At 62.7% G+C, this 57,671-nt stretch carries 48 protein-coding genes and 1 tRNA gene (2 of these 49 cut by a window edge); 15 read left to right on the top strand and 34 right to left on the bottom strand.

Going from position 1 to position 57,671, the window contains the following annotated elements; all coding sequences use genetic code 11:
* Positions 1 to 43, top strand: partial view of an autotransporter domain-containing protein gene (locus tag CDV44_RS04750; protein ID WP_087686887.1) — the end only. The gene continues 2,348 nt to the left of window position 1, outside the view; only the last 43 of its 2,391 coding nucleotides appear in the window; the start codon falls outside the window, past its left edge; the stop codon is at positions 41 to 43.
* A 39-nt stretch (positions 44 to 82) separates the two neighbouring features.
* Here the strand turns inward: CDV44_RS04750 and CDV44_RS04745 are convergent, their stop codons facing one another.
* The 5 genes from CDV44_RS04745 to CDV44_RS04725 form a co-directional block, all read right to left on the bottom strand.
* Positions 83 to 958: a prephenate dehydratase domain-containing protein gene (locus CDV44_RS04745; protein WP_087686886.1), complete on the bottom strand. Its 876-nt coding sequence runs from the start codon at positions 956 to 958 to the stop codon at positions 83 to 85.
* Between the two features lie 11 nt (positions 959 to 969).
* A complete protein-coding gene (locus CDV44_RS04740) occupies positions 970 to 2,043 on the bottom strand; it encodes a 4-hydroxyphenylpyruvate dioxygenase family protein (protein ID WP_249277405.1) in 1,074 nt (357 codons plus the stop codon).
* On the bottom strand, positions 2,021 to 2,437 hold the full coding sequence (locus CDV44_RS04735) for a RidA family protein (RefSeq protein ID WP_087686884.1): 417 nt from the start codon (positions 2,435 to 2,437) through the stop codon (positions 2,021 to 2,023). The genes CDV44_RS04740 and CDV44_RS04735 overlap by 23 nt, the downstream gene beginning before the upstream one ends.
* Positions 2,438 to 2,538: 101 nt before the next feature.
* Complete coding sequence (locus tag CDV44_RS04730; protein ID WP_087686883.1) at positions 2,539 to 3,219, bottom strand: Crp/Fnr family transcriptional regulator; 681 nt, start codon at positions 3,217 to 3,219, stop codon at positions 2,539 to 2,541.
* 3 nt (positions 3,220 to 3,222) lie between these two features.
* On the bottom strand, positions 3,223 to 4,623 hold the full coding sequence (locus CDV44_RS04725) for a PLP-dependent aminotransferase family protein (protein ID WP_087686882.1): 1,401 nt from the start codon (positions 4,621 to 4,623) through the stop codon (positions 3,223 to 3,225).
* 109 nt (positions 4,624 to 4,732) lie between these two features.
* Between CDV44_RS04725 and CDV44_RS04720 the strand changes: the two genes are divergently transcribed.
* Entirely contained in the window at positions 4,733 to 5,212 is a 480-nt protein-coding gene (locus CDV44_RS04720) for a cupin domain-containing protein (protein ID WP_087686881.1), read from the top strand.
* Entirely contained in the window at positions 5,205 to 5,660 is a 456-nt protein-coding gene (locus CDV44_RS04715; protein WP_087686880.1) for a carboxymuconolactone decarboxylase family protein, read from the top strand. Before CDV44_RS04720 ends, CDV44_RS04715 begins: the two co-directional genes overlap by 8 nt.
* 92 nt (positions 5,661 to 5,752) lie before the next feature.
* On the opposite strand, the gene CDV44_RS04710 is transcribed toward CDV44_RS04715, so the two are convergent.
* From CDV44_RS04710 to CDV44_RS04685, 5 genes are all read right to left on the bottom strand, one after another.
* Positions 5,753 to 5,828: transfer RNA gene (locus tag CDV44_RS04710), tRNA-Ile, on the bottom strand.
* A 28-nt stretch (positions 5,829 to 5,856) separates the two neighbouring features.
* The gene (rpoD, locus tag CDV44_RS04705; protein WP_369597122.1) at positions 5,857 to 8,490 is read right to left on the bottom strand and encodes an RNA polymerase sigma factor RpoD; all 2,634 of its coding nucleotides are present in this window, start codon (positions 8,488 to 8,490) and stop codon (positions 5,857 to 5,859) included.
* A gap of 72 nt (positions 8,491 to 8,562) precedes the next feature.
* The gene (gene dnaG, locus CDV44_RS04695; RefSeq protein ID WP_087686877.1) at positions 8,563 to 10,446 is read right to left on the bottom strand and encodes a DNA primase; all 1,884 of its coding nucleotides are present in this window, start codon (positions 10,444 to 10,446) and stop codon (positions 8,563 to 8,565) included.
* A 69-nt stretch (positions 10,447 to 10,515) separates the two neighbouring features.
* Positions 10,516 to 10,962, bottom strand: a complete 447-nt coding sequence (locus tag CDV44_RS04690) for a GatB/YqeY domain-containing protein (protein WP_058377972.1) — start codon at positions 10,960 to 10,962, stop codon at positions 10,516 to 10,518.
* Positions 10,963 to 11,258: 296 nt separating this feature from the next.
* Complete coding sequence (locus CDV44_RS04685) at positions 11,259 to 12,518, bottom strand: NAD(P)/FAD-dependent oxidoreductase (RefSeq protein WP_087686876.1); 1,260 nt, start codon at positions 12,516 to 12,518, stop codon at positions 11,259 to 11,261.
* Between the two features lie 81 nt (positions 12,519 to 12,599).
* Here CDV44_RS04685 and tsaD point away from each other — a divergent pair, with 81 nt between their 5' ends.
* Positions 12,600 to 13,631: a tRNA (adenosine(37)-N6)-threonylcarbamoyltransferase complex transferase subunit TsaD gene (tsaD, locus tag CDV44_RS04680; RefSeq protein WP_087686875.1), complete on the top strand. Its 1,032-nt coding sequence runs from the start codon at positions 12,600 to 12,602 to the stop codon at positions 13,629 to 13,631.
* Between the two features lie 89 nt (positions 13,632 to 13,720).
* On the opposite strand, the gene folE2 is transcribed toward tsaD, so the two are convergent.
* From folE2 to CDV44_RS04660, 4 genes are all read right to left on the bottom strand, one after another.
* Positions 13,721 to 14,530, bottom strand: coding sequence for a GTP cyclohydrolase FolE2 (gene folE2 / locus CDV44_RS04675; RefSeq protein WP_087687234.1), 810 nt, complete (start codon positions 14,528 to 14,530; stop codon positions 13,721 to 13,723).
* 202 nt (positions 14,531 to 14,732) lie between these two features.
* Positions 14,733 to 16,667, bottom strand: a complete 1,935-nt coding sequence (gene dxs, locus CDV44_RS04670) for a 1-deoxy-D-xylulose-5-phosphate synthase (RefSeq protein ID WP_087686874.1) — start codon at positions 16,665 to 16,667, stop codon at positions 14,733 to 14,735.
* Between the two features lie 258 nt (positions 16,668 to 16,925).
* Positions 16,926 to 17,831, bottom strand: a complete 906-nt coding sequence (locus CDV44_RS04665; RefSeq protein WP_087686873.1) for a polyprenyl synthetase family protein — start codon at positions 17,829 to 17,831, stop codon at positions 16,926 to 16,928.
* A gap of 73 nt (positions 17,832 to 17,904) precedes the next feature.
* Positions 17,905 to 18,171, bottom strand: a complete 267-nt coding sequence (locus tag CDV44_RS04660) for an exodeoxyribonuclease VII small subunit (protein ID WP_087686872.1) — start codon at positions 18,169 to 18,171, stop codon at positions 17,905 to 17,907.
* A gap of 229 nt (positions 18,172 to 18,400) precedes the next feature.
* On the opposite strand from CDV44_RS04660, the gene CDV44_RS04655 reads away from it, so the two are divergent.
* From CDV44_RS04655 to CDV44_RS04645, 3 genes are all read left to right on the top strand, one after another.
* Positions 18,401 to 19,516, top strand: coding sequence for an aromatic ring-hydroxylating dioxygenase subunit alpha (locus tag CDV44_RS04655; RefSeq protein WP_087686871.1), 1,116 nt, complete (start codon positions 18,401 to 18,403; stop codon positions 19,514 to 19,516).
* 340 nt (positions 19,517 to 19,856) lie between these two features.
* On the top strand, positions 19,857 to 20,711 hold the full coding sequence (locus CDV44_RS04650) for a DMT family transporter (protein WP_087686870.1): 855 nt from the start codon (positions 19,857 to 19,859) through the stop codon (positions 20,709 to 20,711).
* A 52-nt stretch (positions 20,712 to 20,763) separates the two neighbouring features.
* Positions 20,764 to 21,648 (top strand): sulfurtransferase, encoded by an 885-nt coding sequence (locus CDV44_RS04645; RefSeq protein ID WP_087686869.1) that lies wholly within the window; start codon positions 20,764 to 20,766, stop codon positions 21,646 to 21,648.
* A 194-nt stretch (positions 21,649 to 21,842) separates the two neighbouring features.
* On the opposite strand, the gene CDV44_RS04640 is transcribed toward CDV44_RS04645, so the two are convergent.
* The 4 genes from CDV44_RS04640 to polA form a co-directional block, all read right to left on the bottom strand.
* The gene (locus CDV44_RS04640) at positions 21,843 to 22,706 is read right to left on the bottom strand and encodes a ZIP family metal transporter (protein ID WP_087686868.1); all 864 of its coding nucleotides are present in this window, start codon (positions 22,704 to 22,706) and stop codon (positions 21,843 to 21,845) included.
* 177 nt (positions 22,707 to 22,883) lie between these two features.
* A complete protein-coding gene (locus CDV44_RS04635) occupies positions 22,884 to 23,759 on the bottom strand; it encodes a dienelactone hydrolase family protein (protein WP_087686867.1) in 876 nt (291 codons plus the stop codon).
* A gap of 288 nt (positions 23,760 to 24,047) precedes the next feature.
* Complete coding sequence (locus tag CDV44_RS04630) at positions 24,048 to 25,475, bottom strand: NAD(P)/FAD-dependent oxidoreductase (protein ID WP_087687233.1); 1,428 nt, start codon at positions 25,473 to 25,475, stop codon at positions 24,048 to 24,050.
* Positions 25,476 to 25,718: 243 nt separating this feature from the next.
* A complete protein-coding gene (gene polA, locus CDV44_RS04625) occupies positions 25,719 to 28,457 on the bottom strand; it encodes a DNA polymerase I (RefSeq protein WP_087686866.1) in 2,739 nt (912 codons plus the stop codon).
* Between polA and CDV44_RS04620 the strand changes: the two genes are divergently transcribed.
* Entirely contained in the window at positions 28,458 to 29,192 is a 735-nt protein-coding gene (locus CDV44_RS04620; protein WP_058377961.1) for a TIGR00730 family Rossman fold protein, read from the top strand. It abuts the gene before it with no gap.
* Between the two features lie 87 nt (positions 29,193 to 29,279).
* On the opposite strand, the gene CDV44_RS04615 is transcribed toward CDV44_RS04620, so the two are convergent.
* Positions 29,280 to 30,524: a YeeE/YedE family protein gene (locus CDV44_RS04615; protein ID WP_087686865.1), complete on the bottom strand. Its 1,245-nt coding sequence runs from the start codon at positions 30,522 to 30,524 to the stop codon at positions 29,280 to 29,282.
* Between the two features lie 359 nt (positions 30,525 to 30,883).
* On the opposite strand from CDV44_RS04615, the gene CDV44_RS04610 reads away from it, so the two are divergent.
* The 3 genes from CDV44_RS04610 (at position 30,884) to CDV44_RS04600 (ending at position 33,224) form a co-directional block, all read left to right on the top strand.
* Positions 30,884 to 31,252: a hypothetical protein gene (locus CDV44_RS04610; RefSeq protein WP_087686864.1), complete on the top strand. Its 369-nt coding sequence runs from the start codon at positions 30,884 to 30,886 to the stop codon at positions 31,250 to 31,252.
* A gap of 159 nt (positions 31,253 to 31,411) precedes the next feature.
* The gene (locus tag CDV44_RS04605; RefSeq protein WP_087686863.1) at positions 31,412 to 32,383 is read left to right on the top strand and encodes a homoserine kinase; all 972 of its coding nucleotides are present in this window, start codon (positions 31,412 to 31,414) and stop codon (positions 32,381 to 32,383) included.
* A 31-nt stretch (positions 32,384 to 32,414) separates the two neighbouring features.
* Positions 32,415 to 33,224 carry a BPSS1780 family membrane protein gene (locus CDV44_RS04600; RefSeq protein WP_058377958.1) on the top strand — a complete coding sequence of 270 codons (810 nt, stop codon included), beginning with the start codon at positions 32,415 to 32,417 and terminating at the stop codon, positions 33,222 to 33,224.
* A gap of 78 nt (positions 33,225 to 33,302) precedes the next feature.
* Here the strand turns inward: CDV44_RS04600 and CDV44_RS04595 are convergent, their stop codons facing one another.
* A complete protein-coding gene (locus tag CDV44_RS04595) occupies positions 33,303 to 35,624 on the bottom strand; it encodes a UvrD-helicase domain-containing protein (RefSeq protein ID WP_087686862.1) in 2,322 nt (773 codons plus the stop codon).
* A gap of 110 nt (positions 35,625 to 35,734) precedes the next feature.
* Between CDV44_RS04595 and CDV44_RS04590 the strand changes: the two genes are divergently transcribed.
* The gene (locus CDV44_RS04590) at positions 35,735 to 38,596 is read left to right on the top strand and encodes a valine--tRNA ligase (RefSeq protein WP_087686861.1); all 2,862 of its coding nucleotides are present in this window, start codon (positions 35,735 to 35,737) and stop codon (positions 38,594 to 38,596) included.
* Positions 38,597 to 38,625: 29 nt separating this feature from the next.
* Complete coding sequence (gene galU, locus CDV44_RS04585; RefSeq protein ID WP_058377955.1) at positions 38,626 to 39,510, top strand: UTP--glucose-1-phosphate uridylyltransferase GalU; 885 nt, start codon at positions 38,626 to 38,628, stop codon at positions 39,508 to 39,510.
* 143 nt (positions 39,511 to 39,653) lie between these two features.
* Here the strand turns inward: galU and CDV44_RS04580 are convergent, their stop codons facing one another.
* Positions 39,654 to 39,881, bottom strand: coding sequence for a sulfurtransferase TusA family protein (locus CDV44_RS04580; protein ID WP_058380179.1), 228 nt, complete (start codon positions 39,879 to 39,881; stop codon positions 39,654 to 39,656).
* A gap of 102 nt (positions 39,882 to 39,983) precedes the next feature.
* Complete coding sequence (locus tag CDV44_RS04575) at positions 39,984 to 40,514, bottom strand: NUDIX domain-containing protein (RefSeq protein WP_087686860.1); 531 nt, start codon at positions 40,512 to 40,514, stop codon at positions 39,984 to 39,986.
* A 226-nt stretch (positions 40,515 to 40,740) separates the two neighbouring features.
* Between CDV44_RS04575 and CDV44_RS04570 the strand changes: the two genes are divergently transcribed.
* Positions 40,741 to 42,042, top strand: a complete 1,302-nt coding sequence (locus CDV44_RS04570) for a chloride channel protein (protein WP_087686859.1) — start codon at positions 40,741 to 40,743, stop codon at positions 42,040 to 42,042.
* Between the two features lie 30 nt (positions 42,043 to 42,072).
* Here CDV44_RS04570 and CDV44_RS04565 read toward each other — a convergent pair whose 3' ends face one another.
* The 7 genes from CDV44_RS04565 to alaS all read right to left on the bottom strand — a co-directional run bounded on the left by CDV44_RS04565 (position 42,073) and on the right by alaS (position 50,390).
* Positions 42,073 to 43,392, bottom strand: coding sequence for a HipA domain-containing protein (locus tag CDV44_RS04565; RefSeq protein ID WP_087686858.1), 1,320 nt, complete (start codon positions 43,390 to 43,392; stop codon positions 42,073 to 42,075).
* Positions 43,389 to 43,727 carry a helix-turn-helix domain-containing protein gene (locus CDV44_RS04560; protein WP_087686857.1) on the bottom strand — a complete coding sequence of 113 codons (339 nt, stop codon included), beginning with the start codon at positions 43,725 to 43,727 and terminating at the stop codon, positions 43,389 to 43,391. The genes CDV44_RS04565 and CDV44_RS04560 overlap by 4 nt, the downstream gene beginning before the upstream one ends.
* A gap of 172 nt (positions 43,728 to 43,899) precedes the next feature.
* On the bottom strand, positions 43,900 to 45,027 hold the full coding sequence (locus CDV44_RS04555) for a low specificity L-threonine aldolase (protein ID WP_249277401.1): 1,128 nt from the start codon (positions 45,025 to 45,027) through the stop codon (positions 43,900 to 43,902).
* Between the two features lie 63 nt (positions 45,028 to 45,090).
* A complete protein-coding gene (locus CDV44_RS04550) occupies positions 45,091 to 45,285 on the bottom strand; it encodes a 4-oxalocrotonate tautomerase (RefSeq protein ID WP_087686856.1) in 195 nt (64 codons plus the stop codon).
* Positions 45,286 to 45,365: 80 nt separating this feature from the next.
* Positions 45,366 to 46,136: a class II aldolase/adducin family protein gene (locus CDV44_RS04545; protein ID WP_087686855.1), complete on the bottom strand. Its 771-nt coding sequence runs from the start codon at positions 46,134 to 46,136 to the stop codon at positions 45,366 to 45,368.
* A gap of 47 nt (positions 46,137 to 46,183) precedes the next feature.
* Positions 46,184 to 47,422: a YbfB/YjiJ family MFS transporter gene (locus CDV44_RS04540; RefSeq protein WP_087686854.1), complete on the bottom strand. Its 1,239-nt coding sequence runs from the start codon at positions 47,420 to 47,422 to the stop codon at positions 46,184 to 46,186.
* A gap of 343 nt (positions 47,423 to 47,765) precedes the next feature.
* Positions 47,766 to 50,390, bottom strand: coding sequence for an alanine--tRNA ligase (gene alaS, locus CDV44_RS04535; RefSeq protein WP_087686853.1), 2,625 nt, complete (start codon positions 50,388 to 50,390; stop codon positions 47,766 to 47,768).
* Positions 50,391 to 50,634: 244 nt separating this feature from the next.
* Here alaS and CDV44_RS04530 point away from each other — a divergent pair, with 244 nt between their 5' ends.
* Positions 50,635 to 51,858 (top strand): CaiB/BaiF CoA-transferase family protein, encoded by a 1,224-nt coding sequence (locus tag CDV44_RS04530; protein WP_087686852.1) that lies wholly within the window; start codon positions 50,635 to 50,637, stop codon positions 51,856 to 51,858.
* 125 nt (positions 51,859 to 51,983) lie between these two features.
* Here CDV44_RS04530 and CDV44_RS04525 read toward each other — a convergent pair whose 3' ends face one another.
* The 5 genes in view from CDV44_RS04525 to CDV44_RS04505 are tightly spaced (at most 22 nt apart) and all read right to left on the bottom strand, a layout consistent with a single transcriptional unit that may run on beyond the window.
* Positions 51,984 to 52,847 carry an oxaloacetate decarboxylase gene (locus tag CDV44_RS04525; protein ID WP_087686851.1) on the bottom strand — a complete coding sequence of 288 codons (864 nt, stop codon included), beginning with the start codon at positions 52,845 to 52,847 and terminating at the stop codon, positions 51,984 to 51,986.
* The gene (locus CDV44_RS04520; RefSeq protein ID WP_087686850.1) at positions 52,844 to 54,286 is read right to left on the bottom strand and encodes an FAD-dependent oxidoreductase; all 1,443 of its coding nucleotides are present in this window, start codon (positions 54,284 to 54,286) and stop codon (positions 52,844 to 52,846) included. Before CDV44_RS04520 ends, CDV44_RS04525 begins: the two co-directional genes overlap by 4 nt.
* Entirely contained in the window at positions 54,283 to 54,900 is a 618-nt protein-coding gene (locus CDV44_RS04515) for a cysteine hydrolase family protein (RefSeq protein ID WP_087686849.1), read from the bottom strand. Before CDV44_RS04515 ends, CDV44_RS04520 begins: the two co-directional genes overlap by 4 nt.
* A gap of 22 nt (positions 54,901 to 54,922) precedes the next feature.
* On the bottom strand, positions 54,923 to 56,992 hold the full coding sequence (locus CDV44_RS04510; protein ID WP_087686848.1) for a hydantoinase/oxoprolinase family protein: 2,070 nt from the start codon (positions 56,990 to 56,992) through the stop codon (positions 54,923 to 54,925).
* On the bottom strand, positions 56,989 to 57,671 hold the 3' end of the coding sequence (locus CDV44_RS04505) for a hydantoinase B/oxoprolinase family protein (protein ID WP_087686847.1). The gene runs 1,054 nt beyond the window's last position; only the last 683 of its 1,737 coding nucleotides appear in the window; the start codon falls outside the window, past its right edge; it ends in the stop codon at positions 56,989 to 56,991. The genes CDV44_RS04510 and CDV44_RS04505 overlap by 4 nt, the downstream gene beginning before the upstream one ends.

Genomic DNA, 57,671 nt, shown 5'->3' with positions numbered 1-57,671 from the left:
ATCGGTGCAGCAAGGTAGTTTGCGGGCGAACTATCGGTTCTGACCGGCCCCTGGCATCTGGCAACGCCCGCGCAGGTACCGCTTAATACTTTCGCGGGTAGGAGCCGAGCAAACGAATGTTCGAATTCGCCGCCAGGAATGTGGCGAGTGCGCCCACTTTTGCGTGCCCGGCAACTTCGACGACGTACTTATGGGTGTCCAGCGTCTTCTTGCTCGGACGCTCGTAGATATCGAGAATCTTCACGCCGCTCCCATCAATGGCCTTGAGAACCGTTGAGAACTGTGCGTCGGATGTCTCGACAAGCAGCGACGTCTTGTCGTTACCCGTGGGTGCCGGCATGTCCCGGCCGAGGACCCACCATCGCGTGACGTTTTGCGGCCCCTCTTCGATCCCATTCGCCAGCGCCACAAGGCCATAGATTTCCCCGCCGACCTTGGGCCCCATCGAGGCCTGATCATGGCGTCCCCCCTTGGCAACCGTTTGCGCCGCTGCACCGCCGCTTGCCGACGCCACGCGCTGCACGTCGGGCATTTCCTTATCCAGCCAAGGCTTCACCTCTTCGAGTGCCACAGGATGCGCCAGCACCTGTTTGATGTCCTCGCGTTTCGTGCCCGGGTTTGCGAGCAGGCTGTAGCCGAGCATCTTGGGATACTCCGCGACAATCTGCACGTCGGCCAGCGAGAGAACGTCGTCAAGGTACGGTGTGACGCCAACCGCGGACGTGGTCACAGGCACACAGATTCGGCTCACTTGACCCGACTGGTATTGCGCGAACAATTCATCGCGCGCAAGTGGCACCAAGTCGGAAGCGCCGTAAAGATCGAGACACGCCTGATGTGTCCATGAGCCCGCCGGTCCTAAGTAGCCTGTGTGTCCCGCCGCACCGGCATTTGAAATACATGCCGCACTTGCGATGGCGATCACGAATGAGAGCCGGGTCGATTTCCACATCGTCATGTCTCCTCGATTCAAATACGCGTGTTTTCGCTGGCGTTCAAACCACGTTCCTGCTGGTCATTCTCCTGCGATTCGAACAAGGCTTTGAAATTGCCTTCGCCGAACCCGTCCTCGCCCCGTCGCTCGATGATTTCGAAGAAGACAGGGCCGATTTGCCGTTTCGTGAAACGCTGTAGAAGCACGCGCTTGGGCCCCTTTCCGTCGACGAGAATACCCCGGCCGGCAAGGCGTTCAATGTCCAGACCGTGATTGGGCAGGCGAGTCGCAATGCCAGCGTAATACGTCTGCGAAGGCGCGTGCATAAACTCAATTCCCGCCTGACTCAACTTGTCGATCGTGTTTTCAATGTCAGAGGTCAACAGCGCAATGTGCTGGATGCCCTCCCCGCCATAGTCACGAATAAACTCGTCGTTCTGGTTCAGCACCCCGGGCTTGTCATGGGCCGCCGCTGCCACCGGAATCGACACGCGGCCACACGGGCTAACCATGGAGCGCGCGCGCATCCCCGACATGTGTCCCTTGACCTCCAGATATTGCTTCTCCGCAAAGCCAAACGTGTCGCGATAGAAGTTCGCCCAGCGGTCGAGGTTCTCCGGATGCACGATGTTCGACGTGTGGTCCACCGCCACGATGCTGGCACCGCCATCGGCGATATTCCATGCCTCGGCAGAGACGTTGAATACCTGCCGGAAGTCGAAATCCACGAAGTACACCAGGCTGTCCCCGATGCCGAGAATTGCCGGGGCATCGACGACGAAGGCGCCGTCCTTGCTCGCCAGCGCCACCTCAGCCCCGCCTGCGAACGCTTGTGACTGTGCTCGCGCTGCGTCATTGACACGGATGCCGATGGCCCGCACCGACGTGCCATGCGTCTCGCGGAAGCGGTTCGGCATCCCGTTCACGATGAACGCCGCCGCCCCCTGTGTCATCAGATAGATGTCACCCTGTGCCTTGCCGCGAAGGCGAAAACCAAGGTTCTGAAATAGCTCTACGAGCCCTCGGGGATTCTCGGCAACGAATTCGACAAACGCGAAACCGTCCGTCTTGACTGGGTCGCTCATGTCAGGCCTTGCGCGTTGCGGCAACGACCTTGATTTCGACGATCAGCTCGGGGCGAGCCAGCGCGGCGATGCCAAGAATGGTCCATGCCGGGAAATCTGAGCGGATGTATTGCGCCTTCACCGCGCGGAAGTCCGGCAGATGGCTCGTCAGGTCCGTGTGGTATGAGACCAACTCGACCACGTCGGTGAAGTCCAGGCCGAGTTGAGTCAGTACCGCAGCGATCCGCTTGAACGCGGCGTCGATTTGCTCCGTCGGTGACTCGGGAATGGTGCCGTCGGCTCGCAGGCCGATTTGACCCGCGATAAACACGAGTCCGTTGGCGGTGACCGCCGGGGAGTATTGAAACAGATCGAAGATACGATTGCCGCCGAACGTGGCATCGTCTTCAGGCAGGCGCAGGCGCTCGATATGGCTCATGGAGATTCCTTATCGTTAGGGGAATGGGCAATTCGCAAGGGACTGCATGCACATCACTCTATCGAGGCGAAAACGCCAAGTCTGTATATCGCGCTACCAAATCACCCGAGAAGTCGTGAGCGATCGATGACCCAAATGCGGCGTTGTTTTAATTCGATCACGCCAAGGTCGGTCAGGCGCTTTAACGCGCGCGTCACGGTGACACGCGTGGCGCCGGTCATCGCGGCGATCTGCTCGTGGGTCAGAGCAATCGAAATCAGCGTGCGGCCGTCGTGCACTTCGCCATAAAGGTCGGCAAGGCGGGCGAGGAGTTCGCCGATACGCATTTCCGGTTTGGGCAGCGCCAGATATTGAATGCGCGATGCGAGCACGCGTTGCTTGAGCGCAATGATGCGCATCAGTGATACGGCCAGTTCGGGACGCGTTGGAATCGCGTCAAAGATCGCGCGAATGTCGAATTCGATGAGATCGGCATCTTCGACCGTGATCGCGGTGGCAATGCGGCTATCGCCCTCCACCGCAGGGCTTTCACCGAACATCGACCCCGGCCCCATGACTTCAAGAATGAACTCGGCACCATCGTGCTGAAAAATGGAGACCTGCACGCGCCCGGCGAGCAGGAAGTAGAAGGTGAAGCCCTGCTCTCCCTGCCGGTAGATGACGGTGCCTTTGACGTATTTCTTTCTGTGTCCGAGATGGGCCGCTTGTGTCCAGATATCGGCCGTCGCGTCGTCGAGATGCCAAGTTTGCGTCGTGGGAAGCGCGAGTTTTTTCGTGGGCATGAGTCATCTCAGGCGGCGTATGACATCGGCGAGGCGCGCCGAGGACCTTGCCAAGTTGGTCTCAGGTGCGGTGGCCACGCCCAGCAATAGCCCAGACCGGGCAGTCTCGGGCGTCACGTACCAAGGCGACAGGGCCGCCGGCCCCAGCCCGTAGGTCAGCAGCGCTCTCGCCACGTCGACATCCGACACGCCATCGGGCAAGCGAACCAATACGGCAAGGCCGGCGGATACGGTTTCCAGTTCGTGTGTTTCGAGGCTCTGGAGTAGCGCCGCGCGTTGCGCGAAGTATAGACGCTTCAACCGCCGTAGATGCCGCAGATAGTGGCCCTCCGCCATGAACTTGGCGGCAGCGAGCTGCACCGACGGCCAAGGCGCAGGCGCCAGACATGCGGTGACTTCGGCAAACTTCGAGGCGAGCGGCGGCGGAACGACGACGAACCCCAACCGCAGCGCTGGGCTGATGGTCTTGCTGAACGAGCCAATATGAATCACCCGTTGGCCTCGGTCCAGCGACGCCAGTGCGGGTGCCGCACGGGCGCTCAACTGCAACTCGCTGAGATAGTCGTCTTCGATGATCCACGCGTCGTTTTTCGTCGCCCAGTCCAACAGTTGAAGACGTCGCGCCAACGATAGCGTCGGGCCTAACGGTGCCTGTTGGCCGGGCGTCACCAGCACCAGCGACGCCTCGGGTGCGTTGGCGATGCCGTAGGCCACGTCGATTCCCTCGTTGTCGACCGGTACGGGACAGAGTTTGAGATGGGCCAACGTCAGGCCGTGTCTGGCGAACGGGAAGCCCGGATTCTCAACCCATGCCTGTTTCCCCTCCAGCCCCAGCACTCGCAGTGCGAGACCCAGCCCGCCGCTGAATCCGCTCGTGACGATGACCTGATCGGGCGAGCATGCGATGCCGCGTGCAAGACTGACGTACGCCGCGATTTCCCGACGCAGGTTCGGTTCACCGCGTGGGTCCGGATAAACGACGGAGGGGCTGGACTCGGCGCGAAGGGCAAAGGCACGAACGTGGGTGAAGAGCTTCGCCGGCAGCGTCTGCTGGGCCGAGACACCCATCTGGAAGATGGCCGGCCCGGCAGTGAGCCCTTCGTAGGTCCGCATGAACGGGCTCGGATCGTAGGCGGTGTCGGGCGTCTTGCCACGGGGCGGCCGCTCCGCCACCCGTGTGCCTGCGGCGCGCGACGCCGTGATGAGTTGCGCGTCCGACAGCCGGTCATAGGCGAGCCTGACCGTACCTCGTGCCACGCCGAGCTGTGCGGCAAGGTCGAGCCACGACGGCAAACGCGCCCCCGGCGCCAGCGTGCCGCGCTCGATGGCAGCGCTGATCGCCAAACGGATCTGCTCGGACAGTGGCGTTGCTGCTGAGCGGTCGAGTTGAATCTGAAGCGTCATTGGCCTCTCCCGGCAGAGCTGGTGGTACAGCAAGAATGTTGGTTCTTGGTACTTTCTGTTGGCCTAACCTGGCACGAGAATAGCAGAACGCAAACAGGAGAACGTGCTCATGAAACATCGCCTCATCGTCTCGCTCGCGGTCGCTTTAGCAGCGGTCGCGGCCAACCTTTCGCTGGTGGCCCCGGCGAGTGCTCATAGCGCATCGAACGCCCACAGTAGCGGTGAGACCGTTACGCCTAACTTCGCGCATGCGCTGCCGAACGTCCCCGGTAAATCGCTTGAGGCCGTGGTCGTCGACTACGCGCCCGGGGGCGCTTCACTGCCGCATGCGCATGCGAAGTCTGCGTTTATCTATGCTTATGTCGTTTCGGGCGAGATCGAGTCTCAGGTCGATGACGGTCCCAAGCGTGTGTATCGTGCTGGCGAAACCTTCTTTGAGACCCCGGGCGCGATTCACCGGATCAGCCGCAACGCCAGCAAGACGAAACCCGCCAAGCTGCTCGCCGTGTTTGTCGTCGATACGCAAGACAAAGACTTGACCACCCCGCTGCCTGCCGCAGGCGCTACGAAGGAGGGCTCACATGAGTAAGCGGCTCGATTACAACCAAGTGGCCCCCGGGGGTGCGAAAGCGCTCGGCGGTGTCTATGGCTACGTCACGCAATCCAGCTTGCCACCGGAACTCGTCGAGCTTGTGTACTTGCGTGTTTCGCAGATCAACAACTGCGCGTTCTGCCTCGACATGCACACGCGAGACCTGCTGAAGAAAGGGGTGAAAGTGGAAAAGCTCGCGCTGGTGCAGGCATGGCGGGAAGCGGGCAATCTGTTCGACGCTCACGAGCGTGCGGCACTGTCGTGGGCCGAATCGGTCACGCTCGTCGCACAAACGGGTGTGCCGGATGCTCAGTATGCCGAAGCACGTGAGGTGTTCAATGAGCGTGAGCTGGTCGACCTGACGCTCGCCATCAGCCTGATGAATGCGTACAACCGCATGGCCATCAGCTTTCGCAATACGCCTCAGGCGGCCGTGGATCGCTGAGGCATGTTGAGTCCCTCCGGGCGATAGGTAGGACGGACTTGAAAAGCAAAAAGCCCTTGACGTCACCGTCAAGGGCTTTTCTTTTACTTCTTTGGTAGGCCGTGCTGGGTTCGAACCAGCGACCAAGGGATTATGAGTCCCCTGCTCTAACCGCTGAGCTAACGGCCCTTAACTACCGGCGCTCGCTCAGCAGCAATCAATTGCCTTCGAGGAACGACTTGAGCTTGTCGGAGCGGCTCGGGTGACGCAGCTTGCGCAGCGCCTTGGCTTCAATCTGACGAATACGCTCACGCGTCACGTCGAACTGCTTACCCACTTCCTCGAGCGTGTGATCCGTGCTCATCTCGATACCGAAACGCATGCGCAGCACCTTGGCCTCGCGCGGCGTCAACGAATCAAGCACGTCCTTCACGACGTCGCGCATACTACCATGCAATGCCGCATCCGCAGGCGCCACCGTGCCGGTATCTTCGATGAAATCGCCCAAGTGCGAATCGTCGTCGTCACCGATCGGCGTCTCCATGGAGATCGGCTCTTTCGCGATCTTCATGATCTTGCGGATCTTGTCTTCCGGCATTTCCATCTTCTCGGCCAGCGTTGCCGGATCCGGCTCAACACCGGTTTCCTGCAAGATCTGACGCGAAATCCGGTTCATCTTGTTGATCGTTTCGATCATGTGCACCGGAATACGGATGGTACGGGCCTGGTCAGCAATCGAACGCGTAATGGCCTGACGAATCCACCACGTGGCATACGTCGAGAACTTGTAACCGCGACGGTATTCGAACTTGTCCACCGCCTTCATCAGGCCAATGTTGCCTTCCTGAATCAGATCCAGGAATTGCAGACCACGGTTCGTGTACTTCTTCGCGATCGAAATCACCAGACGCAAGTTTGCCTCGGTCATTTCACGCTTGGCCTTGCGCGCACGACGCTCGCCTTCCGACATCTTGCGGTTGACGTCCTTCAACTCCGCCAACGGCAACACCACACGCGCCTGAAGGTCGATCAGCTTCTGCTGAAGTTCCTGCACGGCCGGCACGTTACGCTCGACCACAGTGCTGTACGCCTTGTTGTCGGCCACGACCGTGTAAATCCAGTCGAGATTCGTTTCGTTGCCCGGGAAGCGAGCCACGAAATCGGCGCGCGGCATGCCGCACTTGTCGACCACGATGTACAGAATCGCGCGCTCGACGTTGCGCACTTCGTCCACTTGCGAACGCAGCGTGTCGCACAGACGCTCGACCGTACGCGCCGTGAAGCGAATCGTCATCAGTTCGGCCTGGATGGCTTCGCCAGCCTTCACGTACGGCTTCGACTGATAACCTTCCTTCTCGAACGCACGGCGCATCTTGCCGAACCAATCGGCAATCGCGGCGAACTTGGCCAGCGAGTCACGCTTGAGCTGCTCAACCTGCGCTGCCGAAGCACCGCCGCCGCTGCTGCTGTCGTCTTCCTCGTCGGCCTCTTCTTCGGCTTCCTCTTCTTCTTCCGCGTCAGCGTCGAAGTCTTCGTCGTCAGAAGCCGCAGCCGCCGCCGCAACGGCGTCTGCATTCGGATCGATCAGGCCATCGACCACTTCGTCAATGCGCATTTCTTCACGCTCGACTTTTTCCGCCATCGCCAGAATTTCGGCAATCGTCGTCGGGCACGCAGAAATGGCCTGCACCATGTGCTTCAGGCCTTCTTCAATACGCTTGGCGATCTCGATTTCGCCCTCGCGCGTCAGCAGCTCGACCGTGCCCATTTCGCGCATGTACATGCGAACCGGGTCCGTCGTGCGGCCAAACTCGGAGTCAACGGTCGACAGGGCTGCCTCAGCCTCTTCCTCGACTTCGTCGTCCGAAGCAGCGTTCGGTGCATTGTCGTTGAGCAACAGCGTTTCGGCATCAGGCGCTTGCTCATACACAGCAATGCCCATGTCGTTGAACGTGCCGATCACGCCCTCAAGCGCCTCGCTCTCAACCAGCTCGTCCGGCAAGTGGTCGTTGATTTCGGCGAAGGTCAGGAAGCCACGCTCCTTACCCAGCTTGATCAGCGCCTTCAGTTTGCCGCGACGTTCCTCAAGTTCCTCCGCCGTACCGGGCTGGTGCGAGGAAAATGCGTCCTTGAGCAGTGCTTTCTCTTTTGCCCGGCGATCTCGCGCCTTCTGCTTTTCCACTTTGGTCTGATCTTCGTTCACGGGTTGATCGTTAGTATTCGCTGCGACGTTCTGCTCATCCGGAGCGGGAGTCTTCGCGGCTTTGCCACGCGTCTTGGGGACGCGCAGCGCAACTTCTGCCGTCGTGACTTCCACAACTTCGGGTTTGCGGGAGGCACCGGTCTTGCTGGGTGCCTGCGTCGCAGGTGTACTGCGGCCCGCCGAGGTCGCTGCCTTGGCGGTGATTGCGCTCTTCGCGCTTTTTTCAGCGGGTTGTCGGGCCTGCGGTTTCTCGCCGGCCGTCGCCTTCGGGTTCGTCGCCGCCTTCGTCGCCTTGACGGGCGGCGCTGACTTCACCGTGGGCCTGGCTGCTGGCTTAGCCAATTTCGCAGCCCCCACCCCTGCGGCGGTCGCACTCTTTCGCGTGGTGACATCGGTCACCTTCGCAGCCGTCTTGCCGGTCGTCTTTGGTTTTGCGCCGGCGGCTGCCTTATCTTGCGTAGTACGTTTCGCCGAACTTGCCTGGCTGGCTGTCTTCTTCGTGGCTTGCGATACCTTTGTGGCCTTTACTGCAACGCCAGCCTCCGCAGAGCGAGACGCCCCCTTCCCACCAGATGCCGCCGCCGCGCTTGTCGCGCGCTTTGCCTTCGGTGCAGGGATAACCGTCTTTTTTCCGCTGGTCGTTGTCATCTTTGCCATAGCGATCTCGCTTGCCAGAAAACAGCCCACTGAAAACCTTCTATTGTAGCACGCTGACTTACCTCAACTTCGCGCGCCCCCTGTGCCGACCGGAGCCAGCAGCCGCTTCAGTTCGTCGCGTTGCCGCGACACCGCCTGAGCGTGGCGGATTTCATCGGGCGTCAGTGACGTCCGCTTGAAAATCGTTTCGAGTTCGCTGCACAGACTTTCGTACTGCATGCGCCGGATCGCGCTACGCAGTTCGGTCAAGCGCAACGACACTTGTTCCTCACGACGTTCGACCTGCTCCTCGTCGGCAGGGTCGAACAGCATCAGATCGCGGGCATTTTCCTCGAACGAGAGGATTTCCCGGATGATGTCGTCAAAACTAGCCCAATTCGGCGAAGCTCGCAGACGATCGTGCAGATATCGGAATTCAGCTTGCGCACCCAACTCGCGGCAATGCCCGAGCACTTCCGAGAAAATCTCCGCGTGCTGGGTGACATCCGCCAATATCTTGGTCTCTTCCTCGGTCAATTCGTTTCCAAGCGCCGGAAACATCAGCAGGTTCTGCAAGGCCCGGTGCTCGGTACCTACGACGCGTCGTTTTTCACGCTTGGCAGGTGCTTTGTCCCAAGCATTAGCGCGGCGTGCAGCACTCACCTGCAATTCGCACAATTCCGCCACTTCCTCCACGGAATTGCCGACGCGCTCGGCCAGCGCATGCAGAATCTGTCCGCGTAATGCGTTCGCGGGAAGCTGCTGCAACAGGGGCTTGGCTTCGAACAGCGCCCGTGCACGGCCCTCCGGCTGCTGCATATCCTTGCCCGACGTAACTTCACCGATCAGGAACTGCGACAACGGCATGGCGCGCGAGACTTCGCCCGCAAACGCGTCAGCGCCGTTTTCGCGCACATAGCTGTCCGGATCGTGTTCGGTCGGCAAGAACAAAAACTTGAAACTCCGGTTGTCGTCGGCATGCGGCAGGCACGCTTCGAGCGCACGTCGCGCCGCACGGCGGCCAGCGGCATCGCCATCGAAGCTGAACACCACCGTCTCGGTCTGGCGCAGCAGCTTCTGTACATGCATGGGCGTACACGCCGTTCCCAGCGTCGCCACCGCCTGGGGAAAGCCCAGTTGCGCCAGCGCCACCACGTCCATATAGCCCTCGACCACGAGCACGTAGCCCGCGTCGCGAATCCCTACGCGCGCCTCGAACAGGCCGTACAACTCGCTGCCCTTGCTGAACAGCGGCGTCTCCGGCGAATTCAGATATTTCGGCTCGCCCTTGTCCAGCACACGTCCGCCAAAGGCGATGACCTGGCCCTTCGTGTTCCGGATCGGGAACATGATCCGATCGCGAAAACGGTCGTAACGGCGCTTCGTACTGCCCGGCTCGCCCTTGTCGCTTTCAATCACCAGCCCGGCTTCGAGCAACTGATCGTCGCGGTAGTCCTGGAACGCCGCCTCAAGGTTCTGCCAGCCCTCCGGGGCGTACCCCAGACCAAAATGAGCGGCAATTTCACCCGTCAGGCCACGTCCCTTCAAATAGTCGATCGCCGTACGTGCGCCACGCAATTGCTTGCGGTAGTAGTCGCACGCGCGCGTCATGACATCCACCAGACCGAGGGTCTGGGCCCGCTGCTGCGCCGCAGGGGGCGCGCCCGGCAGCGGCGTCTCACGGGGCACATCGAGCCCGACATTGCGGGCCAACTCTTCAACGGCCTCGACGAAACCAAGGCCGGCATGCTCCATCAGGAAGCTGATCGCGCTGCCGTGCGCGCCGCACCCGAAGCAGTGATAGAACTGCTTGGTCGGACTGACTGTAAATGAGGGCGACTTCTCATTATGAAAGGGACAAAGTCCCATGAAGTTCGCCCCACCCTTCTTCAACTGTACGTAACGACCCACCACCTCGACAATGTCGACGCGGTTGAGCAAGTCCTGCAAGAACGACTGGGGAATCACTGGATAGATGCCATTGCAACGCGGCCGCGAACCATCGCAAAAGCGACGGCGCCAGACCGCATATCCGGATTACGCGGCCAGCGCAGCCTTGACCTGCGCGGACACGGCCGTCATGTCGGCGCGCCCGGCCAGTTGGCCCTTGAGCACGCCCATCACCTTGCCCATGTCCTGCGGACCCGCCGCGCCGGTCTGCGCCACGGCAGCCTTGACGGCCTGTGCCACGTCTTCTGCCGAGAGTTGCTGCGGCATATAAACCTGAAGCACCTCGATTTCGGCGGCTTCCTTGTCGGCCAGATCGGTTCGGCCGGCGGCCTGGAACTGGCTGACGGAATCCTTGCGTTGCTTGATGAGTTTGTCGATCACGGTCACGACCGCCGTGTCGTCGAGCGAGATGCGCTCGTCGACTTCCTTCTGTTTGATCGCGGCGAGCAGCAAGCGGATGGTCCCCAGTTTTTCGGCGGCTTTGGCACGCATGGCCGTCTTCATGTCTTCGGTAATGCGTTCTTTCAGACTCATGAGCTGGGATTCCGGAATTCGAATACGTTTCAGTGTAGTGCATGCCGCCCTAAAGAAAAGGACGGCCGGCAAGGCTTGGCACACACCGCCTGCGGCCGCAGCCGAAACGCTGGCGCTGGCCACAAACAGTGGTAAAGAACACAAAAACCCGCTTGGAAGACAATTCACAAGCGGGCTCGATGGAGACGCAGATGCCGCACGTCGGCGGCATCGGAACGGGTTCGACGGACGATCTGACTGTCGGAAAGCGCCGTCTCCACGAAGGAGAGAGCGTATCACGGCGACCCAGGGGCCGTCTACGACAGGGCGTCACCTCCGGTAGAGGCCGCCCGTACGCTTTCGGACATCGCCTGCGCGCAAGCGACAGCGGACGCCCAGGCCCACTGGAAGTTGTATCCCCCCAGCCAGCCGGTCACGTCGACGACTTCGCCGATGAAGTGCAAGCCGGGCTGCGCCCGTGCCTCTAGCGTGGCCGACGACAGCGCACGTGTGTCCACGCCGCCGCGCGTCACTTCCGCCTTGCGCCAGCCTTCCGAGCCGCACGGCTTGAGCGTCCACCCGGAAAATGCCTCCGCGAGCGAGCGCAGCGCCTTGTCCGACAGCTCCTGCACCCGTGCCTGCGGCGAAAGCCCGCTATTGGCCACCCACGCGTCGGCCAGCCGTGCCGGCACCCACTGGGCGAGCAGATTCGCGAGGTGCCGCTTCGAGTTGGCTTTCGCCTCGAAAAGCGCCGCCTCGATGTCCGTCGCGGGCGCCAGATTCAGGGAAATGGGCTGCCCCGGCGTCCAGAAGCTGGAGATCTGCAAGATCGCGGGCCCCGACAGACCTCGGTGCGTAAAGAGCAGATCTTCCACAAAACTGCCCGCTTCTTTGCCCTTCCCCGTGCTAACGTCCACTTCCAGCGAAAGCCCGGACAGACCAGCAAACGGCGCCCACGTCGCAGCGTCGAACACTAGCGGCACCAGCGCCGGGCGCGGCTCGATGACATCCAGACCGAACTGACGGGCAATGCGATAGCCCCAATCGGTTGCCCCGATCTTGGGGATCGAGAGGCCACCCGTGGCAATCACGAGCCGTTTTGCCGCGATATGACCCGCATCTGTCGTCAAGTGGTACGGGTGAGCGCCACCCGCGTCGGTATACGCGACGGTATGCACCGAACAAGGCATGCGCCAGTGCACATGCCCCGCCGCACACTCCTTGCGGAGCATTTCGATGATGTCCTCGGCGCTTTCGTCGCAAAACAGCTGGCCGCGATGTTTCTCGTGCCACGCGATCTTGTGGCGCTTAAGCAGATCCAGAAAATCGCGCGGCGTGTAACGCGCCAGGGCCGAACGGCAGAAGCGGGGATTGTCCGACAGGTAATTGGCCGGCCCCGCGTTGATATTGGTGAAATTGCAGCGCCCGCCGCCCGAGATACGGATCTTCTCCGCCAGACGCGTCGCATGATCGATGAGGACGACGCGCAGCCCGAGTTGCCCGGCCGCGGCCGCGCACATCAGGCCGGCAGCACCGGCACCCACAATCGCTACATCGAACTTTTCCATGGCGCGCATTGTAACCGGCGGGCGTCGGGGGTGACTGGTATACTTCTCGGTTCCCCTTTTTGACAGACGCCGCGCGCCTCTCCTCCCGCCATGCTGGTTCTAGGCATTGAAAGCTCCTGCGACGAAACCGGACTCGCCCTCTACGACACCGAGGCCGGTCTGTTGTCGCACGCCCTGCATTCGCAGATCGCCATGCATCGCGAATACGGCGGCGTCGTGCCCGAACTGGCGTCGCGCGACCATATCCGGCGCGCGCTGCCGCTGGCCGAAGAAGTGCTCGCCCAAGCCGGCAAGCCGCTCAGCGCCGTCGACGCCATTGCCTATACCCAAGGCCCCGGCCTCGCGGGCGCGCTGCTGGTCGGCGCGAGCGTGGCAAATGCGCTGGCGTTTGCGCTCGACCGGCCGGTCGTTGGCGTCCACCATCTAGAAGGCCACCTGCTCTCGCCGCTGCTGGCACCCGATGCGCCCGGTTTCCCGTTCGTCGCGCTGCTCGTCTCGGGCGGCCACACGCAATTGATGGAAGTGCGCGCGTTTGGCCAATACGCCATGCTCGGCGAGACGCTCGACGACGCCGCAGGCGAAGCCTTCGACAAGACGGCCAAATTGCTCGGCCTCGGTTACCCGGGCGGCCCCGCTGTTTCGCGGCTGGCCGAATTCGGTACGCCCGGGCGCTTTGACCTGCCGCGCCCGATGAAACACTCGGGCAATCTCGACTTCAGCTTCAGCGGCCTGAAAACCGCCGTACTCACCCAAGTGCGCAATCTTGGCGGCAACGTCTGCGAGCAAGAGAAGTCGGACCTCGCCCGCGGCTTCGTCGATGCCATCGTGGATGTGCTCGTCGCCAAGTCGATGGCAGCGCTCAAGCAGACTGGCATGAAAACGCTGGTGGTCGCCGGCGGTGTCGGCGCGAACAAGCAGTTGCGCGAGGGGCTGAACGAAGCCGCCAAGCGTCGTGGTTATCGCGTGCACTACCCCGATCTGGCGTTTTGCACCGATAACGGCGCGATGATCGCGTTTGCCGGGGCAATGCGCCTCAAGCACTGGCCGGACGAAGCCGACAGCGAATACGCTTACACCGTGCGCCCGCGTTGGGATCTGGCCGATATCGTGCGCACTGCCTGATTCGGTCCCGTTCGACTCGGCAGCCCGCCAGCGTCCAAAGAAAAACCGCTCCGAAGAGCGGTTTTTTTATGGCTTTCGACCGGAGCAGCTTATGCCGTCGCGCGCTTGTCGCGCTCGATCACCGCATAGGCGCTGTGATTGTGGATCGACTCGAAGTTCTCCGCCTGAAGCACGTACGCCACGATGCGCGGCTCGTTGTTCAGACGCGTCGCCACGTCACGCACGAGATCTTCCACGAACTTCGGGTTTTCGTACGCGCGCTCGGTCACAAACTTCTCGTCCGGACGCTTCAGCAGGCCCCACAGTTCGCAAGAGGCTTCTTCTTCGGCCATCCGCACCAATTCTTCCACGGCGACGTCACCGGAAAGTTCGGCATCGATCGTGATGTGCGAGCGCTGGTTGTGCGCACCGTATTGCGAGATCTTCTTCGAGCATGGGCACAGGCTCGTGACCGGCACCAGCACCTTGAGCCAGATGCGCGACACGCCGTTGCGCACATCGCCCGTGAGCGTCACCTCGTAGTCCATCAGACTTTGCACGCCGGACACCGGCGCCGTCTTGTTGATGAAATACGGGAACGTCACTTCGATGCGACCGGCTTCGGCTTCCAGCTTGACCAGCATGCTGTCGAGCATCGTGCGAAATGCCGCCAGATCGAGCGGTGCACGATTTTCTTCGAGCAACGCGACGAAGCGCGACATGTGCGTGCCCTTCTGATCGGCAGGCAGATGCACATCGAGATTGAACAGGCCGACGCTCGCCTGCACGTCACCGCCGGCCAGACGCACCGACAGCGGGTGACGCACACCGCGCACACCGACGCGCTGAATCGGGATCTGCCGGGTATCGACGCTGCTCTGCACGTCCGGCATTACGAAAGCGGGGTTCATCTGGTTCATCAATTCATCCTTCTGTGCCGGCAAGCCGACTTGGGGGGAGGCAATGGGCAAACGCATTCCGATGCCGGGCTCGCGAGCCGCTGGCGAGAGTCATCGGGAACGTGCCGGAGAGCCCCGGCACGGGATGTGGGAAGCGCTTCTCAAAAACAAAACGATCCGGCGCGAAAGCCGGATCGTTCAGGTATGGCTAACGACCGACCAATCAGGCGACGAGCTTTGTCGTCACCTCGTCCGATGCCTTCGATGTCTTCGATCCCTCGGCCGCGTCTTGCGACTTGAGGTCGAATCGCTCGTTGATCGACTTCGCGATGCCCGCGGCGTCGAGGCCGACCGAAGCCAGCAGCAGCGCGGGGTCGCCATGATCGATGAAGCGATCGGGCAGGCCCAATTGTAGTACGGGGCGAGTAACCCCACCGGCGAGCAGGGATTCCGCGACGGCCGAGCCTGCGCCGCCCATGATGCTGCCCTCTTCCACGGTCACGAGATAGTCGTGCGTTTGCGCCAGGCGTGCGATCAACTCGTCGTCGATCGGCTTGACGAAGCGCATGTCGGCGACCGTCGCATCGAGTTGTTCCGCCGCAGCCAGTGCAGGGGCAACCATGCTGCCGAACGCGAGAATCGCGACGCGGCGACCGGCGTCGGCCTGACCTTCACGACGCACCACACCCTTGCCGATCGGCAGAGCCGTCATCGTCTGCTCGATCGCGGCACCCGTACCCGCACCGCGCGGATAGCGCACTGCCGACGGACCGTCGATCTGCACGCCCGTGTACAGCATCTGGCGGCACTCGTTTTCATCCGACGGCGCCATCACCACCATGTTCGGGATACAGCGCATGAAGGCGATGTCGTACGCGCCCGCGTGCGTCGCACCGTCAGCGCCCACCAGACCGGAGCGGTCCAGCGCGAACACTACCGGCAGGTTTTGCAGCGCGACGTCGTGAATCAGCTGATCGTAGCCGCGTTGCAGGAACGTCGAGTAGATCGCGACCACCGGCTTGAGGCCTTCGGTTGCCATGCCGCCCGCGAACGTCACCGCGTGCTGCTCAGCAATGCCGACGTCGTAATAACGCTCCGGGAAGCGCTTTTCGAACTCGACCATGCCCGAGCCTTCACGCATGGCCGGCGTGATACCGACGACGCGCTTGTCCGCAGCGGCCATATCGCACAGCCAGTCGCCGAACACTTGCGTGTACGTCTTCTTGCTGCTCGTGCTCGGCTTGATGCCCTCGGCCGGATTGAACTTGCCCGGGCCGTGATACAGCACCGGATCCGCTTCCGCCAGCTTGTAGCCGTAGCCCTTGCGCGTCACCACGTGCAGGAACTGCGGCCCCTTCAGATTCTTGATGTTTTCGAGCGTCGGGATCAGCGAATCGAGATCGTGACCATCGATCGGGCCGATGTAGTTGAAGCCGAACTCTTCGAACATCGTGGCCGGCACGACCATGCCCTTGGCATGCTCTTCGAACTTGCGCGCCAGTTCCAGCACCGGCGGTGCCACGCTCAGCACTTTCTCCACGCCCTTCTTCGCGGCCGCATAAAAACGGCCCGACATGAGGCGGGCGAGATAGCGGTTGAGCGCGCCGACCGGCGGCGAAATCGACATGTCGTTATCGTTCAGGATGACCAGCAGCGGCACGTCTTCGTGCACGCCGGCGTTGTTCATCGCTTCGAACGCCATGCCGGCAGTCATCGCGCCGTCACCGATCACGGCGATGCCGAAACGGTGCTCGCCCTTGGTACGTGCGCCGAGCGCCATACCGAGTGCGGCCGAGATCGACGTGCTCGAGTGCGCCGTGCCGAACGTGTCGTAAGGCGATTCATCACGCTTCGGGAAACCGGAGATGCCGCCCAACTGGCGCAGCGTGCCCATGTCCCCGCGGCGACCGGTCAGGATCTTGTGCGGGTAGCTCTGATGGCCCACGTCCCAGACGATGCGATCTTCCGGCGTGTTGAACACGTAGTGCAACGCAATCGTCAACTCGACCGTGCCGAGGTTGGACGACAGGTGCCCGCCAGTGCGCGACACGCTCTCAAGCACGAAAGCGCGCAGCTCTTCGGCCAACGGTGCCAGTTGGCGACGCTCCAGACGCCGCAATGCGGCCGGGTCATCGATGGTATTTAGCAGTTCGTACATCGTCGTTCCATATATAGGCGTATTGTCGGGCAGCACCCCCTGAGCGCTGTCGCCGATGTCCTGCCGGTGCGTTCTGTGGGGAGACCGCGCCGACCCTCCTTGCCCTTGCTTGTCACTACCGCAGGCGGCTCCGGGTCCCGTAATCCTCAGCCGAAACCGCCTCTAAATCTGTTCACTTCATGCTTGAGCAGCTTTTCACCACTCCTGATAGTTCGCGGGCGTTACCGACTGAAGCCGGAAGATCTGCCCTACTCACCATCAGTTGATACGATCGACCACGTAATCGGCCAGCGCACGAAGGCGCTCGGCGTTACCCAGCGATTCACTGGCCTTGTGGGCATCCGCGCGCAACTTCTCGGCGTAGCCACGTGCCCCATCAAGCCCCATCAGCGATACGTACGTCGGCTTGTCGTTGGCGGCATCCTTGCCAGCCGTCTTGCCGAGCGTGGCCGAATCGGCCGTCGCGTCGAGAATGTCGTCCACCACCTGGAATGCCAATCCGACCGCCGCCGCATATGCGTCGAGTGCCGCGCTTTCGTCATCCGACAGTGCGCGGCCGCAGATCGCGCCCATACGCAGCGAAGCCCGCAGCAACGCGCCGGTCTTCAGGCAATGCATATTTTCGAGTTGCGACTGGTTGAGCTTGATGCCGACGCTCTCCAGATCGATGGCCTGGCCGCCGGCCATGCCGAGCGCGCCTGAGGCGACCGCAAGTTCACGCACCAGCGCGAGCGATTGTGCTGCGCTCAGGTCCGAGGTGGCTTCACCGAGCAACGCGAACGCCTGCGTTTGCAGTCCGTCACCAGCCAGCAAGCCCGTGGCTTCGTCATATTGCACGTGCACGGTCGGCTTGCCGCGACGCAGATCGTCGTCGTCCATGCACGGCAGATCGTCGTGCACGAGCGAGTACGCGTGAATCATTTCCACCGCGCTGGCCGCCCGGTCGAGCGCCGCTTCGCTGGCCTGCGTCACTTCACCGGCAGCAAAGCAAAGCAGCGGACGCACACGCTTGCCGCCACCGAGTACTGCGTAACGCATCGCGTCGTTCAGTCGTGCCGAGCCGCCATCGGCAGCCTTGGGCAACGCGGCGTCGAGCGCCTGTTCTACACGAGCCTGCACAGCCTGCATCCAGGCCTTGATATTCTGATCCGCCATCGTCTTCATCCTGCACGTACCGGTCCGGCCGTGCGTGTTATGGGTCGCCATGCGGCGTAATTCGGCGTAATTCGCGCGCCTTTTATTCGTCGCGGCCCGCCTCGAGCGGCTTCAATGTTTCGCCCTCGAGCACCTTGACCTGCTGCTCAACCTTTTCGAGCAGACCCTGGCAGTATTTCACCAAGGCCGCGCCACGCCGGTATGCCCCCAGCGATTCCTCCAGACCCAGCTCGCCCCCTTCCATCCGGCCGACGAGCTGTTCGAGCTCGGCGAGTGCGGCTTCATAGGTTTCGGGCAGGTCTTGCGGCACCTCAGGTGCCGCGTCTTGCGACTTTGCAGTCTTGGCCATAAACGCAAAATTCGGGTCGAATGTTCCATTTTACGGCAAAAGCGTCTCGGCTCGCAGAGCGCGAATCGCTTCAAAAGCGCAAGTGATGACATTTTTCGGACAATATTTAACGCAAATCATGGACTTAGCGGCCGCTTGACGCGCATACCGGGTATAATCGTCGGTTCCCCTAAATCGATTTTTCGATGGTTGGGTTGTTCACTGCTTTCCAAGCTCGACGGGAGTGGGAATGTCCAATCTAAGCAGCGCATTGCAATTGAAACCGGCCTCGAGCCAACTGCCGGTCTACACGTACTTCGACGAGGCCCTCCTGGCCCGCGAGCGTGAAGCCCTTTTCCAGCATGGTCCGCGCTACGTGGGCCATGAATTGATGATCCCGGAAGCTGGCGATTATTTCGCCCTTCCGGCCGAGCAGGAAGGCCGCATGCTGGTCCGCAACGGTGCGGGCGAGCACGGCGGCATCGAACTGCTCTCCAACGTCTGCCGCCACCGCCAGGCGGTCATGCTCAATGGCCGTGGCAACGCGCGCAACATCGTGTGCCCGCTTCACCGCTGGACTTACGACACGAAGGGCGAACTGCTCGGCGCGCCGCATTTCCCGGAAAAGCCCTGCCTGAATCTCAGCAAGTTCCCGCTGCAACGCTGGAATGGCTTGCTGTTCGAGGCAGAAGGCCGCGATGTGCAGGCCGATCTCTCGCGCCTCGGCGTGAAGCACCATCTCGACTTCTCGAACTTCATGTTCGATCACGTCGAAGTGCACGAATGTAACTACAACTGGAAGACGTTCATCGAGGTTTATCTCGAGGACTATCACGTCGTACCGTTCCACCCCGGTCTGGGCAGCTTCGTCTCGTGCGAGGACCTGAGCTGGGAGTTCGGTGACTGGTACAGCGTGCAGACCGTTGGCGTGCATGAAGGTCTCGGCAAGCCGGGCAGCCCGATCTACCGCCAGTGGCACGACGTACTGCTGCGCTACCGCGAAGGCGTACCGCCGGACTTCGGCGCGATCTGGATGGTGTACTACCCCCATCTGATGATCGAGTGGTATCCGCACGTGCTGGTGGTGTCGTGGCTGATTCCGCGTGGCCCGCAGAAGACGACGAACATCGTCGAATTCTATTACCCCGAGGAAATCGCCCTTTTCGAGCGCGAATTCATCGAAGCGGAACGGGCGGCGTACATGGAAACCGCGCGCGAAGACGACGAGATCGCCGAGCGCATGGATGCCGGACGCCGCGCGTTGTACGAACGCGGCGTATCCGAAGTCGGACCGTACCAAAGTCCGATGGAAGACGGCATGCAGCACTTCCATGAATTCCTGCGGCGTCAGATGGGCGATTTTTGAGCCATTGCCCACAAAATCTCATCTGGTGAGACAGTCATGTCGCGCGCGAGAGACTGAATTAAATATTTGCCGAAATAAGTGAAGACGGCGGGCCAAGTGCCCGCCGTTTTCGTTAGAATCGTCGCCATGCTTTCGATAAGTACCGGGCGACGAAAGCATCAGGAGACGCAGAGCTCTGAGGAGACAACCGCACGCCAGCACGGCTATCAGCATGGCCGCATGACTTCTGCATCGCTCCCCTCGATCTCGCCTGCCTGTCTTTCCCTGCGCCAGCCGGTCAGTTACGCGCAGATACGCTCCCGATAGCTACTCATCGCCGATCCATCGGCCACAATTCGCCATGCAATCGCTCTGGATGTTGGTCTCCGCCTTCATGTTCACGTTGATGGGGCTCTGCATCAAGCTGGCGGCAAACGAATACAACACCGGCGAAATCGTCCTTTACCGCAGCCTGATCGGTGTCATCGTGCTGCTAGCGATCGCCGGGATGCGTGGTCAGACGATCCGCACGCGCCACTTCGGCTCCCACGTCAAACGCAGTACCGCCGGCGTGATCTCGCTCGGACTCTGGTTCTACTCGCTCACCCAGTTGCCGCTCTCGACGGCCATGACGCTCAACTACATGTCGCCGATCTGGATCTCGCTGATCGTGATGGCGACGGCGGCCATGCGCGGCAGCCTGCGCACCGATTTCCGGCTGGTCGCTGCCATCTTCGCGGGATTTGTCGGTGTCGCCCTGTTGTTGCAGCCCACGGTCGACAGTCAGGCATGGGGCGGCGGGGTCGCCGGGGTGATCTCGGGCATGTTCTCCGCCATCGCCTACATGCAGGTGAAGGATTTGGGCGCGGCCGGCGAACCGGACTGGCGCATCGTCTTCTACTTCTCCGCCGGGGGCGTTCTGCTCGGGTTGGCCTGGGTGTCCATCGAAGGCATGCACCCGCTGACCTGGCGCGGTACCGGTCTGATGCTCGCCATCGGCGTCGCCGCGTTGATTGCGCAAACTGCGCTCACACGGGCGTTCAGCCTTGGCAACACGCTGGTCACCGCGAATCTGCAATATTCCGGCGTAATCTTCGCTACACTGATCAGCATGCTTGTCTGGGACGATTGGCCCGCGCTGGCTGGCTGGATCGGCATGCTGCTCATCGTGGCGAGTGGCATGACCGCCCTGCGCCGGCCCACGACCACTTCCTGAGTGGCTGTCGCGGCTTCGCCCGCCTTCCCCCACGCCCGCCTGCGGAGACGTCATGGTTCACACCCACTTCACCACGCTCATCAGCCCGCAAAATCTCGACGCACTGATGCAAACGGCCGCCGGTGGCGGCGCCCCGGTGATCATCTTCGATTGCCGCTTCGATCTCGCCAACCCGGCGGCCGGCGAAGCCGCTTACGTCGAAGGGCACATCTTCGGTGCGTTTTACGCGCATCTCGAACGCGATCTGTCCGGTAAGCCCACGGGCAAGAACGGCCGTCACCCCCTGCCCGATCGCGACACCCTGATCCGGCATCTGGCCGCGTGCGGCTTGTCGAAGGGGCAACAGGTTGTTGCGTATGACGCACAGGGCGGCATGTACGCCGCCCGCTTGTGGTGGCTGCTGCGCTGGCTGGGCCACGAGTCGGTAGCGGTGCTCGACGGTGGCCTGCAAGCCTGGGAAAGCGCCGGCTTCAAGCTCGACGCCGCCCCGCCTGAAGCGCCGCCCGAAGGCGACTTCACGCCGGGCGAGCCGCTGGCCACCACCGCAGACGCGGCGGCGATCGAGCGCAATCTCAGCTCGCACGAGCGGTTGGTGATCGACGCCCGTGCCCCGGATCGTTATCGCGGCGAAAACGAAACGATCGACCCGATCGGCGGACATATTCCGGGCGCAGCGAACCGATTCTTCAAAGACAACCTCGGCGCAGACGGCCGGTTCAAGTCGGCCGCAACGCTGCGCGAAGAATTCATTCAGGTCATCGGCAAGGACCGCCTGCCCGAGCGCGTGATTTCGCAGTGCGGCTCAGGCGTGACTGCCTGCCATAACTTGCTTGCGATGGAAGTCGCCGGTCTGCATGGCGCCAGCCTGTATCCGGGATCGTGGAGCGAATGGTGCGCCGACAAGCGCCGCCCCGTGTCGACGGGCGCGCAACCCTGAACCGGATGATGTCGATACCGGCTCAGCCTTGCTGAATGCAGGAATAAAAAGAGCATCCCTCTGGATGCTCTTTTTACTTTGCAGGACACTGCAATGATCATTCGAAACCCGTATGGCCGTGAGGGCCACACCGCCGATCTCCCGCATACGGCCGACGTCGCCTTGATCTAGGTGCTTCGCACCCGGTCAGGCAGTTACTGCCCCGCCGGCTTCGCCGTGTCGTGACCACCGACCAACGCCAGCGCACTGCCACCGCCGTCATGGTCGTGCCCGTGACCATGCTCATGGTCGTGACCATTCAACCAGACCACCAGCGCCAGCCCCACGGCGATCAGCAGGATCTGCGGCAAGGCGTCCCGTGGTGACGTGCGGCGCTGCATCTGCGGCATCAGGTCCGATACGGCGATGTAGATGAAGCTGCTTGCCGCCAGGGCCAGCAGGTACGGAATCAGGCTCTGCAAGCGGTCGAGCATGAAGTAGCCGAGCACACCGCCAGCCAACGCCGTCAGGCTCGATGCCAGTGTGAGCACCAGCGCCTTGCGACGTTTGAACCCCGCGTTGAGCAGCACCATGAAGTCGCCCAGCTTATGCGCCACCTCGTGCACCGTGATCGACACGGTGGCGGCCACACCCAGCCTCGGATCGGTCAAGAACGCAGCCGCAATCACCACGCCATCGGCGAAATTGTGAATCGCACTGCCCACGAGAATCATCCAGCCGCCCTTGCCCGCCTCATGCGCGTCGTGGCCGTGCTCGTGATGATGTCCGTCGCCTTCGTGATGGTGGCTGTGACGCAGCAGCGCCAGCTTCTCCAGCAAGAAGAACCCAAGTAAGCCGCCCAGCAGCCAGCGCGTGATGATGTGGGCGTCGACGTGCGACTCCAGACTCTCGGGCAGCAGATGCAGCAACGCGGTGCCGAGCAGCACGCCCGCCGAGAAGCTGACCATCTTGTCGATAAGCCGCGACAGCAAGCCCAGCGAGAGCGATGCCGCACCGGCGAGACTCAGCACACCCGAGGCAAGCGTGGCGATGAAAATGAAAACAAGCGTGGCGTCGATGGTGGTTCTCCCGCAGGCAAGCCGGCGATTTAACCAGCTTTTCCGTTGGCAGGCAAACCATCGTCGCTACGCGCCACGATGGTTTGCCCGGCAGAGTGCTTGGTACGGCCTCGCGTGGCTTGGTGTGGCTTGATGTGGCTTGATGTGGCTTGGGATGGCCCCGGCGTGCAAGGCCGATCAGGCTACGCCATGCTTGCGGAACCATTCGAGCGCCTTCGCCCAGCCCGCCTTGGCGTCGGCCTCCACATAGCTGGCACGGTAGTCGGCGAAGAACGCGTGGCCCGAGTTCGGGAACACCACCAGTTCCGAGGCCTTCGACGCCGCGTTGCCCTTGGCAAGGGCCGCGCGCGCCTGCTCGACGCTGGCCACTGGAATGCCGGTGTCCTTGCCGCCGTACATACCGAGCAGCGGCGCATGAAGCTGGCCGGCAATGTCGATCGGGTTGCGCGGGAAGCTGGCGCTCGGATCGCCCACGATACGCCCGTACCACGCAACGGCAGCCTTCACGTTCGGGTTGTAGGCGTCGTACAGCCAGGTAATGCGGCCACCCCAGCAGAAGCCCGTGATCCCCAGACGCTTCTCGTCGCCGCCGTTGGCCATGGCCCACTTCACCGTGGCGTCGATGTCGGTCAACACTTGCTGATCGGGCGTCTTGGAGACGATTTGCGACTGGATCTCAGCGATGGTGCCCAGCGATTGCGGATCACCGGCGCGCGCAAACAATTCCGGGGCCAGCGCGAGGTAGCCCAGCTTGGCAAAGCGGCGGCAGATGTCGGCGATGTGCTGGTGCACGCCGAAAATCTCCGAGACCACGATGATCGTCGGCAGATGGGTCTTGCCCGCCGGCTTGGCGTAGTACACCGGCATCTTGATGCCGGGCACGTCGAGCATGACCTCACCCGCGTCGAGCCCCTGTGTGTCGGTGGTGATGGTTTCGGCCGCCACCGGCAGCACTGCCAGTGCGAACGCCGACCCGACGGCCGTCTTCAGAAAATCGCGCCGGTTACGGGGCGCCACTTCGGGCACGAGACTATCCAGATCTGCTTGCGACATGTCGCACTCCAGGAGAAGAGCAGTGGGTAATGAAAACGGAGGAAAACGAGGGGAACCGAAGATAACCGACTGAACAGCCCGGAACGACCTCGAACAGTCGCTACGCGCCATTGATTCCAGGCGCGACAGTACGTTCGGATATTACTAGAAAGTGTGCAGAACTTGCACTCGGAGAGAACCTCGCCAGCACTCGGAAGTGTCCGAATTTTGAACAGATATCTGGCGAGGCAGCAGCGATGATGCGGCCACACGAGGCCGCATCTGCCGCATCTGCCTCAATGGGCAACGTTAGTGCAGTTTCACGCGCGGCACCGTCGAGCGGCGCAGGCGATTGGCCACGGTGTCGAGCATCATGCGCCACACGCCGTGCAGCGCCGCCACGTGCATGCGATAGAGCGACGTGTACATCACCCGCGCGAACAGGCCCTCGATGAACATGCTGCCGCCGATGAGCCCGCCCATCAGGTTGCCGACCGCGCTGAACTTGCCCAACGAGACGAGCGAGCCGAAGTCACGGTAGGTGAACGTCGGCAGGCTCTGCCCCTTCAATCGCGCGTCGATCGCCTTGACCAGAAAGCTCGCCTGCTGGTGAGCGGCTTGTGCACGCGGCGGCACGAAGCCGTGGTCGGGCCACGCACAACTGGCGCAGTCGCCGAACGCGAAGATATCCGGATCGGTCACGCTTTGCAGCGTCGGCTGTACTTCGATCTGATTCAGGCGATTGACCGCGAGTCCCAGCGTGCCAAGCACGGCGGGTGCCGTGATGCCCGCCGACCACACGGTGATATCCGCAGGCAGCACTTTGCCTGCCGTGGTCGTCACTTCGTTCGGGCGCACTTCCGCCACCGAATCGCCACACAGAATGTCGACATCGAGCTTGCCGAGCAGACCGGCCACTGCGCTCGACACGCGCTCCGGCAACGCCTTGAGAATGCGCGGACTCGATTCGATGATCGTGATGCGCACGTCCTTGCGGGGATCGAGCTTCAGGCCGTAAGAGCGCAACACTTCAGCGGTGTTGCGCAGTTCCGCCGAAAGCTCCACGCCCGTCGCCCCCGCGCCCACGATCACCAGATTGACCTTGCGGCGATCCTCGGCACTGATGGCATTTCTCGCAGTGCTGGGCGTATTCAACAACGCGCCCGTAGCCGCCCCGGGCGAACTCACCTCGGCGGGCGGTGTCACGGCCGCAGCCTCGGCAGCCACAGGTACCACCGGCGTCTGCGCCGCATTCTGGGCGCGCACGCAGGCCGCCATCAAGCGGCGACGGAAGCGCTCCGCCTGTTCGACGGTATCGAGTGCGATGGTGTTTTCCTGCGCGCCCTTCACGCCAAAGAAGTTGGTCGTGCTGCCGATGGCGAGCACCAGCGTGTCGTAGGGCAGCGTACGCTCGGGCAGCAGATCGCCCTCGCCTTCGTCAGCCGCGGCAGGAAGCGCGGCGAGCCGGATCGTTTTCGCCGCGCGATCGAGACCGATCATCTCGCCGGCAGCGAATTCGAAGTGATGCCAGTTGGCTTGCGCAACGTACGAGAGCTGATGCGTCGCCGTGTCCATCACGCCGGCTGCGACTTCATGCAGCAGGGGTTTCCAGATGTGCGACATCGAACGATCGACCAACGTAATCTGAACGTCCTTGCCACGCCCGTACTTGTCGCCCAACCGGGTAACAAGCTCCAGACCGCCGGCACCACCGCCGACCACCACAATACGATGCACACTCACGATAACTCCCCCGTGCTTGGAAAACCGTCCGGCCGGTCGGCACTTGTCCGCCCGGCAATAGCGATCACCTTACCGCAGAGTGCGGTCATAGGGTATGGCTCAATCCCTATTTCCGCTATTGCGCAACCGTTGCAAACCCCTACCGGCCCCATTGCTGGGCTCATGTTGAGCCCATGCAAACGCCTTCAAAAGCCATGTAAAACCGATTCAAAAACCGCTTAAAACTGGCTCAAAAAATCAGTGAGCCTGTTCCCAGTTCTCACCCACGCCCACCTCGGCCACCAGCGGCACGCGCAGCTTCGCCACGCCGCACATCAGCTCCGGCAAGCGCTTTTTGACTTCTGCCAGCTCGTGATCCGGCACTTCGAGCACCAGTTCATCGTGCACCTGCATGATCTGACGCGTTTGCAAACCGCTGTCGTCGAGCCAGCGCTGCACCGCAATCATCGACAGCTTGATCAGGTCGGCCGCCGTGCCTTGCATCGGCGCGTTAATGGCCGCGCGCTCAGCCGCCTGACGGCGCGGCCCGTTGCCGCCGTTGATGTCGGGCAGCCACAAGCGGCGACCGAATACCGTTTCGACAAAACCGCGCGCCTTGGCGCTCTTGCGCGTCTCGTCCATGTAGCGCGCCACGCCCGGATAGCGCATGAAGTAGCGGTCGATGTATTGCTTGGCCGCATCGCGCTCGATGCCGAGATTGGCCGCCAGACCGAACGCGCTCATGCCGTAGATCAGACCGAAATTGATGACCTTGGCGTAGCGGCGCTGCTCCGACGACACTTCGAGCGGCGTCACCGCGAAGATTTCGGCCGCCGTGGCACGGTGGATGTCCTCGCCATTGGCGAACGCACGCAGCAAGCTCTCGTCGCCCGAGATATGCGCCATGATGCGCAACTCGATCTGCGAATAGTCTGCCGACACCAGTTGACTGCCCGGCGGCGCAATGAACGCCTCGCGAATACGGCGCCCTTCAGCCGTGCGCACCGGAATGTTCTGCAAATTCGGATCGTTCGATGCGAGCCGCCCGGTGATGGCTACCGCCTGCGCGTAGTTCGTGTGCACGCGCCCCGTGTTCGGGTTCACCATCTTCGGCAGCTTGTCGGTGTAGGTCGACTTGAGCTTGGCGAGGCCCCGGTTCTCCAGCAGCACCTTCGGCAGCGGATAGTCCTCGGCGAGCTTCTGCAAGACCTCTTCGTCGGTCGACGGGGCACCGCTGGCGGTCTTCTTGACGACAGGCAGTTGCAGTTGCGTGAAGAAAATATCGGCGATCTGCTTGGGCGAATTCAGATTGAACGTCTGGCCGGCCAGCGCGTAGGCCTCGGCTTCAAGCGTCACCAGTCGGCGGCCAATTTCGTCACTCTGCGCCGCGAGCTTCGCCGTATCCACCAGCACGCCGTTGCGCTCGATGCGTTGCAGCACGCGTGCGGTCGGCATTTCGATATCGGCGTAGACGAATTCAAGCGTCGATTCGCGCGCCAGATCCGGGAACAGGGCGCGGTGCAACCGCAGGGTGATGTCGGCATCTTCGGCGGCGTACTGCGTCGCCTGCTCCACGCTGACTTCGTCGAAACCGATCTGCTTCGCGCCCTTACCGCACACGTCTTCGTACTTGATCGTCGTCACGCCCAGATGGCGCGACGCGAGGCTATCCATATCGTGGCTGCGGTGCGATTCCAGCACGTACGATTCGAGCAACGTGTCGTGGGCAATACCGTTCAGATGGATGTCGTAGTTCTCGAGCACATGGGCGTCGTACTTGAGGTTCTGCCCGACCTTCTTGTGGGCAGGGTCTTCGAGCCAGCCCTTGAGGCGCGCGAGCACTTCGTCGCGCGGCAGTTGTTCGACTTCGCCCGGTGCGCGGTGAGCGACGGGAATATACGCGGCACGGCCCGGTTCGGTCGAGAACGACAAGCCCACCAACTGTGCCTGCATGGCGTCGAGCGACGTGGTTTCCGTATCGAACGCAGTGAGCTCGGCGGCTTCGATGATCTTCATCCACGCGTCGAACTGTTCCCACGTGAGCACCGCTTCGTAGTGGCGCTCAAGCGTATCGGCTTGAGGTGCAGGCGCATCCTCACCGGCCTTCACGGCGACGGCCGCCTCGGCTTCGCGCAGCAGCGTCTTGAAGCCATGGCGTGCGAAGAAATCACGCAGCGTTGCCGTGTCTTCCGGCTGGGTTTGCAAGCTGGCTTCGATGGAAGTCACTTGCGGCGTGAGATCGCAATCGAGCGCGACGGTCACGAGCTTGCGGCCCATCGGCAGCCAGTCGAGCGCGCGGCGCAGATTCTCGCCGACAGCGCCCTTCACTTCTGCCGCGTTCGCCACGAGATTGTCGAGGTCGCCGTATTGCGTGAGCCACTTCACGGCCGTTTTCGGGCCGCACTTGTCGACTCCCGGCACGTTATCGACGGTATCGCCGACCAGCGTCAGGTAGTCGACGATGCGCGCGGGCGGCACGCCGAACTTGGCTTCGACCGCCGAAGCGTCGAGCGTCTCGTTCGTCATCGTGTTCACGAGCGTGACGCGATCATTCACCAACTGCGCGAGATCCTTGTCGCCGGTAGACACCACCACGCGCATGCCGAGTTCGGACGCGCGCTTGGCCAGCGTGCCGATCACGTCGTCGGCTTCCACGCCGTCGATCATGAGCAGCGGCCAGCCCATGGCACGCACCGCTTCGTGAATCGGTTCGATCTGAACGCGCAGGTCGTCGGGCATCGACGGACGGTTCGCCTTGTACTCGGGGTACCAGTCGTCGCGAAACGTCTTGCCCTTGGCGTCGAAAATGCAGGCGCTATACTCTGCATGTACATCTTTACGCATGCGACGCAGCATGTTGACGATGCCGTGGAGCGCGCCCGTGGGCTCGCCATTGGGGCCGCGCAAATCCGGCAGGGCGTGATAGGCTCGATAAAGATAACTCGAACCATCGACCAATAAGAGCGTCTTACCTTCCAGACTTTGCTGTTCCGACATATGACCAAGAGAAGAAAAGTGATACCGAGTCTGCGCATGCTGGCAGACCATGAGCGCGCCACAGCCAAGAAGGCGCGCGCGTCGTGGCAGATGTTCACGATTATGGCAGAGTTCATTGAGGCGACCGAGTACCTGTCCGAGATCCGGCCGGCCGTGAGCATCTACGGCAGCGCGCGCATCAAACCCAAGTCGCCGTTCTACAAACTGACGATGACCATCGCCCGCAAGTTCTCCGACAGCGGCTTTGCGGTGATCTCCGGCGGCGGCCCCGGCATCATGGAAGCGGCCAACAAGGGCGCGCACGGCGGTGCCTCGCCGACGGTGGGCCTGAACATCGAGCTGCCGCACGAACAGAAGGGCAATCAGTACCAGGACATCTCGCTGCGTTTTCGGCACTTCTTCACGCGAAAAGTCACGTTCGTGAAGAACTCCGATGCGTTCATCATCATGCCGGGCGGCTTCGGCACGCTTGACGAGTTGTCCGAAGTGCTGACGCTCATCCAGACGCAGAAATCGCGCCATGTGCCGGTGATTCTGGTCGGCACGGAGTTCTGGAAAGGGCTGCTCGACTGGGTGCGCTCGACGATGCTGCCGATGGGCCTGATCGGCGAGAAGGATCTCGATCTGGTACAGGTCATCGACGATCCTGACGAGATTCTCAAGGCCGTGTTCGACTTCTACGACGGACACATCGAGCCAGAGACCGAGACGAGCGAGAAGATGTTCTATCTGTAACGCTTTCCCGGAAGCTTCGATGCTTCAAAAGAAAACGGCGCCGCAAGGCGCCGTTTCTCATTCTGCCAAGCCGCTCAGACGGCTAGCTCAGCAGCCGGTCTCGCGCGGCGTGGTCTCGACTTCCAGCCCGAAGAAGGGACGCAGGCGCGTGCCGAACACATTGCCGAAGAACGCCGCCACCAGCCACAGCCAGCCGTGCAGACTGCCCGAGATGATGCCGCTGAAGTACGCGCCGATATTGCAGCCGTACGCCAGACGCGCGCCGTAGCCGAGCAGCAAGCCACCCACGACCGCCGCGAGCAGCGAGCGCACGGGAATCTTCCAGATCGGCGCGAACTTGCCGGCAATCGAGGCGGCGGCCAGTGCGCCGAGGATGATACCGATGTCCATCACCGTGGTGACGTCCTGCGCGACCGTTGCGTTCAGCACAGCCGTCTGTTTAGCCCAGTACGGCCACGACGCCACGTCCACACCCATCGCCATGAAGGCCTTGGCACCCCACAGGGCGAATGCCGACGTAACACCCCACGGACGGCCAGCCAGCGCGAGCGTTGCGAAATTGAGCAGCACGAGGGCCAGCGCACCCCACAGCAGCGGCCACGGACCGCGCAACAGGGCGGGACGGCCCTTGGCGCTTTGCGTCATCGGCACACCGACCACACGGCCATGACGGCGCTTCTCGGCCCACAACGTGAACGCGCCGATAGCGGCGAACAAGGCGAGATTGGCGATCAGTGCCGGCCACAGGCCCCACACCTTCACCAGCGACACCGGCTTGATGTGCGGCAGCGATTCCCACCACGGCAGGTGCGCCGTTGCCACCACCGAGCCGACGATGAACGCTGCGAGCGTGACGATCATTCGTGTGCTGCCACCGCCTACGGTATAGAGCGTGCCCGATGCACACCCGCCACCGAGCTGCATGCCCACGCCGAAGATAAACGCCCCGAACGCCACCGATACGCCTACCGGCGAGACCAGCCCCACAACCTTGTTGCCGAACAACGTCCCGTCGGCCAGCGCCGGAAAGAAGAGCACGACGCCGACGGCGAGCATCACCATCTGCGCGCGCAACCCGGCGCCGCGACGGTCCGCGATGAACACGCGCCACGCCGACGTGAAGCCGAATGCAGCGTGATAAAGCGCAACGCCAAGCAGCGCGCCAACACCGGCGAGGGCGGCTTGCTTCGGCCCAACCGTGGCTTGCAGATAGGCGATGCCGATGGCAATCAGTACCAGCGCAATGGCCAGCGGACGTGCGTTATACGACGCAGGGGACGACGGCGAAGGGGGCGCCGTTTTGACGGCGGCCGAGGCGGCGGAAGACGACATGGCTTGCAAACTCCGAAAATGCAGATGGGTGGCACCGGGCCACCCATTGAGACAGCTTCGCAGCATGCCAGAACCCTTCGCCCTCGAAAACGAACGATTCGTGATTCCCTTATAAGCCCAGGTAATAAGTAAATCGCCGGAATGCACTTCGGTTTCGCAGCGTGGCACGCGCGCTGTTGTTATCAATTGTGAAGAAACACGCTGAAACTGCCTGAACGCAAGCAACCACGGCGCTTGGCGCCATATTTCACGATGCGAAGTAAGGCACGTTTGATAGAATGCACATATTGGAACCCATTGCGTCGGCACGCCGCACAGCTGCCCCGGCACGGATGCGTTCCCGCCCTCGGAGAATAATGATGAAAACGCTCTTGTCACGCGCCCTCCCCCTGGCCCTTGGCGCCAGTCTGCTGTTCGCCGGTCAGGTTTTCGCGCAGGACACCAACGAGACTTCCGCGCAAGCCGCCAAACGCGAAGCTGACGCGCGCGCTGCGGCCACCAGCACGTCGACGGTCGACGTCAATCAGGAACGCAAGCCGAGCTTTTACGTCGACGACAAGGGCACCACCGTGACCGAGTACCGCGATCGCGGCAAGCCCACCGAAATTGACGTGCATTCGCGCTTCGGCACCAATTACCAACTCACCACGCCGCAGGACAATGCGCCGAAGATCCGCGACAACACGTCGCAAACCGATCGTCTGCCCTCGGTTGGCCTGAAGTTCTGATACCTGCCGCAGGGGTCTCTGCCGAGACCTCTGTTATCCTGCCCCACTCACCGCTGCCACGCGGGCGCCAATGTTTTCCGCCCGCGCCGCAGCTTTCGCCAAGCGGCCCGTTGCACGTGCGCGGGCCGTTTGTTTGAGTCTTATCCACCCGACGCACGCATGGCCGTTTTCACTTCCGTCTCGCCCGAGCAGCTCGATCAGTGGCTGCAACGCTACGATTTGGGGAAAGTTCTCGACTTTCGGGGCATCAGTTCCGGTATCGAGAACACCAATTACTTCCTGACGACCGAGCGTGGCGAGTTCGTCCTCACGTTGTTCGAGAAGCTCACCGCCACGCAATTGCCGTTCTATCTGCAATTGATGGGGCATCTGGCCCACCACAGCGTGCCGGTGCCCGACCCGATTCCGGATCGTACGGGTGAGATTCTCGGTGAGTTGAATGGCAAGCCTGCCACCATCGTGACCAAGTTGGCGGGCCGTTCGGAACTGGCGCCCACGCCTGCGCACTGCGCCCACGTTGGCGCCATGCTCGCGCGCATGCACCTGGCGGGTCGCGACTACACGCTGGAGCAGGCCAATCTGCGCAGCTTGCCCTGGTGGCGCGAAGCGGCTCCGGCCGTCAAGCCATATCTGAGCGCCGCAGAACTCGCGCTGCTGGAAGGCGAGATGGCGCATCAGGAAGCGTTTTTCGCCAGCGACGACTATCGCGGCATGCAGTCAGGACCGTGCCATTGCGACCTGTTCCGCGACAATGTGTTGTTCGACAAGGACGAAGCGGGCGAACCGCGTCTGGGCGGCTTCTTCGACTTTTACTTTGCCGGCTGCGACAAGTGGTTGTTCGATCTTGCCGTGACCGTCAACGACTGGTGCTGCGATCTGACGACGGGCGTTCTCGACGACGCCCGCGTGCACGCGATGCTGCGTGCGTATGAGACCGTGCGTCCGCTCACGGACATCGAGGCGTCGCACTGGCGCGACATGCTCAGAGCGGGTGCGCTGCGCTTCTGGCTCTCGCGCCTGTATGATTTTCATCTGCCGCGCGCGGCCGAGATGCTGAAACCGCATGATCCGGGGCATTTCGAACGAATCCTGCGCGAACGCATCGAAGCCGTTTCCATTCCCTGGCTGTGACCCGACGCCCAATCGGAGCAAATCGAACCCTATGCAATTGCTTGAAGTCCCGCCGAAGAGTGGTTACGTGTGGCTGCGCCAGGGTATCTGGCTATTCCGCAAGAACCCGCTCGCCATTCTGACGCTGCTCTTCGCCTATCTGTTCGGCGTGATGCTGCTCTCGATCCTGCCGGTCGTGGGCGCGTTTTTGCCGCTACTGTTCATTCCCGGCCTGTCGGTCGGTTTTATGGCGGCGTGTCGCGACATCATCAAAAACAAGCCTGTCCTGCCGCCTGTGCTGCTCGACGGATTCCGCGGCCACGGCAAGGACGTCGCGCGCCGGCTGCTCGCGCTGGGCGGCTACTACATCGCCGCGATGATCGTGGTGTTTCTGTTCTCCGCGCTCTTCGACGACGGCGATCTGCTGGGCAAGATGCTGTTCGGCACTCGCATCGACGAAGATTCGCTCGTGGGTGGCTCGATGCCACAGGCCATGCTGGCGGCAGCCGTCGCTTATGTGCCGGTCGCGATGGCGTTCTGGTTCGCGCCGGTGCTCGTGGCTTGGCATGACGTCTCCCCCGTCAAGGCCCTGTTCTTCAGTTGGACCGCGTGCGTGCGCAACATCCGCGCGTTTGTCGTCTACGGGATCTGCACGGCGCTCGTCGCCACGGTGCTGCCGGTAATCATCGCGCTGGTCATGACGGTGATCGGCGCAGGCAAGTACGCGATGATCGTGCTGATGCCCTACTCGATCCTGTTCACCGCGGTGCTGTATTGCTCGTTCTATGCGAGCTACCGCGGCTGCTTCGGCGTGCAGGAGATCGGCGCAATCGATCCGAACGTGGCACCACCGGAGGCGTAAGCCGCCGACGCAAGTCAGTACAAAACAAAGGGCACCCTCGAGGGCCCTTTGTTCATCTGTGCGATTACCGGCAAACGATCATTCGATCGGCTGAAGCTTCGCCACGGCCAGTGCCAGCCACTTCTCACCGTGACGGCCGAACTTCACATGCGCACGCGCTTCATCGCCCGCGCCTTCCAGCCCGATGATCTTGCCTTCGCCGAACTTGGTGTGGAATACGCCCTGCCCGACCTTGAAGCCGGTCCCGGCCGAGCGGGAACGGTCCGCCAGCGCCTGCTCCGACTTCGTGGCTGCCCATTCTTCCTGACGCGGCGCACTCACCTGCGGACGCGAGAACCAGTCACGCCCCCACGCCGGTTCGGTTTGCGCCGCACGCGCGCCCGGCTGGGCACGCGGCGTCAGAAACTTCAGCACTTCCTCGGGAATTTCTTCGAAGAAGCGCGAGCGCACGTTGTAGCGCGTCTGGCCATGCAGCATGCGGCTTTGCGTGAAAGACAGATACAGGCGCTCCTTGGCTCGCGTGATTGCCACGTACATCAGACGACGCTCTTCTTCGAGCCCATCGAGCTCCTGCGCGCTGTTTTCGTGCGGGAACAGCCCTTCTTCCAGCCCCGTGACGAAGACGGCCGTGAACTCCAGCCCCTTGGCGGCATGTACGGTCATCAGTTGCACGGCGTCCTGCCCGGCTTCGGCCTGATTGTCACCGGCCTCGAGCGAGGCGTGCGACAGGAAGCCCGCCAGCGGCGTCATCTCCACCGGCGTATCGGCATCGACCACACCATCGGGCGACGCCAGCACATCGGGCGCGCCCGGCAACGCGGGGCGCATGGCGATCAGGCGGGCCGGGGCGTCCAGCCCATAGCCTTCTTCCGCGATGAACGCCGTGGCCGCGTGTACCAGTTCCTGCAAGTTCTCGATGCGGTCCTGACCTTCCTTTTCCGACTGGTAGTGCGTGATCAGCCCGCTCGCATCGACCACATGCGTCACCACCTCCGGCAACGTCAGGCGCTCCGTCTCACGGCGCATCTGTTCGATCAGGCGCACGAACGCCGTCAGATTGGTGCCTGCCTTGCCCGTCATATAGGGCACGGCGGCGTACATCGAGCAGTTGTACAAACGCGCCGCGTCGGCCAGTTGTTCGAGCGAGCGCGCGCCGATACCGCGCGTCGGGAAGTTGACCACGCGCGCGAAGGCCGTGTCGTCGTTCGGATTCTCGATGAGGCGCAGATAGGCCAGCGCGTGCTTCACTTCCTGACGCTCGAAGAAGCGCAGGCCGCCATACACGCGATACGCAATGCCCGCGCCCACGAGCGCGTGCTCCATCACCCGCGACTGGGCGTTGCTGCGATAGAGAATGGCGACGTCCTGCCGCGACAGCCCTTGCGCCACGAGCGCCTTGATTTCCTCGACCAGCCAGCTCGCTTCCTGAAGATCGGTCGCGGCCTCATAAACACGAATCGGCTCGCCATGCCCCGCATCGGTGCGCAGATTCTTGCCCAGACGGCGGGCGTTGTTCGAAATCAGCGCGTTGGCGGCGTCGAGAATATTGCCGTGCGAGCGGTAGTTCTGCTCCAGCTTGATCATGTGCCGAACGCGGAATTCGCGCTCGAAGTCGGCCATATTGCCGACGTTAGCGCCACGAAACGCGTAGATGCTCTGGTCATCGTCGCCCACAGCGAACACCGCGCTGTTGCCGCCCGCGAGCATCTTGAGCCACGCGTATTGCAGCTTGTTCGTATCCTGAAACTCGTCGACGAGAATGTGGCGGAAGCGCGTCTGGTAATGCACGCGTAGCGGTTCGTTGTGCTTGAGCAGCTCGAAACAGCGCAGCAGCAGTTCGGCGAAATCGACCACGCCCTCGCGCTGGCATTGCTCCTGATACGACGCGTACAGCTCGACAAACTTCTGATTGAAGGCGTCGTTGGCCTCGACCTCGTGCGGGCGCAGACCCTGCTCTTTGGCGTTATTGATGAAATACTGGAGATTCTTGGGCGGAAACTTCTCGTCGTCGACATTGGCGGCCTTCATCATCCGCTTGATGGCGGAGAGCTGGTCGGCCTGATCGAGGATCTGGAAGCTCTGCGGCAGCCCGGCGTCGCGAAAATGCGCGCGCAGCATCCGGTTGCACAGCCCGTGGAAGGTGCCGATCCACATGGCGCGGGGGCTGATCGGGAGCATGGCGCCGAGGCGCGCCTGCATTTCCTTGGCGGCTTTGTTCGTGAAAGTCACCGCCAGAATGCCGGCGGGGCCCACGTGACCTTGCTGGATCAACCACGCGATACGGGTGGTCAGCACGCGCGTTTTGCCGGAACCCGCACCCGCGAGAATCAGGGCAGGCTCGTCGGGCAGGGTCACGGCGGCCAGTTGTTCCGGGTTCAGATTAGCTAGCAAATCGGGCATGTCGGGAATGTTTTTCGAGTGAAGCCCGATTATAAATCCTGCTGCGGCGCGGAAAACGCCCCGAATCTTTTATAATTCAAGGTTTCACGCATTACACGGTCATCCAATCCATGAGCGACAGCGACAATACGCTTGCCAAGAGCTTCGAGCCGCAGGACGTCGAAGCCCACTGGGGCCCCGAATGGGAACGCCGGGGCTATGCCCGGCCGACGTTCGACGACGCCCGCGAAGATTTCAGCATCCAGTTGCCGCCGCCGAACGTTACCGGCACGCTGCACATGGGGCACGCGTTCAACCAGACGATCATGGATGGTCTGACGCGATATCACCGCATGAAAGGCGCCAATACCCTCTGGGTACCGGGCACCGACCATGCGGGCATTGCCACGCAGATCGTCGTCGAGCGCCAGCTCGACGCCCAGAAAGTCTCGCGCCACGACCTCGGCCGCGAGAAGTTCGTCGAGCGCGTGTGGGAATGGAAAGAAAAGTCGGGCAACACGATCACCGGCCAGGTTCGCCGCCTGGGCGCCTCGATCGACTGGAGCCGCGAATACTTCACGATGGACGACAAAATGTCCCAGGCCGTGCGCGACGTCTTCGTCACGCTGCACGAGCAGGGGCTGATCTATCGTGGCAAGCGTCTCGTGAACTGGGAATCGACCCTGCTCACGGCCGTGTCCGATCTGGAAGTGGTGAGCGAGGAAGAAGAAGGCTCGCTGTGGCACATCCGCTACCCGCTGGCTGACGGTTCGGGCTCGCTCACGGTCGCGACCACGCGCCCGGAAACGATGCTGGGCGACGTCGCGCTGATGGTTCACCCGGAAGACGAGCGCTACAAGCACCTGATCGGCCAGATGGCCAAGCTGCCGCTCTCGGACCGCGAAATCCCGATCATCGCCGACGACTACGTCGATCTCGAATTCGGCACAGGCGTGGTGAAAGTCACGCCGGCGCACGACTTTAACGACTACGCAGTCGGTCAGCGTCACAACCTGCCGCAAATCAGCATTCTCACGCTCGACGCGAAGATCAACGAGAACGGCCCGGAAAAGTACCGTGGCCTCGATCGTTTCGACGCGCGCAAGCAGATCGTTGCCGATCTGGATGCCCAAGGCCTGCTCGAATCCGTCAAGGCGCACAAGCTGATGGTGCCGCGCAGCGACCGCACGGGCACGGTCATCGAGCCGATGCTTACCGACCAGTGGTTCGTCGCGATGAGCAAGCCGGCGCCGGAAGGCACGTTCCATCCGGGCAAGTCGATCACCGAAACCGCGCTCGACGTCGTGCGCAGCGGTGAAATCAAGTTCGTGCCCGAGAACTGGACGACCACGTACAACCAGTGGCTCGAAAACATTCAGGACTGGTGTATCTCGCGTCAGCTCTGGTGGGGCCACCAGATTCCGGCGTGGTACGACGATGCGGGCAACGTCTACGTCGCGCGTTCGGAAGAAGAAGCCATCGCGAAGGCGAGCGCCGCCGGCTACACCGGCGCACTCAAGCGCGACGAAGACGTGCTCGACACGTGGTTCTCGTCGGCGCTGGTGCCATTCTCGTCGCTGGGCTGGCCGCAGGAAACGCCGGAACTCAAGCACTTCCTGCCGTCGTCGGTGCTCGTGACCGGCTTCGACATCATCTTCTTCTGGGTGGCGCGCATGGTCATGATGACCACGCACTTCACCGGCAAGGTGCCGTTCAAGACCGTGTATGTGCACGGGCTCGTGCGCGATGCCGAAGGCCAGAAGATGTCCAAGTCGAAGGGCAACACGCTCGATCCGATCGACATCGTCGACGGCGTGACCCTCGACGCCTTGCTGGCCAAGCGCACCACGGGGCTGATGAACCCGAAGCAGGCCGCGACCATCGAGAAGAAGACGCGCAAGGAATTCCCGGAAGGCATCGCGCCGTTCGGCACCGACGCGCTGCGCTTCACGTTCGCGTCGATGGCCACGCTGGGCCGCAACATCAACTTCGATCTGGCCCGCTGCGAAGGCTATCGCAACTTCTGCAACAAGCTCTGGAACGCCACGCGTTTCGTGCTGATGAATTGCGAAGGTCAGGACTGCGGCATGGCCCCGTGCGTGGGCGACTGCGGCCCGGAAGGTCAACTCGATTTCTCGCGCGCCGATCGCTGGATCGTGTCGCTGTTGCAGCGCGTGGAGGCCGACGTCGCGAAGGGCTTTGCCGACTATCGTTTCGACAACATCGCCACCACGATCTACAAGTTCGTGTGGGACGAGTATTGCGACTGGTACGTCGAACTGGCCAAGTGGCAGATTCAGAACGGCACACCGGCGCAGCAACGCGCCACGCGCCGTACCCTGCTGCGCGTGCTTGAGACCGTGCTGCGTCTGGCGCATCCGGTGATTCCGTTCATCACCGAAGCGCTGTGGCAGAAGGTGGCACCGCTTGCCGGGCGCTACCCCGCCGACAAGGCACCGGGCGAAGCCAGCATCATGGTGCAACCGTATCCGGTAGCCGATGCCAGCAAGATCGACGAGAGCGACGAAGCGTGGATGCAGCAGTTGAAGGCCGCTGTCGACGCGTGCCGTAACCTGCGCGGCGAGATGAATCTGTCGCCGGCACTGCGCGTGCCGCTGCTGGTCGCGGGCGACATCGACTTCCTCAAGTCGATTGCCCCGTATCTGCAAACGCTGGCCAAGCTTTCCGAAGTGCAGGTGCTGGCCGACGAGGCCTCGCTTGACGCCCAAGCCGCTGGCGCGCCGCTGGCCATCGTGGGTGCCAACAAGCTGGCACTGAAGGTGGAAATCGATGTCGCCGCGGAACGCGAACGCCTCGGCAAGGAAGTCAAACGCCTTGAAGGCGAGATCGTGAAGTGCCACGGCAAGCTGTCCAATGAGAGCTTCGTGGCACGCGCCCCGGCTAACGTGGTGGAACTTGAGAAGCAACGATTGGTCGACTTTGAAGCGGTTCTCGGCAAATTGCAGGCCCAGCTCGCCCGCCTGCCCGCCTGAGATCTGCGCTATCCAAGAGGGAGATACCAATGAAAACAGTTGTCACCAAAGCCGTTTTCCCCGTTGCGGGCCTCGGCACCCGATTCCTCCCGGCGACCAAGGCGAGCCCGAAGGAAATGTTGCCGGTCGTCGACAAGCCACTGATTCAGTACGCGGTCGAAGAAGCGGCAGCGGCCGGCATCACCGAGATGATTTTCGTCACGGGTCGTAACAAGCGCGCGATCGAAGATCACTTCGACACCGCGTTCGAACTCGAATACGAACTCGAAACGAAGCAGAAGCTTGCACTGCTCGACGCCGTACGCTCGATCAAGCCCGCGAACGTCGATTGCTTCTTCGTGCGCCAGCCCAAAGCACTGGGTCTGGGACACGCCGTGCTGTGTGCAGAAAAGCTCGTGGGCGACGAGCCGTTCGCGGTCATCCTCGCCGACGACTTGCTCGACGGCGAGCCGCCCGTGCTCAAGCAGATGGTCGATCTGTACAACCAGTATCACAACTCGATCATCGGCGTTGAAGAGATCCCCATCGAGCAAAGCCGCTCATACGGCATTGTCGAAGGCAAGGAATGGGGCGAGACGGACATCGTCAAGCTGACCAACATCGTCGAGAAGCCGGCACCGGAAGTCGCGCCGTCGAACCTCGGTGTGGTGGGCCGCTACGTGCTGCGTCCGCGCATCTTCGATTGCATCCGTGAAATCGATCCGGGCGCCGGCGGCGAAATCCAGCTGACCGACGCCATCCAGAAGTTGCTGCACGACGAAGTCGTACTGGCCTATCGCTACAAGGGCACGCGTTTCGATTGCGGCAGCAAGCTGGGTTACCTGAAGGCGACGGTGGAATTTGCGCTGCGCCACCCGGAACTGAAGGACGCTTTCCGCGAGTATCTGCGCGATACGCACGGCGACCTCAAGTGATGCGCGTGCAGGATCTTGACCGGTGAGGTGTTATCAGCAAGGTCACCGGCAGGATCAGCACCCATGAAAAAGCCGACGGCATGTCCGTCGGCTTTTTTGTGTCTGCTGCGCCTGAGATAGCTTGATGGCGCGGCGGTTGCCGCTTAACGGCGGCGCATCAGGAAGTAGAAGGTCTTTTCTTCTTCACGCGATTCGAGCAACTCGTTGCCGGTCTGTTTTGCGAAAGCAGCGAAGTCGCGCGCCGAACCCGGATCCGTTGCCACGATGCGCAGGACTTCGCCGCTCTGCATGTCGGCGAGTGCCTTCTTGGCGCGCAGAATCGGCAGCGGGCAATTCAGGCCGCGTGCGTCGACTTCTTTCTGGAATTCCATGCTCATGTCCCTCTTGTCGGTCTCATTCGTATTTTCTGCCGGGCGTTGCCCGGAAACGTCGATTCTACCGTAGTCGTCGCGCGCGCATCGTGGCGCACGATCTCAGCCGGCAATCGACAACCGCGCCGACTCCACGTATTCGACCGGCAGATTACGCCGCCGCAACCATTCCGCCACCGCGTGCCCCGTGCCTGCGGGCCATGGACGCACTTGCTCCGGTGCGACCAGACGGAATTCCGCGAGCTCTTCCGAGAGAAGAATGTCGCCATCGCACACCGCGTGATAGGCGATGATCAGCTCGTTCCTGCGCATGAATTCGTAGACGCCGAGCAGCGAGATCGCATCGGTTTCGAGATTGGTCTCTTCCTTGATCTCGCGACGGATACCGTCTTCGGGCGTTTCGTCGCGCTCGAGAAACCCGGTGATCAGCGCGAACATGCCCTCCGTCCACGCGGCATTGCGGGCCAGCAGAATCTGTCCGCGATACTCGACGAGACCGGCCACGACCGGCAGCGGGTTATCCCAGTGGACGAAAGCGCAAGCCGTATCGGGACATGCCCGGCGAATGCGCCCGGCAACATCACGTGAGTCGAGCGGGGAGGCACAGCGGGGACAAAAAGTGAGTTCGTTCATGATCGTTCTTCGGCGAATCCGAATATCTTAAATGAACTCATGACGCGCTGCACATTCGGTAATTTCCGGGACGTAGCGGGCCGGCGTCCCGAAATCCGAAGCGTATAATCGGCCGACGTCTTTCAACATTCGCCCCCGCCCCGTGTCAGACACTCCCCCCGCTTCCGAGGCGTCTTCACCGCCCCCCAGCGCGCCACCCAGCGTGCCCCCTGCGGCCTCGCTCCCTGTGAGAATCGCACGCACCGGCGCCCATCGTTCGCGCCGTCTGTGGCACAACTACGGCGTGTTCTGGCTGGGCGCGGTGCTCGTCGGTCTGGTGTCGGTGGCCTATGCGAAGCTGGTCGATTTCGGCTTCGAATTGTTTCAGCGCATGCTGGCGCACGGCTTCTGGCTGCCGCTGATCGTGACGCCCTTGGGCGCTGCGCTCGCCATCTGGCTGACGCAAAAATTCTTCAAAGGCTCGGAAGGCAGCGGCATTCCGCAGGTCATCGCCACGCTTCAGGACGGCCGCCTCTCCCGCTCGCTGCTGACGCTGCGCATCATGTTCGGCAAGATCGCAATCTCGTTTCTCGGCATCCTGTGCGGCTTCACGATCGGACGTGAAGGCCCGACGGTGCAGATCGGCGCATCGCTCATGTATGCGATGCGACGCGGCTACCGTCGCAGCAGCGCTCACATTGAACGGCAGTTGACGCTGGCAGGCGCGGCGGCCGGGCTCGCGGCAGCGTTCAACACGCCGCTCGCCGGGGTGGTCTTCGCCATCGAGGAATTGAGCCGCAGTTTCGTGGCGCGCAACAGCGGCACGTTGATCACCGCGATCATCTTCTCCGGCGTCGTCGCACTCGGCTTGCAGGGCAACTATCTCTATTTTGGCCAAATCAAGGCGATCAGCGAATTTCAATGGACGCTGATCCCCGTGCTGATCGGTGCGAGTCTGCTGACCGGGGTGGCAGGCGGCGTGTTCTGCTGGCTGATGCTTAACGTGCCACGCTGGATGCCTGCGTCGCTCGTGGGTATGCGGCGCGCGCATCCGGTGCGCTTTGCCTTCCTGTGCGGGGTCGTGATTGCCGTGATCGGCATCGTCTCTGGCGGCACCACCTTCGGCAGCGGTTACGCCGAGGCACGCGGGCTGCTCGAATCGCACGAAGCGCTCTCGCCGCTCTATGCGCTGCTGAAATTCGGCGCGTTGTCGGTGTCGTATCTGTCGGGCATTCCGGGCGGCATCTTTGCCCCGTCGCTCGCGATCGGCGCCGGGCTCGGCAACGTGATGTCGCACGTCACGGCCGTGGTGCCGTTACCCGCAATGGCCGCGCTGTGCATGGTGGGATATCTGGCGGCAGTGACGCAATCGCCGATCACGTCGTTCGTGATCGTCATGGAAATGATCGACGGCCACCAGATGGTCATCCCGCTGATGGCCGTTGCGTTGCTCGCCACGCAAGTCTCGAAGGCGTTCTCGCCGTCGTTCTATCACACGCTCGCGCACCGCTTTCTCACGCCGGAGACGCCGGCGACGCCGAAGGGTTAGGGTGCCAGGCGCATCCCTCTCCCGACACGATTAAGCGTCGAGACGCCGGATCGCCTCCTCAATCACGGTATGACGAATGGCGCGCAAGCAGCGCATTTCCCCACCAAACGTTGCAGCAAGTTCCGGGCGCTTCTCCATGATGGCGTCATTTTCCTTCGCCACGTCGGCCAACAGTTCGTCGGCCGCCACAGTCACGATACGTACCATTTCGCCCAGGTTGCGACGCGCCACGGCCTCGTTGATACCCAATGCCTTTCCGGCACCCAAGAGAATTTCGGGCGTAATTTGCGAGTAGCGTTGCACGCCGTCGATGGGGCGAGTGAACTCCACCAGGTCTGGCCATCTGCCGCGCGCGCTGTATTCCGGTGTTTCGTAGACGCTTTCGCTAAGAAGATCGTAATGCGGCGCAAGCGCTACGCCATCGTGCCCCACAAGAAAGCTCAAGTTCTTGAGATGACAGTCGCCATTTCCTACGATTACGCAGAATACGAGCCAACGATAAATGCGCAACCGGGCCAGCGCCGTCGTCCGACACGCATCGGCGAGCGCACTCAGGGCATCGACCGACCACGCCGAATACTTCATGCTCGCGGCGAGATTAAGCAGTTGACACCCGTCGATCGCGTGTCGGCGTCGCACTGAATTCTCACCAATCACCCGATCGAAACGCTCAATCAGATAAACGGGTGCAGGTACGTAGCGCCGGTCGACTTGGGGAACATCCAGGCCGACGCGCTTGGCCAGCTTCATCACAAACCACTCGTTGATGACGGAGTGGGGATAGTCATCAACTTGAGGATGATTTGGCTTGAGAATATGCGTCGAGGCCGCTTGCCCCTCCGGCTCGAAGAGCTCGCCATCGCGCACGATCACAGCGAGCTTGTGTTGCGCGCCGGCGAGCGACATCTTTTTGGGTGCACCGTGCGTCAGGGGCAGCGTCGGAAGTTGGCGGATTCTCTCATTGAGTTCGGTGTCGGGTAGCGCTCGCATCCCGCTGCGGGTTTCCACCGGATCCTCTGGTGAGCAGAGCGTAAGCGATCCGGCCGACTCCCTGCCGTAGTATTCGAGCAGCCCGAATGCGTCACTGACGTCTGCGACCTTCGCATCCTTGGCAAGCAGGGTCCGCGCCGACTCCTCTGGCAGGAGATTGTCGAAATACCACTGTATCGGGCGAACCGTCGCACCATCGACCAACGCCGCGTCAGCAACCGGCATATGCGGACTCAGGGCAAAGTGTGCGGGATGACTACGCCAAGCGTCCGTGTATTCGAACGCCCACAAGCTCTGCCTCTCCCGTAACGTACCTATGCGTTGCTCGTCGATCCATACGGCCATCTCGCGCTCATTCATTTGCGCTCCTGGTCTCGGGACACCGACGCCTTGGCCTCCGAATGCTTCAACCGCGTACGTCGGGCCTCTGCACGGCGATTCGCTTCGCCCACTTGCTTGCTGATCATTTCGTGCGTGGCTTCAGGAATATCGAATTCAACGCGCACACCAAGCCCGGTCAGAATCTGGAAAAGCTTGCCCCACTGTATCGTCTCCCCGCCTCGCTCAGCCTTCACCATGAATGACTCACTGACATCGAGCAGACCTGCCGCATCGACTTGCCTGAGTTGCTGCGTCTTGCGGGCCGCACGGATGACACCACCGATTTGTGTCGCGTCTTCGATTTGATATCGCATGTCGCCGCTCCGAGAATGCACCGTGAGATCGAGATAAAAACTACTTGATCGCACAGTTTAACGACTCACGATAGTCTTGTCAGATAAAAACTATACGATCGAACAGTATTTGATAAAAACGAGGTATATCTCACAAAAACTATTCGATCAACTAGTTTTACTGCCAAAAAAATCACCCCGCCACACTCAGCACCCGAATATCGGCTGCCAGACGCTCCACCGTCTCCGCACGCGTGTCCCATGCGCACATAAAGCGGCAACCGCCTGCGCCGATGAACGTGTAGAACTTCCACCCCTTGGCGCGCAGCGCTTCGATCACGTGCAGCGGCAACTCGGCAAACACCGCATTGGCCTGCGTCTCGAACATGATCGAGACCCCCGGCACGTCGCGAATCCGTTCGGCCAGCAACTGCGCCATCGCATTCGCATGCCGCGCGTTGCGCAACCAGACATCGTTTTCGAGCATGCCCAGCCACGGCGCGGAAATGAAGCGCATCTTCGACGCCAACTGCCCCGCCTGCTTCACGCGATAGGCGAAATCTTCCGCCAATGCGCGGTTGAAAAACACCACCGCTTCGCCGACCGGCAAGCCGTTCTTGGTGCCGCCAAAGCACAGCACGTCGACTCCGGCGCGCCACGTTACATCGCCCGGATGGCAGCCGAGCGTCGCGACAGCATTCGCGAATCGCGCACCGTCCATATGCACGCGCAGATTGCGTCGCTTGGCGACCGAGGCAATCGCCTTGACTTCATCGACCGAATACACCGTGCCGACTTCCGTGGCCTGCGTGAGCGTGACCACCTTGGGCTTCGGAAAGTGAATATCGGAACGGCGGCTGATCACCGACTCGACAGCATCCGGCGTGAGCTTGCCGTCGTTCTCGCGGCCGCGCGCGGTCAGCAGCTTGGCGCCGTTGGAGAAGAATTCCGGGCCACCGCACTCGTCCGTCTCGACGTGCGCCAGTTCATGGCAGATGACCGAGTGATACGACTGCGAGAGCGACGCCAGCGCCAGTGAATTGGCTGCCGTGCCGTTGAAGACGAAGAACACCTCGCAATCGGTATCGAACAGCGTGCGCACACCGTCGCAAACGCGCTGCGTCCACGTGTCGTCGCCGTAGGCCACTTCGTGACCGCTGGCATTGGCTTCGGTGAGATAGTGCAGCGCCTCCGGGCAGATGCCCGCGTAGTTATCCGAGGCGAAGTGTTGCGGCACGTCCTGCGCTGCGTGGGCTGCGGCAGGATTTGCGGCGTTGGTGGAAAACGTGGAATTCGTGGAATTGGCGGGGTGTTGCGACATGACGACCTCTTCAATACAACGGGGATCGCCGGTCGACCCCCGACCTTGGGCCTTGCGGCCGGCTTACTCGGGACGCGGGTCCGACCAGAGCGTGCCGCCCGTGGCCCAGTTCTCGCGTTTGGTGTCGGTAATGATGATGTCGACCGACTCCGGCGTGCAACCGAGGGTCTCGACCGCGGCGGCGGTCACGGCCTTCACGAATGCGCGCTTTTGATCGACCGTACGGCCTTCGAACAACTCGACGTGAAACGTTGGCATTGCTATCTCTCTCCTGATGTTGTTGTCGTGACTCGCTCAGATCCGATGCGACTCGCTGCAACCGCTGCAATGCGATGCCATCAGTCTCGAAACGAGCTGTCCATTTTATCGAGTTTGCGCAGCAATGCGGGCCACTCCATCTCGCCTTCAATCGCACCGCCGTCTTCAAGCTGCACGGCCGTCTTGTCCTGCACCGCAGCGCTCGGCAGATAAGGCGGTGCACCGCCCACCAGCGCCTGCAACTGAATCTCGCAGGCCTTAATCAACGTGGCCATCAACACGAAGGCTTCCGCGACCGTACGGCCAACCGTGAGCGTGCCGTGATTGCGCAGCAGCATCGCCGGATACGCGCCGAGCGACGCCACCAGACGCTCGCCCTCCGACGGCGAAAACGCCAGACCTTCGTAGTCGTGATAGCCGATCCGCTCATGAAAACGCAGCGCGTGTTGCGAGATCGGCAGCAGACCGTGCGGTTGAATCGAGACAGCGATGCCCGCCGTGTTGTGCAAATGCATGACGCAAACGGCTTCCGGACGCGCCGCATGCACCGCGCCGTGCAGCGCAAAGCCCGTGACATTCACGGGATGCTCACTGTCGCCGACAATCTCGCCGTCCATCGTGATCTTCACGAGATTCGACGCCGTCACTTCATCGAACGCCAGTCCGAACGGATTGATCAGGAAGTGCCCGGGCTCGCCGGGCACCATGGCCGAGATATGGGTGTAGATGAGATCGTCCCAGCCGTGCATCGCCACGAGCCGGTAGCACGCTGCAAGGTCGACGCGCATGCGCTGCTCGGCGTCGCTCATGCCCGTGGCAGCCTTGCGGCCCGCCTGCAATGTAAATGCCATGTGAAATGCTCCTGCGCAAATTGGGAAGCGCCGCTCAAGAGGCGGACTCAGGGGGCGCGTTCGAGCGAACGCCGCCAGTCCCAGACGAAGCCAACGGCACCCAGCGCGAGCACGGCAGTGGCGCACAACAGCGCCGCCGTGAAGCTGCCGGTCGTCTCGACCAGCGGTGCAGCCACCAGCGGCCCGACGATCTGCCCGATGCCATAGGATGCCGTCACAAGCCCGATCAGGCCATTGGCATTGTCCCCACGCAGCCGGCGGCATTCACGCACGGTATAGACCGTGATCGCGGTGAACGGCAAGCCCACGAGAACGCTCCCAAGCGCGAAACCCACAACGTTCGGCAACACGATCCCGATGCCCACGCCCAGCCCCTGCATGACGTAGCAGACGGCCAGCAACAGGCGGTTATCCCACGACACAGGGGCGCGCGCGCCGATGATCGCGCCGGGAATCACCATCAGGCCGAGCAGCGGGAAAAACAGATCGGGCCACGGCGAACCGGGCAACGCGTGACGCGCAATCACCGGCAGAAACGTCGCGGTAATGATGTAGCCGAACCCGGCGAAGCTATAGAACACCGTAATCGGAATCACGTTCTCGCCGCTGCCGTGATTGACGGCATGCGGTGTCGCATGAGCGGGGGCATCGCCCTCTGGCTTGGCCACAGCCGGTGCATCGGCAACAAACGTGCGCCAGATCACCGCCAGCAATATCAGCGCGAGCACGCCGCACAGCAGCCAGCCGCCACGCGCCGGCCAGCCGAATGCGCTGTTCAGATTGGCGAGCAAGCCGGTCACCACGATGCCCGCCCCCGGCCCCGCGAAGATCACGCCGCCCAGACTCGGCATGCGCAACTCGCCCAGCTTGCGAAAGCCCCATCCGGCCGAGAACACCATCGCCCACGCGCTCATCACGCCGGCCAGTGTGCGCACGATCGCCCACACCACGAACGACTCCAGCAGCCCCATGGCGAGTGTGAGCACAACGGTCGCGGCGAGGGCAAAACGAATCAGGAACGTCGGCGTGAAACGCAGCCACATGCACGAGAGTGCACCGATGAAATAGCCCGCGTAATTGAGCGATGCGAGCCAACTGCCGTGCTGAATGTCCACGAGGTGCTCATGCAACATGAGCGGCAGCATCGGCGTGAAGGCGAAGCGGCCGATGCCCATCGCGATCGACAACGCGAGCATGCACGACAGCGCAATGCGCCAGGCCGCGCGTTCCGGCGACGGTTGATGCGACGAGGCAGGTCGGGCGGAATCGGCGAGTGTGGCTGACATGGCGTTGGCTAACCCGCGAACGGGCGGTATCAGGGAGGCTCGGGGAAGCTTGGAAAGGTGCGGCGCAGTCGGTCAGGCCATCTAGTCCGAAACGCGCAACCACCGCACGCAGGCTTACGCCGACGCGCACCATCGTGGCGAATACTTTACATGGAAAACATCACGGAAAGCGATTGTTCCCCTAAGGCATCAGGGGCAATCGGTGCGCCATCGACACACCCATGCAAAACGCGCGCCGAAGCGCGCGTTTGCGAGAGCACCCTGCGGGGCAAATGACAGCCGGGGCATGCGAGGCGGCAACCGTACTGCCAGTGCCGCCGCACGCCTCGATGTCACACCGGCATTACAGCTTGCCGGCCACCCAGCCCTGCACGCCGGCGAGCGCCTGCGGCAGTTGCGACGGGTCGGTACCGCCCGCCTGTGCCATGTCGGGACGGCCACCGCCCTTGCCGCCCACCTGCTGGGCCACAAAGTTGACCAGCTCGCCCGCCTTGACCTTGCCCGTGGCATCCGCCGTCACGCCCGCGATCAGGCTGACCTTGCCGCCTTCGACGGCGGCCAGCACGATGGCAGCGCTCCCCAGCTTGTCCTTGAGCTTGTCCATCGTCTCGCGCAGCGTCTTGACGTCGGCGCCTTCGAGTTGTGCGGCCAACACCTTCAGGCCATTGACGTCCACGGCCTGCTCGGCCAGTTCGTCGCCTTGGCTCGATGCGAGCTTCGACTTGAGCGCGGCCAGTTCCTTCTCGAGCGACTTGACCTGTTCCTGCACCTGCGCGATACGCGGCGTCAGTTCTGCGGGCTGCGTCTTGAGGGCCGCAGCAGCTTCATTCACCTGATCGTCGAGCTTCTGCACGAAGCGCACCGAGTTGTCGCCGGTGATCGCTTCCACGCGACGGATACCGGCGGCAACACCGCCTTCCATCACGATCTTGAACAGACCGATATCGCCCGTACGCGCCACGTGCGTACCGCCGCACAGTTCGCGCGACGAACCGATGTCGAGTACGCGTACTTCGTCGCCGTACTTCTCGCCGAACAGGGCCATCGCACCACCCTTGACCGCGTCGTCGAACGACATCAGCGCAGCCTGCACCGGCGCATTGGCCAGCACTTCCGCGTTGACGATGTCTTCCACGCGGCGAATGTCGTCAGCGGTCATTGCCGCGTTATGGGCGAAGTCGAAACGCGTCTTGTCGGCATCGACCAGCGAGCCCTTCTGTTGCACGTGGCCGCCGAGCACTTCACGCAGGGCCTTGTGCATCAGGTGAGTGGCCGAGTGGTTGCGCACGGTGCGCGCGCGGCGCACGGCGTCGACTTGCGCCGTCACCGTTTCGCCCACCTTCAACTCGCCCGATTCGAGCTTGCCGTAGTGACCGAATACGTCGGCCTGAATCTTCTGCGTGTCCGAAACACCGAAACGCGCACCGGCCGTGGTGATCAAACCTTGATCGCCCACCTGACCGCCCGACTCGGCGTAGAACGGCGTGGTATCGAGCACCACGATGCCCTGCTGGCCGGCCTTGAGCGAGGTCACGCTCGTGCCGTCGACATACAGTGCCGTGACCTTCGCGCCTTCGAGCGCGAGGCGGTCATAACCCTGGAAACGCGTCTTGTCGCCGTCGTATTCCAGCGCCGTGGCCATCTTGAACTTGCCGGCCGCACGGGCCTGCTCGCGCTGACGCGCCATGGCGGCGTCAAAGGCAGCCTCGTCGACCGTGATGCTGCGCTCGCGGCAGACGTCTGCCGTCAGGTCGAGCGGGAAGCCGTACGTGTCGTGCAGCTTGAACGCGAGTTCGCCGTCGAGCGTCGTCACGCCGCGCTTGGCCAGATCGGCCAGCGCGCCTTCGAGAATCTCCATGCCGTTCTCGATGGTTTCGCCAAAGCGCTCTTCTTCCTGCTTGAGCACGTCGGTCACGCGCTGCTGTGCCTGCGCCAGTTCCGGATAGGCCACGCCCATCTCGGCCACCAGATCCGGCACCAGCTTGTAGAAGAACGGTTGCTTGCGGCCGAGCTTGTAGCCGTGACGAATGGCGCGGCGGATGATACGGCGCAGCACGTAGCCGCGGCCTTCATTGCCCGGAATCACGCCGTCGACGATCAGGAACGAGCACGCGCGGATGTGATCGGCGATCACCTTGAGCGAGTTCGCTGCCAGATCGGTCACACCGGTCTCGCGGCCAGCCGCCTTGATCAGGTGCTGGAACAAATCGATTTCGTAGTTGCTGTGCACGTGTTGCAGCACAGCGGCGATGCGCTCCAGCCCCATGCCGGTGTCAACGCACGGCTTGGGCAGCGGCGTCATGTTGCCCTGCTCGTCGCGGTTGAACTGCATGAACACGAGATTCCAGATCTCGATGTAGCGGTCGCCGTCTTCTTCCGGCGATCCTGGCGGGCCACCCCACACGTCGGCGCCGTGGTCGAAGAAGATTTCCGAGCACGGACCGCACGGGCCGGTGTCGGCCATCTGCCAGAAGTTATCCGACGCGTAGCGCGCGCCCTTGTTGTCGCCGATGCGGATGATGCGCTCGGTCGGCACGCCGACTTCCTTCGCCCAGATGTCGTAGGCTTCGTCGTCTTCCTGATAGACGGTGACCCAGAGCTTGTCCTTGGGAAGCTGGTAGACCGTGGTCAGCAGTTCCCATGCGTACTGGATCGCTTCACGCTTGAAGTAGTCGCCGAACGAGAAGTTGCCCAGCATCTCGAAGAACGTATGGTGACGGGCGGTGTAGCCCACGTTCTCCAGATCGTTGTGCTTGCCGCCGGCGCGCACGCTGCGCTGTGCCGTGGTCGCTCGCTTGTAGGGGCGCGTCTCAAGCCCGAGGAAGACGTCCTTGAACTGCACCATGCCGGAGTTCGTGAACAGCAGCGTGGGGTCATTGGACGGCACGAGGCTCGACGAGCGCACGATCGTGTGGCCCTTCGACTCGAAGAAGTTAAGAAATTTTTCCCGAATGTCTGCGACTTTCATAGCGTGCTTGAGAGCGTGGGGGCCGGGCTGGCTGCGCCTGGCGGGATATTTTGCAAACTTTTGATTATACGGGAAATCGGCACCCACACAGCGTCGGCGCGCCAACCGCAGTGCGAAACGGCGCTGGTCAGACGCCGAGACTCCGCCATAGACTCTTCGCCACAAGTTCCGCATTGCAAAACAATGTTTCGCACATGACGTGCAACGCCGTCACCGTGCGAAGCGATCAAGGAGAGAGATAACGATGGGCGCGCTGAGTCATATCCGGGTGCTGGACCTTTCACGTGTGCTGGCCGGTCCGTGGGCCACACAGAATCTGGCCGATCTGGGCGCGGACGTGATCAAGGTCGAGCGTCCCGGCGTGGGCGACGACACACGCAGTTGGGGGCCGCCCTACCAGCGCGATGCCGACGGCCGCGATACCGCCGAGGCCGCCTACTACCTCGCGGCAAACCGCAACAAGCGCTCGCTCACGCTGGATATCTCGCGCCCTGAGGGGCAGGCCATCGTCCGTGCGCTCGCCGCGCAAAGCGATGTCGTCGTCGAGAACTACAAAGTGGGCCAGCTCGCGAAGTACGGTCTGGACTACGCCTCGCTCAAAGCGGTCAAACCTGATCTCGTCTACTGCTCGGTTACCGGCTTCGGCCAGAATGGCCCGCACGCCTCACGCGCCGGCTACGACTTCATCATTCAGGGGATTGGCGGCTTCATGAGCATCACGGGCGAGCGTGACGGCCTGCCCGGCGGCGGCCCGCAAAAGGCCGGCGTAGCGATTGCCGATCTGATGACCGGCATGTACGCGAGTCTGGCGATCATGGCCGCCCTCACCCATCGCGACCGCACCGGCGTGGGCCAGTACATCGACATGGCGCTGCTCGACACGCAGGTCGCCATGCTCGCCAACATGAACACCAACTACCTCGCCAGTGAAAAGGCGCCGGTACGTTGGGGCAACGCGCATCCGAACATCGTGCCGTATCAGACGTTCCAGACGGGCGACGACGGCTGGATCATCGTCGCCGTGGGCAACGACGGCCAGTTCCGCAAGTTCGTGGAAGCCGGTGAAGAAGCCGCGCTCACGGACGACGCACGGTTCGCCACCAATCCGTCGCGCGTGCGCCATCGTGAAGTGCTGGTGCCGATCCTCGTCGAGATGGTGCGCAAGTTCAGCAAGGAGGTGTGGATCGACAAGCTCGAAGCCGCAGGCGTACCGTGCGGCCCGATCAACACGCTGCCGGAAGTGTTTGCCCACCCGCAAGTGGTCGCACGGGAAATGGCCATCGAATTGCCGCACCCGTCAGGCGGCGTCGCGCGCCTCGTGGCCAGCCCGATGAAGATGAGCGAAACCCCACCGGTCGCACGCACGGCACCTCCCACGCTCGGCCAGCACAGCGACGACATCCTGCGCGAACGGCTGGGCTTCGACGAAGCGAAGATCGCGGCGCTGCGCGAGACTGGCATCGTCTGACACGAAAAAGGCCCGTCGCGAAGCCATCCGCGACGGGCCCACCTACCAGCGCGACCCACGTCACGCGCCGATGCTTTCGGTGCTGCGCCCGCCGCCTTATCGCGCGGGCACGTCACGCATCCTGCTTACTCGTACTGTTTCCCCTCTGCCAGCAATTCCGGCGTGCCGATGACGGCATTGAGTCCGTCGAAATCGAGCATGCGTTCGCGCCATGCGGCCGTCGTGCCTTGCGTGTGCAAATTGGCGTAGTAACCCTGCAACGTGTGCGCCACGGCACGCGCCGTGCCACCCGGGAAGATGACGATACGAAAGCCGATGTCGGCCAGCGCCTGCGCACTTTGCACCGGCGTTTTGCCGCCCTCCACCATATTGGCGAGCAATGGCACACGCCCCGCAAATCGCTCGCATGCCGCCACCATCTGTTCCGTCGTGCGCAGCGCCTCGATGAACAACGCGTCCGCACCGGCCTCCAGATACTGTTCCGCACGATCGAGCGCGGCGTCGAGGCCTTCAACTGCGACCGCATCGGTGCGCGCCAGAATGAGCGTACGGGCGTCGTGACGTGCATCAACGGCCGCGCGTACCTTGCCCGTCATTTCCTGCAAGCTCACCACGCCCTTGCCGTCGAGATGCCCGCAACGCTTCGGAAACGTCTGATCTTCCAGTTGGATCATCGCCGCACCCGCGCGCTCGAACCCGCGCACGGTGCGCTTGACGTTGAGCGCATTGCCGAAGCCCGTATCCGCGTCGACGATCACCGGCACCGACACACGCTCTGCGATTCGCGCGAGGGTGTCCTCCACCTCCGGATAGGTCGTCAGTCCGATGTCCGATCGGCCAAGCCGGGTGTAGGCGATCGACGCACCCGAGAGGTAAAGCGCTTCGAAGCCCGCTTGTTCGGCGATCAGCGCCGACAATGCATCGTAGACACCCGGCGCGAGCAGCACACCCTCGCCGAGCCGGTGTTTGAGAGATGACGACAACGTCATTCGGAAATCTCCTTTGATTGGGTGGCGAGTGCCGACGCTGAAGCGCCGGACAACGCATCGATGGCAGTCTTCGCCGCCAGATAACCGCCCGCGACGGCCGAGAGCAGTCCATTGCCCGACAAGTAGCCCCACACGGCATTGCCCGACACCCCACGTGCCGCCCCACCGGCGGCAAGCAAGTTCGGAAACGGCTTGCCGTCCGGGCGCAACACGCGGCAATGGGCGTCGATATCGAGGCCGCCCTGCGTGTGGAACAGCGCACCGGTGACCTTGACGGCGTAATACGGTGCACTCAACGTACGGGCAAACCGGCGTCCGTCATCTGCCGTGCCCCCGGGGACAATCTCGTTCAGCGTCGTGCGCAGCGTCTGCGCGTCGCACCCGATGACCGCGGCAAGCGCATCGATATCGCCGCAGGTCTTGAGCGCCCCCGCCGCTTCGGCCGCTTGAAAATCGGGAAACGTGCGCGCCAGCGCGAGCGTCTGCGCGTCGAACACGTTCCATGCGACGCCGCCAGGCTGCGCCAGCACATTCACCGCCGCTTCCGAATAGCCGTGTGTCTCGTCGTGAAAGCGCTTGCCGTTGCGATTGATTTGCACGCCGCCGTCCATGATGACGGCCCACGAAATCAGCACACCGTGCGGCGTCGCCCACGAGCCGTGTCCCTGATAGCCGCCGAGGTCGGCCTGCGCCGCCCCGAGCGCTTGCCCCCAAAGCAGCGCGCTGCCGTCGTTGCCTTCGTGACCGCCGTAGACCGCCTGCGCCATCTCAGGCAACCACTCGGCCCTGAGCGTGGCATTCCCGCCGAAGCCGTTACAGGCGAGCAGCAGCATGTCGCAGCCCAGATACTCCATCGCACCGTCGGGCCGCACGCCACCCACGGCGCTCACGCGGCCGTCGTCATCGATCCAGAGTTCGCGCACGACGGTTCGCGTCAGCACAGGTGCATCCGTCGCCTGCACGGCGCGCTCAAGCGCCGCCATCAGCGCAGCCCCGGTGCGCTCAGGCAAGCTGTGCATGCGGCGCACGCTATGTCCCGGATACAGAAACCCATCGAGAATCTCGAACGTCAGACCGTGGCGCGCCAACGCGTCCATGGCCGGCCCGGACGCCCGCGCATACGCATCCACCAGATGGGCGGCCGCCGTGCCCTCGGTCTTGCGCAAGATGTCGTGTGCGAACTGCGCCGGGCTATCGTCGATACCTGCCGCCTGCTGCACCTCACTGCCAGCGGCCGGGATGAAACCTGACGACAGCGCCGTCGACCCGCTCGGCACCGCGTCACGCTCCAGCAGCACACAGTCGATGCCAGCGTCCTGCAAGACCAGCGCGGCGGTCAGCCCGCAAGCCCCCGCGCCTACGATCACCACGCTCAGTTGCGGCAAATCGTCGACGGGCGGACGCCCCTTGCGAATCACCGGGGCAAGCGGCGCGCTCATGCCGTAATCCGGCCGGCGAAGGCCTCGCAGGTCACGATCTCACCGACCGTGCGCAGGTCGGCCAGCGCCGCGTCATGTGCCGCCGGCGTGGGCGCGGCACAGCCGTCCGAGAGCACCAGCACACGGTAGTCGCGCATGTGGGCATCGCGCGCAGTGCTGGCCACGCCGCCATTGGTCACAATCCCGCACACGGCCACCGTTTCGATGCCCGCGCGTCGCAGCACCCAGTCGAGTTGCGTGTTGAAGAACGCCGAATACGCGACCTTCCACACCGAGACATCCACGTGTTCCGCGAGCGACGCCACCGTCGCATGCCCATCCGAGCCGGCCACAAAATCACCGCGCCGCAGAAACGGCCGCAATTGCTTCAGGTGCGGCGAAATCATCGGCTCGCCCTGTGCATCCGGCCAGAGCGTGAACTGGCTCGCCGCAACAAAACCGCCTGCCGCCTTGAGCGAGCGGGCAATCGGCGCAATGCGCGCCGGCAGCGCCTGCGCTTGCGGCGTTGCCGCGCCGCCCCGGTCATAAGCCCCGCCGGGGGTAATAAAGTCGTTTTGCAAATCCACGATGACGAGCGCCGTGCGCGCCGCATCGAGCACGTTAGTCTGGCTCATGACATGACTCCCGGGAGGCCGCTCACGCGTCGCGCGTGATGAGGAGGTTGCCCAGCGCATCCACGCGCCCGGAGAACCCCGGTTCGAGCCAGATCGTCGTGTCCGACTGCTCGAGAATCGCCGGGCCGGCAACGCTCGCGCCGACCGGCAGATCGAGCCGCGCAAACCGTACGGCATCCCACCACTGCCCGGCGTGATACACCCGCTGCGTGCCGAGCGATGACGGCATCTCGGTGGCTTGTGGTGCGAGCACACCGAGATCGAACTTCGGACGCACGCCGATGCGTGCATAACGCAGATTCATGATGCGCACGGCAATCCCGTCGAGCGCGCGGCCGAAGGCTTCGCGATACGCCGTCTCGAATGCCTGCGCGATGCCTTCGCGGTGCAGCGCCTCACGCGCCACCGGCACGCGCACCGTGTGGCTTTGGCCCACGTAGAGCATGTCGAGTTCGATGACCTCCTTCACCGCATCGAAACGCACCCCCGCCGAATCGAGACGTTGCTGACACGCGACCTGCAACGCCTCGACGCGGGCGACGAGATCGTCGGTGTCTAGCGCGGCGAGCGGCTTGTTGAGCGTCTGCACGCTGTCGTGGCGCATGTCGGCGATCACACAGCCCAGTGCCGAGGTCACCCCCGGATAGCGCGGCACGATGCCGGTGGTCGTCCCGACTTCGCGCATCATCGCGCACACGTGCAGCGCACCGCCGCCGCCGAACGGCATATAAGCGAACTGACGCGGATCGTGACCGCGCTCGATGGACACCAGACGAATCGCCCCGGCCATCTTGGCGTTGGCGACCGTGAGAATGGCTTCGGCGGCAGCGTAGACATCGAGCCCGAGCGGCTCGGCCACGTGCTTGCCGATGGCCTGCGCCGAGAGATCGCTATCGAGCTTGCCCAGCAGACCGCCACCGAGCGGCCGGTCGGCGGCGATACGTCCAAGCAGCACATTGGCGTCGGTCACCGTCGGGCGAAGATTGCCGTGCCCGTAACACGCGGGCCCCGGAATACTGCCAGCCGATTCCGGCCCCACCTGAAGCAGGCCACCGGCATCGACCGAGGCAATCGATCCGCCCCCGGCGCCAATCGTTTCGATCTGAATCATCGGCGAGCGCACCACCATGCCGAATTCGATGGACGTCTGGGCCGAGAGCGACGCCTCGCCGCCCGCCACCAGCGAGACATCGAACGACGTACCGCCCATGTCGCCCGTCACGGCATTCGGGAAGCCTGCTGCGCGCGCAATGGCCGCGCAGGCGATCACCCCGGCCGCCGGCCCGGAAAGTGCTGTGCGCACCGGCACATCGCTTGCTGTCTCACGCGACATGATCCCGCCATTGCTCTGCACGACCAGCAACTCGCCCTCGAAACCTTGCGCTTTCAGATCGCGCGCCAGACGCGTCAGATAGCCGCCGACCACCGGTTGCAGCGACGCGTTGAGGGTTGCCGTCGAGCAGCGTTCGAATTCGCGAATTTCCGGCAGCACTTCCGTGGCCGCCGTCACATTCCCGTTGGGCCAGAGTGCGCGCACCGCCGCCACTGCGCGTTGCTCGTTGACCGGGTTGGCGTATGCATTGACGAAGAACACGCACACGGCCTCGCAACCGGCTTCGAGCAGCGCACGCGCGGCCGCTTCCACCTGCGCGATATCGACATCGGTGTGAACCGTGCCGTCGGCCAACACGCGCTCATCGACCTCCAGACGCAGATCGCGCGGCACGATGGGCGTGAAATTGCCGCGCAGCCCCCACGTTGCCGGCCGGTCGCGGCGGCGCATTTCCAGCACGTCGCGAAAGCCCGTCGTGGTGATGATGCCGGTGCGCGCCACCTTGCGCTCCAGCAGTGCGTTGGTGCCCACCGTCGTGCCGTGCACGATGGTGGCAATCGCTGCCGCCCCGCCGCGCCCGGCAGATTCGACACGTTCGATACCGTTCATGAAGCCGCGCGCCTCTTCGCCACGCGTCGACGGCACCTTCACGATGCGCGCCACGCCGGCCGCTTCGTCGAGCACGAACAGATCGGTAAACGTCCCGCCGACGTCGACACCGACGACCAGCGAGGGGTTCGGGTTGGCTGCTGCGCTCATGCCTGTTGCTCCTTCGTTGCTTTGCCGTCGACGACCGTGCTCTCGCCCGCCGCCGTCACTGCTTTCGTCACCGCTTTGGTCACCGCGTTGGTCACATACCCCATCGCCCGATCGTGCGCACGCGCGCCTGCATCGCGCCGCGCCGGGTCGCCATACCCGCCCCCGCCCGGCGTCTCAAGACGCACGCGCTCGCCGCGCGCGAGCTTGATGCCGAGCATCTTCGAGGCCATCGGCGGCGTATGCCACTCGCCGTCGTTCTGATATTGGAAGACGTTAGGCACCGACGCCTCGCCACCCGCGATGCCTTGTGGTGCCGAGCGTCCACGCTCGCCGAAGACAAACGCTTCGGCACTGTCTTCCAGCAATTCGATTTCGTAGATAGCCCCGAGCCCGCCGCGATGCTCGCCATCGCCAGCCGAGTCTGGACGCAGCGCCCATTGCGTGAAGCGCACCGGATACGCTGCCTCGAGAATCTCGACCGGCGGAATCGTGGCGGTCGAAATCGGCGCGTTGCCGTGCGAGAGACCGTCACCATCGCAATGCCCGCCGTGGCCGCCGCCGAAGAAGCTGAACATCACCCAGCGCTGGCCTTTGCGCTCGGCGTCCGTGCGATAGCCCGCAATCGACAGGGCGTTGATCGTGCCGTAGGCCTGCGCCATCGCCCGCTCGGGGGCGGCTT

It is taken from the genome of Pandoraea sp. PE-S2R-1 (assembly GCF_002179865.1).
Classification (GTDB): Bacteria; Pseudomonadota; Gammaproteobacteria; order Burkholderiales; family Burkholderiaceae; genus Pandoraea.
This window is presented reverse-complemented; position numbering and strand designations above follow the sequence as displayed.

Coding starts and splice junctions, on each gene's coding strand:
- CDV44_RS04620 (WP_058377961.1), top strand. CDS start 28,458: ATGACCAAGAGAAGAAAAGTGATACCGAGTCTGCGCATGCTGGCAGAC.
- CDV44_RS04600 (WP_058377958.1), top strand. CDS start 32,415: ATGCAATTGCTTGAAGTCCCGCCGAAGAGTGGTTACGTGTGGCTGCGC.
- CDV44_RS04525 (WP_087686851.1), bottom strand. CDS start 52,847: ATGACGTTGTCGTCATCTCTCAAACACCGGCTCGGCGAGGGTGTGCTG.
- CDV44_RS04550 (WP_087686856.1), bottom strand. CDS start 45,285: ATGCCAACGTTTCACGTCGAGTTGTTCGAAGGCCGTACGGTCGATCAA.
- CDV44_RS04510 (WP_087686848.1), bottom strand. CDS start 56,992: ATGAGCGCAGCAGCCAACCCGAACCCCTCGCTGGTCGTCGGTGTCGAC.
- CDV44_RS04530 (WP_087686852.1), top strand. CDS start 50,635: ATGGGCGCGCTGAGTCATATCCGGGTGCTGGACCTTTCACGTGTGCTG.
- CDV44_RS04560 (WP_087686857.1), bottom strand. CDS start 43,727: ATGCGATATCAAATCGAAGACGCGACACAAATCGGTGGTGTCATCCGT.
- CDV44_RS04685 (WP_087686876.1), bottom strand. CDS start 12,518: ATGCGCGCCATGGAAAAGTTCGATGTAGCGATTGTGGGTGCCGGTGCT.
- CDV44_RS04540 (WP_087686854.1), bottom strand. CDS start 47,422: ATGTCAGCCACACTCGCCGATTCCGCCCGACCTGCCTCGTCGCATCAA.
- tsaD (WP_087686875.1), top strand. CDS start 12,600: ATGCTGGTTCTAGGCATTGAAAGCTCCTGCGACGAAACCGGACTCGCC.
- CDV44_RS04730 (WP_087686883.1), bottom strand. CDS start 3,219: ATGCCCACGAAAAAACTCGCGCTTCCCACGACGCAAACTTGGCATCTC.
- CDV44_RS04720 (WP_087686881.1), top strand. CDS start 4,733: ATGAAACATCGCCTCATCGTCTCGCTCGCGGTCGCTTTAGCAGCGGTC.
- CDV44_RS04545 (WP_087686855.1), bottom strand. CDS start 46,136: ATGGCATTTACATTGCAGGCGGGCCGCAAGGCTGCCACGGGCATGAGC.
- polA (WP_087686866.1), bottom strand. CDS start 28,457: ATGTCGGAACAGCAAAGTCTGGAAGGTAAGACGCTCTTATTGGTCGAT.
- CDV44_RS04690 (WP_058377972.1), bottom strand. CDS start 10,962: ATGAGTCTGAAAGAACGCATTACCGAAGACATGAAGACGGCCATGCGT.
- CDV44_RS04725 (WP_087686882.1), bottom strand. CDS start 4,623: ATGACGCTTCAGATTCAACTCGACCGCTCAGCAGCAACGCCACTGTCC.
- CDV44_RS04590 (WP_087686861.1), top strand. CDS start 35,735: ATGAGCGACAGCGACAATACGCTTGCCAAGAGCTTCGAGCCGCAGGAC.
- CDV44_RS04735 (WP_087686884.1), bottom strand. CDS start 2,437: ATGAGCCATATCGAGCGCCTGCGCCTGCCTGAAGACGATGCCACGTTC.
- CDV44_RS04565 (WP_087686858.1), bottom strand. CDS start 43,392: ATGAATGAGCGCGAGATGGCCGTATGGATCGACGAGCAACGCATAGGT.
- galU (WP_058377955.1), top strand. CDS start 38,626: ATGAAAACAGTTGTCACCAAAGCCGTTTTCCCCGTTGCGGGCCTCGGC.
- CDV44_RS04635 (WP_087686867.1), bottom strand. CDS start 23,759: ATGTCGCAAGCAGATCTGGATAGTCTCGTGCCCGAAGTGGCGCCCCGT.
- CDV44_RS04650 (WP_087686870.1), top strand. CDS start 19,857: ATGCAATCGCTCTGGATGTTGGTCTCCGCCTTCATGTTCACGTTGATG.
- folE2 (WP_087687234.1), bottom strand. CDS start 14,530: ATGAACCAGATGAACCCCGCTTTCGTAATGCCGGACGTGCAGAGCAGC.
- CDV44_RS04575 (WP_087686860.1), bottom strand. CDS start 40,514: ATGAACGAACTCACTTTTTGTCCCCGCTGTGCCTCCCCGCTCGACTCA.
- CDV44_RS04660 (WP_087686872.1), bottom strand. CDS start 18,171: ATGGCCAAGACTGCAAAGTCGCAAGACGCGGCACCTGAGGTGCCGCAA.
- CDV44_RS04555 (WP_249277401.1), bottom strand. CDS start 45,027: ATGTCGCAACACCCCGCCAATTCCACGAATTCCACGTTTTCCACCAAC.
- CDV44_RS04615 (WP_087686865.1), bottom strand. CDS start 30,524: ATGTCGTCTTCCGCCGCCTCGGCCGCCGTCAAAACGGCGCCCCCTTCG.
- CDV44_RS04595 (WP_087686862.1), bottom strand. CDS start 35,624: ATGCCCGATTTGCTAGCTAATCTGAACCCGGAACAACTGGCCGCCGTG.
- CDV44_RS04610 (WP_087686864.1), top strand. CDS start 30,884: ATGAAAACGCTCTTGTCACGCGCCCTCCCCCTGGCCCTTGGCGCCAGT.
- CDV44_RS04580 (WP_058380179.1), bottom strand. CDS start 39,881: ATGGAATTCCAGAAAGAAGTCGACGCACGCGGCCTGAATTGCCCGCTG.
- CDV44_RS04605 (WP_087686863.1), top strand. CDS start 31,412: ATGGCCGTTTTCACTTCCGTCTCGCCCGAGCAGCTCGATCAGTGGCTG.
- CDV44_RS04745 (WP_087686886.1), bottom strand. CDS start 958: ATGACGATGTGGAAATCGACCCGGCTCTCATTCGTGATCGCCATCGCA.
- CDV44_RS04655 (WP_087686871.1), top strand. CDS start 18,401: ATGTCCAATCTAAGCAGCGCATTGCAATTGAAACCGGCCTCGAGCCAA.
- CDV44_RS04645 (WP_087686869.1), top strand. CDS start 20,764: ATGGTTCACACCCACTTCACCACGCTCATCAGCCCGCAAAATCTCGAC.
- CDV44_RS04715 (WP_087686880.1), top strand. CDS start 5,205: ATGAGTAAGCGGCTCGATTACAACCAAGTGGCCCCCGGGGGTGCGAAA.
- rpoD (WP_369597122.1), bottom strand. CDS start 8,490: ATGACAACGACCAGCGGAAAAAAGACGGTTATCCCTGCACCGAAGGCA.
- CDV44_RS04665 (WP_087686873.1), bottom strand. CDS start 17,831: ATGAAGACGATGGCGGATCAGAATATCAAGGCCTGGATGCAGGCTGTG.
- dxs (WP_087686874.1), bottom strand. CDS start 16,667: ATGTACGAACTGCTAAATACCATCGATGACCCGGCCGCATTGCGGCGT.
- CDV44_RS04515 (WP_087686849.1), bottom strand. CDS start 54,900: ATGAGCCAGACTAACGTGCTCGATGCGGCGCGCACGGCGCTCGTCATC.
- CDV44_RS04520 (WP_087686850.1), bottom strand. CDS start 54,286: ATGAGCGCGCCGCTTGCCCCGGTGATTCGCAAGGGGCGTCCGCCCGTC.
- alaS (WP_087686853.1), bottom strand. CDS start 50,390: ATGAAAGTCGCAGACATTCGGGAAAAATTTCTTAACTTCTTCGAGTCG.